Source organism: Allobosea sp. CRIB-10 (assembly GCF_900112185.1).
Classification (GTDB): domain Bacteria; phylum Pseudomonadota; class Alphaproteobacteria; order Rhizobiales; family Beijerinckiaceae; genus Allobosea.
The window spans coordinates 54513-112183 of record NZ_FOKP01000005.1; the positions used below are offsets into that span (position 1 = coordinate 54513).

A 57671-nucleotide genomic window follows, 5' to 3' on the forward strand; every position below is an offset into this window, starting at 1 on the left:
CCCGGTCGACCTATTTCAAGTGGAAGAAGGACGGCGGGTCGCTCCCGCACGATACCGAGGAACGCGTCTCGCACCTGCTCGCCATCTACAAGGCGCTGCAAATCCTCGTTCCAGACGCCCCTCAATCCGACGCCTGGATCAAGAAGCCGAACGCATATTTTAGGGGTCTCAGCGCACTTGACGTGATGCTTAATGGCCAGGTGGTCGACATCCTGACGGTGAGGCAATACCTTGATGTCCAGCGCGGCGGATGAACTAAAGATAGTCGAGGTGGATGCCGGGTTTCATCGCCTGATCCCGTCTCGGTTCCCTACCATCGAGTTGTTTGAGCGCATCGCGGATGGGAACGACGAGGCCTTCAAGGACCTCGAATCGCGAACGAATCCACGGCTGAAGGAAAAGACGAGGCTGCTGAACGGCGTCGATGCTGTCGACGGAAATTCTCCGCAGATCCAGAACTGGAATCACGCCCCGTTCGCGTATCCTAACCCGGACGGGACGACCTTCTTCGGCCCGGAGCTCGGCGTGCTCGAGCTCGCGGTTGACATGCCCACCGCGCTCGTCATCTCGGTGCGTAAGCGCGAGTGCTTCCTTTCAGCCACGGGCGAGCCGGCGACCGGGCTCGACATGCGACAGCTATCGAACCGCGTGACCGGGCGCTTCGCCGATTTCCGTCACATCGACGTGAGTGTCGAGACCGAGCACCGCTGGAGGCTCGGCCGAACTGTCTTCGAGGCGGGGCTGCATGGAGTGGTGTTCAGGCCCGCCGAACGCACCGGCGGCGAGTGCGTCGCAATTCTACATGTCGAGGCCTTGGGCGCGGCAGTCCAGGGCGATCACTTCCGTTACGTCTGGGATGGCGAGCGCATCACGAAGGTCTACGACTTCCGAACTGCGACGCCGATATACCCCGATGACCTTCGTACAAAAACGTCGCTGGCCGCATAAACTCAGAGAGGATCGTGGCATGCCTCGACCCTCGATGGCCGGCGACGACCGCTGCCAGTCCGAGCCGTAAGGACAGCGGCTATCCGCGCGCCTAAACAGAGACTTCAATTCGTTCGGTTTGACCGCTGGTAGGGAAGACGATCAGCCCAACAGGAACGCCCGTCGCTTTCAGGTAATCGCTGACCTGGCCGCGGTAGGCGAGGATCGTCGCGGCGTCGGGGTTTACATCGCTCTTCCAGTCGATGATCAGCGTCGGGCTTGCGCCATCGAAGGCGATTGCATCGGCAATCCCGTATGTGACGGTGTCGGCGTTGCCATCGTTCGCGAAGGCATAGACATGGCATTCGGGAACAAGGCGATCCCTGATAGCCAGTACCTCGGGCAGCTGGAAGGCTCGCAGGACTGCTCCAGCCATCTCCGAGGCGACGAACCCGTCGGACGCGGTTTCGGCCTCGCTTGTTCCGAGCTCGGCCAGCAATTCGCGGGCTCGGGCTTCCAGCGCCGCGGCCTCTTCGGCGACCTCGCCGGTCAGGATCTCCTCGGCCAGCTTGTGCATTACCAGACCGCGAATACGGCCACCCTGAATCGCCGGCGGGGGAGCCTCGGTCTCCTCGGTTGCGGTGACGACGATAGAGGCTTCCTCGACCGCCTCCGGCTTGTCAGCATCCTCGTGTCGGGAAGGCGACTTCCAATGCAGGCTGCGGGTGGCCTCGACGATCCGGGACGCTTCCGTTGCGAAGAGCTCGCGGGTCTGTTGGTTCGCGCGTGGCGCGGCCGAAGCCGGCAGCACGGGCTCGTTGGCCGACAGATCGAGCGCCGGCAAATCGCTCAGCGCGAGGTCCACGACGCCGAGCCAGCTTCCGCCTGCGACGCCCGACGACGGGCGCGGCACGATCAGGAGCTCCCGGGCCCGGGTAGCGGCGACGTACCAGAGACGGACGCGCTCACGGGAGATCTCGGCCTTTTCGTCATCAGCGGCCTCGGCGAAGCCATCGGGCGCGATCCCAAAGACCTTCGTGTAGAGCTGCCCTGTCTCGCGACTGATGATGGTCGCGACGCCTTCCTTGAGACCGGTCGAGGTGTTCACGGGAATGACGACGGGCCACTCAAGGCCTTTTGATGAGTGCATTGTGATCAGCGAGACTGATTGTTCCTGCGCATCTGGCCGACCCTCGCCAGCGCGCTCCTCATCCTCCCAGGCAGCCGTCATCGCCTCTGCGAATGCCCTGAGGCCGCGAGCAACGTAGCTGCGGGACATTCCGAGATAGAGATCGACATTGGCGAGCGCGCGCTCGGCCTGGCCCTGGTGGCGGGTTAGCAGCGTCGGTCGGATACGGAGCTCCGCCACGGCCTGCGAGAGCAAATCGTAGGGCGTGGTAGCGTTACTCCGGCGCCAGAGGCCCTGCAGGCGCTCCAGCACGTCCCTGGCGACCACGTGGGTGACGAGCTGGGGCTCGGTGCGCAGCGAGAAGCGCTCCTTCCCATGCCCACTCTCGTGGTCCGGCAAGGCGAAGCCGATGTCGAGCAATTCCTCTTCGGTCAGCCCCACCGCCGGACCACGCATAAGCGCGCCGAAGGCAAGCGTGTCGCGGCTATCTGCCAGCACGCGAGTGATCGCGATCAGGTCCTGGATCTCCTGGCGCCAGAAGAAGCCCTTGCCGGCCTGGGTGGCGACGGGAATGCCGTAGCGCTCCAGCGCCTCCTCATAGCGCCAGAGATCGGTCCCCGTCGGCGCGAGCAGCGCGATATCGCCGGCACGACAGAGGCGGCGTTCTCCGGTCCGATGATCGGCAACCTCCGCGCTCCCGATCATGCGCGCGCAGGTCTCGGCGACAGCCTCGGCTTCCGCGTTTCGGATGGCGTCCGAGTTTGCGTCTTCGTCGACCCAGACATCGAGCGCCGTCACGCAAGGGTGGCTGCCGACATCATCGTGGAAATGATCGAGCGCGGTGAAGCCCGGTTGATCGTTCTCGACCGACAGCGGCATCTCGAAGCGGCCGTTCACGAACTCCAGGATCGACCTGCAGGACCGGAAGTTCGTCGCGATCGAGAGAACGTCGTCGACGGACTGTGCGGCGATCGCCTCGCGAGCCTCGACATAGGCGCGCACATCGGCCCCGCGGAAGCGATAGATTGCCTGCTTGGGATCCCCGACGAGGAAAAGAGCGCCCGGCCGCAGCACACGCTGCTGCCACGGCGTCTCCGGTGTCGGAGCCTCGCCGCAAAGGCGCCAGAAGATCTCGGCCTGCAGCGGATCGGTGTCCTGAAACTCGTCGACCAGGATCCGCCGATAGCGATGCGATAACGCAACCCGGACCGGTTCATGATCGCGCAGGAGATCGCGGGCCGCATAGATCAGGTCGTCGAAATCGAGCAGCGCAGCCTCGCGCTTGTAATCCCGGAAACGCTGCAGCAGCGGGCGCACCTCCTGCACCAAGGCTGAGAGAAGGTGGGCTCCGACACCGACGACAAGCGCACCCCAGGCGTCCTTGCAGGCTGCGTAGTGGGTTGCTGCTTCCATCGAAAGCCGATCGCTCTCGGAAACGGACAGACCCCCTGCCTTGGCCGCGTTCTTCCAGCCCGTCTTCCGCTGATAGGCCCTCAGCGAACCTGACTTGGTCGCAATCCGATCCGAAGGCTCGATGCAGATCAGGAGAGCGAACGCCCTGGCGCCGGCGGCGCGATTTGCTTCATTCGCCTGGACGGCCATGGCCTCCAAATCCGTGACCCAGAGCGGGGTATCCTCATCCCAGACGGAGAGCCCGGCGAGGAAGCTGCGAAATCCCGCGACCGCAGAGGCAAAGCCTTCGACCAGGTCGGGCAGCGGCCGGGCAGGCGGCGGCAGCACGTCGCGGCGTTGACGCATCGCATCCGAGACACGGTTGATCGAAGCGACAGTCTCGCCCGGGTCGATCCCCACCAGCTCGATCAGCAGATCGCTTCCGCCTTCGCCCAGCCGCTCGCGGATCCAGGCGTCGCGCAGGTCCACGAACGCGAGCTCGGCGTCGTTCCTGTCCGCGACACCTGCGCCCGGATCGATGTTCGCCTCGGCGGGGTATGGGCTGATCAGCCTTTGCGCGAAGCCGTGGATCGTCGAGCAGACCAGCTCATCGATCGCGTCGAGAGCATTCCGCAGGTGACCGAGCTGTGCCTCTGACGGCCCATGCGGGAGGGCGAGCCTCAACTCCACCGGCACGTCTCCCGCGACGAGCCTTTCGACGAACAACCGCACGCGCGCCAACAGCTCACTCGCTGCGAGCTCGGTGAAGGTGACCGCTGCGATGCGTTTGGGCTGCTCGCCCTCGGCCAGCAGCATGGTCACACGACCTGCCATGACGGCAGTCTTTCCGGAGCCGGCGCCGGCCTCGATCAGAAGCGAGCGATCATGCTCCGTCATCGCGGCCAGACGCTGCGGCTGATCCGACAGGATGCGAACAGGGGGGTTCATCACTTGACCTCCCAGATGGCGGCCGCGTCATCGAGCGCCAGCGTGGCCGGAGCCCGCTTTCGGTTGAACCAGGACTTCGCGGCATTCGCCGGCAGGGCGAAGCGAAGGTCGTTGTAGGCGATCGCGGTGTCCGGACCGGGCAGGGCGCGTCCACCCTGCAGGTTCGAGCGCGCCGCGGCGAGGAAGATGGAGAGCTGCTCCAGAACCTCGTCGGCGTTCGCCAGCGGCAGACTTCGGCCGTGACGCGGGAAGTTCAGCGCTGCCTCAACCTCGATATCCGATCCGAGCAGCTGCTTCACCGCGAAGGCATAGAGCGCGCGCTGGATCTCCTTGCCACCGTCGAGGACGTATTCGTCCGCCGATCTCGGTGGCCGGCCGGTCTTGTAATCGTTGACCCGCACCTTCGTGCCGTCGCCGGAGATGTTGAGCCTGTCGATGGCGCCGGTGATCCGGAACCCCGCGAGCGGGATGGTGACGGCCTCAGCGGGATCCCATGGGAGCTCGATCGAGGCATCGACGTCCTCGCGCGAGAACGGCACTTCCGCGAAGCTGCGCTGCTCGGGAAGCGGAACCTCATCCTCCGGCCGGACGATCGCAACCGCCAGCCCACGCACCTCGGCGAGGGTGCGGGACCAAATTGCCGCCGGCGGGACGGCGCGCTCGGCCTCAAAGCTGTCCCTGGTGTTCTCCAGAGCGCGATCGATTGCGGCCCGGACGGAAGCGGCATCGGCTGTGATCAAGCCGCCCTCCGCCTCGAGGTCGACGACAGTCTTTTCGAGGACACCGTGCAGGATCTCGCCGAACTCGCGATTGTCGAGGGTGAGCGGATCGATCCCGACGCGCGGGGTCTTCCATCCGAAGCCATAGCGCCAGACGAAGCCGAGCGGATCGCGCAGCAGTCGCTTGAGGCTCGTCGCCGATTGCATCCTGTCGAGCAGCCCGTCGATCATCGGATGGTGCGCACGAATCAGGCCGTCATGGGCGGTGACCTCCTCCCGGAACCAGTCGACCCAGCAACCTTCCGCCGAGCGAGCCAGAGGAGTCAGGCGGAACTCCGCAGAGCGCGCAGTGATACGGTCGACCTCGCTCATGGCATGGGCCGGCACGTCGTTGCGCTGCAGATAGGTCTCGTCCGCCGTGCGGCCGTGCAGGAGAGGGCTCTTGCCGAGCAGGCGTCCTTCGCCGTCTCGACGCGGCCTGGAGAGCACCAGCTCCTTCTCCGTGGTCGCGGCAATCGTCTCGAAGTCGCGGCGATCGGCGACGCCGATGGAAAGCGGCGAGAGCTCGCTTGTCGGAACGACGTGATCGGGCAGAAGCCGATCATCGCTTCCCATCCGCGGCCACCCGCGCGACGTCAGCCCGAGCAACCGGACGAACGGGCGAGGGGCCGCAGCGAGCGCCGACGCTGGCATCCAGGCGACAGACGATGGCGCATCCTTGCTGTCTTCGAGACTCCGAAGGCCCTCAAGGTTGAGCGGCAAGGCCACGACGGGTCCGGCCTCGACACCGCGACGCCAGATCGTGAGCGCGGTGGGCGGCAACACCGCGCGCCCGATCTCCTCGGCGTCATCGAGAGAGCTGGTGATCGTGTCCACCAGGCGACGCAGCTCGCCGGTATGGTCGACCTCGTCCGGCCAGCTTGCGGCCGTCAGGTTGGCGAACAGCCGCTGCCATGAGGCCGGCGTTGCCATCGGCGCATCCTCGGGGATAACACGCAGCCAGCCTTCCGGGAGCGGCTCGAACAGGCCGCATCCGCGACAGAGCGAGGCCAGCCGGCGCATCCGCGAGTGAGTGATGCCGCGAACGAGGATCTCGGCGAGCGCCGCGGCTGCCTGGCCGTCACGGCTCGCAAGCGCGCTGGTCCCGTGGACGAATTTCAGGTCGAGATTGGTGTCGGCGCGCAGCGTGAGAAAGTGGTCGTCATAGTCGCCGGGGCTCGCCGCCGCGATCGCGATTTCGGAAGGCTTCGCACGCCCCGAAGCGATGAGTTCGCGCGCCCAGCGAAGTGCTTCGATCGCTTCGTGCAATGCGGTTGAAGCGCTTGTCGCCTGCAATGTCGGGCTGGAGCTCGGCGAGTGCTCGATGATCACCCGGCTGCCAGCCAACCATTCCGGCACATGCCGAGGCCCGGCAACCCAGCGAACCTCAACGTGCTCGGCGAGTTCCAGAAAGAGGGGGCGCCAGCAAGGCGACATGTCGGTAAGACCGCGCACCTGGACGGGCCCGAGGATCTTCATCGCTTGGGGCAGCCGCTTCCTCGCGCGCTCAACGATTTCGCCTGGTGGGAGCATGCCCTCGGGCAATTCCGCGAAGACAGCTTCCTGAAGGGCGGCGATCGCATCAATGCGTGGCTGCCCCGCGCGAGCGCCAAGGTCGATCCCGGCCCTCCATACCTTGTGAAGCGTGGTGGCGCCTGCGCCGACCATGCCAGGGAGGTCCTTAATCGCGTCGAGCTCGCCGAGATCGGTGGCCGGCAGAGCCTTCTGAAGCGCCTTCCTGAGCGTGTCTTGATCGATCGGGCGCGTGAAGCCGCCAGCCAGCCGAGCCGCTACGGGCTCGAATGTCGTCACCAGCACTCCGACTTGGCCTTGCCTCGCCAATTCCACACGCAGAGCCCTGCTCGCGAGCTGTCCGTGCGTGATGATCGTCCTTCTCATGTTTGAAAAGCCCCCGCCTTTTGCCACCTGACGCATCAGTCTTCTAGCGGTTGCATGTCAGCAGATGTCAGGATCGCCAATTAAAGAACTGTCGATTTCTCCGGCAGCTTGGAACGTGCACACGGACGATGTGGAGTTGTCGGCTGCGTGCTAGGCTAATGCATCGATCAACCGTCCCTTATGACGTTTCCTGTAGTCGTACGCGCGCGACGCCTATAGCCGCAAAGAAGCGAACTCGCGTCGCTTCTCGCAGTCGAGCCAAGCCGAAACGGTCGCGCATTTGCTCCAGAATGTCTTCATCGGACAATCCGCCCGCCCTCAAATGTGGAAGTGCCAAGCTTGCCAGCTCGATCAATGGAATGTCGCCGTGATCGCGCTCGTCGGCGGACGATCTTCGGAAAGCCTGGATCGATGTTGGCACAGTGCCGGCAGGCCAGATCAGCTCGCGCTCATCGTCCTTCGTGCGCGGGAAGCGATTATCAATGGCGCGTGTCACCCTTTCAACGATCGCTGCGCCATTGCGCTGGTAACCATGAGCGCGCGCGATCCGCGTCACCAGCTGGTCGAGATAGAGCGGGCCTTCGATCGCCACGACGTGGGCAATCATCCTGCTCAGCTCGGGCAGGTAGCCGTTATCATAAAACCGGATGGCGACGGGTTTAACGCCGCTTTCTGAAACATCGGCGATCCGGTAGACGGCTGGCCCCGCGGGTGGCTTCGGCGTAGATCGATTTTCCTGCAGCACGACGATCGGCTGCCCGGGACCAAACAGCATTCCCTGTTTCGCAGCGCTGAGCGCGGGGGGCGCTGTCAGAGAAAACTCGGGCTTCGGTTGTGGTTTGGGCGGACGCGCCTCTGTATCGAGGCGCGAGACGATCTCGCAGATGGCATCGAGATAATGCTTCCGCTCCGCGGGATTGGTCGATTGCCTCTGGAAAGGTGGGATCTTCCGGTACCAATCATCCGGATCGTCGAGCCTGGTCGAAACGATCGCTTCAATCATTCCTTCACGAAGAATGGACCGCTGCGGCTCCCAATCCTGCGTGTGGACTGCGATAACTGTCTCGCGGAACTCACGCAGGGCGGCGTGGAGTTCGACCGCGTTCAGCTTTCCGCTTCCAGTAAGAGCAGTCGGTTTCTCGACCGGCGGTTCGGTTGGGTCTTCGTCGGCCACGACAGGCTCGGGCTCGAATGCAGCCGCTTCCGTGCCGCTATCGGTGGCATCCTCTTCCAAGGCGATTGGCTGCGGTGATGCGGGAAGATCCTGCAGCGCCGAGAAGCGGTAGCCATCTTCGTATACCACTGGTGCCCGGCGCAGCTCCTCGAGGCGGTCGACGAGGCGCTGCGTCTGAAGGTCTGCATTGTCGAACCAATCGGTCGACCAAACCCGAAGCAGGCGCCATCCGAGACCGGAGAGAACCTCTTCGCGCAGGCGGTCGCGATCGCGGGCGCTCTTGCTGGAATGATAGGCGGCACCGTCGCACTCGATGCCGGCGAGATAGCGCTCGCGATGATCCGGATGGCGGATGCCGAGATCGATTTTGAACCCGGATACGCCGATCTGGTAATCGACTTCGTAGCCCTTCGCCCGCAGGCGATCGGCGACCTCCACCTCGAAATCAGAGTCGGGATTGGGACCGAGGCTGCTGCCTGCCATCTGCCCGCGCGTCTCAGCGTATTCGAGGTAGCGCTTTAAAACGTGTACGCCCTCCGAACTCGTCTCCCGCGGTTTGATGTCGACGGAGCCGAACGAGGTGAAAAGCCCGATGCGGATCCGTGCCCGGCTGAAGAGCACATTCAAGCGGCGGTGGCCCTGCTTGCCGTTGATGGGGCCGAAGCGCTGGGCCACGACCGCGGCGCCCGGCTTGGGGCCGTATGTCATCGAGATCAGGATGAAATCGCGCTCATCGCCTTGGACGTTCTCCAGGTTCTTCACGAAGAGCTGTTCGCCGCGCTCGGCGACCTTCTCGCGATAGAGCTCCACGAATGGGTCGTCGGCACCGAGTCTTCGGATCTCTTCGAAGATCAGGTCGCGCTGGTCGCTGTTGACCGCAACGATCCCCAGCGTTGGGATCGTCTCGACAGGATCCTCTGCATGATGTCGCATGAATAGGATGGCCTCCTCGGACACGGCCAGCGCCTCGGCTTGGTTGCGGCGCGCTTGGTTGTGCCCGTTCACGCGGATGAGGTCGACCGAGAAGGATCCCGGCTTCGCCATAGGGAAAGAGATCAGCTCGCTCTTGTAGAACTCGCGGTTGGAGAAGCTGATCAGGCTTTCGCAACGGCTGCGATAGTGCCAGCGCAGTAGGCGGGTCTCCCGAAACGTTTTCTGGCAGGCTTCCAAAATCGACTCGTCGTCGAGGTCCTCGAAGTCCCCCTCATCGTCCGCAACGGGGACGGGCTCGCCGGACCTGGAGAAAAAGTCGGTAGGCGGCAGCTGCTTCTGATCGCCGACCACGATGAGCTGCTTGGCTCGAAGAAGACCGCCGAGGGCGTCCTCCGGGCGCATCTGGGACGCCTCGTCGATGACGAGGACGTCGAAACTCAGTCCACGAGCCGGCAGAAATTTCGCCAGCGAGAGCGGCGACATCATGAAGCACGGGGCCAGTGCCTGAACGGCCCGTCCCGCACGCTGCATGACGTCGCGGACGGGCACGAACCTCTTCTCCTTACCGAACTCGTTGCTCAGCAATTCCATCTCGGTCCAGGTCTTCCGGCTTCCATAGCGGTTACCGGCCGGCGGCATGCGGACGAGGAGGTTTTCTTTGACGCGCCGTCTGTCGGCGTCGAGTTTGCGTCGATCCCGCTCTGCAAAGTTCTCGCGACGCGCTTCGATCCGATAGCCCGCTGCCCGGTTGAGGGCCGCACTGGCCTGTTTGGCGGTGTCAGCACGTTTCTGGGCGACTAGCCCCGAGTACAACTCGCCAAGCCGGGCTGGCGGCACACCGAGCTCCTCGGCTTTGGCCAGCAGTGGATCCAGTCCACCTCGCGCGAGATCCAGGCGCTGGTCGTGCAGGGCGAGATAATCGCTCAGCTCGTCTCGGCGTGGGATCAGGTTTTGCAGCTGGTCAATGAGACCCTCAGGATTGGTCGTGACAAGTCCGGCAACACCGTGGTTCGTCGCTAGGTCGGCAGTTCGCTCCCTGAGTTTCTCCAACCCGCTGCCAAGCTGAGGGGCTGTCAATCGGAGTTCATGCCGGACCTTGGCTGCACCGATCGATGTCAGTGCTTCAAGGGCGGCGGAGGGAGGCACGTTCGATCGGACGGTTTCGATCCAGGACAAAGCCTGTTGGGACATTTCGATCGCAGCAGCGGTTGAGGCCAGCTGGTCGACCTTGTCCTTCAGAGGATGTGCGGCGAGGCGGGCCTCGACATCGCGCAGCTGAGACTGCAACTGCAGCGCAGCGGCGAGTTCCTCTAGGCTGTAGTTGAACCGTTCCAGCTCTCGGTCAGGATCTAGTCCCAGGATCGTCGTAGCCGAAATCCTGGACGTTCTGAGCGACACGATCTTGTCGGCGACGGATTGCTCATCGAGCAGGTTCTTATTGTCGCCGATTTCGGTGACCGCGGCGCGGCAGCGTTCGAACTCCTGACCCAGCGCCATCAGCCCGGCGGCATCGAGACTGCGGACACGCTCCGCGATCGCCTTGCCACCGAGTGTTTCCTCGACGCGGGCGAGGGCGGCTGTTCGGCCATCGTCGACAGCGCAGATTCGTTCGATCGGCGTTTCAAGACCATCCCACAGCGAGCCGAAAAGCTGCTGGTGAGCGCGATTATTGAGGAAAGCAGAGATGGCCTGGACATGTTGTCCAAGCCCGCTGAGGTCCTCGGGCGGTACTCGGACGCCGGGTGTAATCCCGAGCCTTTGCAGGATCGCCGCCAAGATTTTGCTCTCGCCGGTCAGCGAGCCGACCAAGCGACCAAAGGATCCCTTGGCTGCGACATCCGCAGCCGTCAGCAACTCGTCGCGCGTCGGCCATGCGCCCATGCGAGCCGGAAAGCGTCCGCGCCAGCGGGCCTCCTCGGCCATGATATCCGACCATTCGGTCTTGGCGGCGCGCAGAGCTCCGGCCGGTGTGGTCGCAAGCGAGGCGAACCAGCCCCTCGTGCCTTGATCAAGCATGCTTGCGGTCTTTGCAGCGAGCATGATCGCCAGCGGCGAACAGGACGGCGTGCTTTCTGGATCGCCGAGAATTTCGATCGCCGGAGCGAGCTTGTCGAATGCCTTGCAGACTGCGTCTGCTGCGGCCGCGTGCTCAGTTGCCCAGGCGTAGATCTCGCCAGGCTGCATTTCGTTGACTGCAGCGAGATCGGCAGCGGCCTTCACCGCCCTGATCCGCGATGCCTCAGCCGACGTGATATCGGCGGCCCACTCGCGACCTGTGAGCTGCGCTTCTAGCTTCCAACGCTCCCGCTGCACGGTGATGAGGTCGGCGACCGCTGCCGGCTGCAGATCATGGACGGCGTCGATCAAGGCGTCGTCAGGCACGTCGTGGCTTAGAAGCTCATTGAGCTCCACCAGCTGCGCGAGGTCCTCGAAGCTCGCTGGCCCCAGAGCCTTTACCTGTGCGGCCGTTGCGGCGACCTCGTCGGTCACACGCTTCAGACGTGCGAGATCCTCCACTAGGATCGCCGTATTCGGGCGGCGATCCTGATCGAAGGTCAGCCTAGACCAAGGCGATAGCTGCGGCAGAGAATAGGTTGCTGCGAAACGCGTTGCCAGATCGCCGTAGAGCGAAATCGAGCCCTGTGACGCCTCGTATGCGGGGCCGCCGGCGAGCAGAATTTCGGGGAGCGCTACCGAACGCATCTCGTGGATAGCCGGACCCACCTGACTGCGAGCGCGCAAAGACCGCCAGATCAGATCGAACGGAGTTTGGCCATCTTCTTTGGGTGCATGAAGCGCATTGACGTAGGAGGCGATTTCCTGGCGGTTTTCCCCCCAGGTAGGATCCCATGTTGTGCTGGCTGGGCCCTTGCGGCCAAGGCCGAGTGTCATGCGTTGCTTGAGGCTCTCGACAACGAGGCGAGGCGTCGCCTTTTCGGAGTGCAACTCCAGGCAGAAGTCACCGATGCCCGCCTTGACCAGGCGCCTCTTCACCACCTCCAGCGCGGCCTGCTTCTCCGCAAGGAAGAGGACTGTTTTGTCGGCCGCCAAAACGTTGGCGATGATGTTGGTGATTGTCTGCGATTTCCCCGTGCCCGGCGGGCCCTGGATGACCAGGTTCTTCGACTTCATCGCATCGACGAGGGCGCTATGCTGAGAAGCATCGGCATCGTGGATCAGGATGGGTGCCAGCTTTTCGGTTTCCGGCTCGTCAATCTGATAATCCTCGGGCGGCGTGAATAGCGAGCTCCCGGCATCGCCGGAAAGTTCTGTGCCGCTGACGATCGAGCCGACCAACGAGTCCGTCACCGGATGAGCGGCCCAATTGCCGGGCGCCAGATCTGCGTACATCGCGAAGCGGCCAAAGGCGAAGTGCCCCAGCGTCAACCAGCGCCGGACGTGCCAGCCCTTCAGGCCCTCGATCGCTTCCGAGACCTTTGCAAAATAGGCCTCGACCGAGCCGGCTTCATCCTCGCTGGTTTCGAGGTCAGGGATTTGCCGCGCGAAGTCTCTTTGCACCTTAGTTTGAAGGCTGAGGTTGGACTCGGCCGACTCCGCCATCGCGGACAGCGAGAAGATGATCTTGCCCCTGGCGCCTTTCCGTTTCTCCAGCTTGACCGGGAGCAGCATGAGGGGCGCGAAAAGCTTCTTGCTGCCCTCCTTCTCGCACCATTCCAGGAAGCCAAAAACCATGAAGAGGGTAGAGAGCCCGGTCTCTTGCTCGGCCAGACGTGCATCGTCGGCAATGCGTTCCAGAACGCTTTCGAGATTCTCAGGCCACTTGAGAGATTGGAGCTTCTTGTCGGAATGAGAGTCCTTGGCCGCTGTTGGCTGGAGTTCGATCGACGGGTCGATCCCCAATGATTTGGCGTGTTCCGAAGGATTGATCGTGCTTTTCGTGGGGCGGGGAAGAAGGCCAAGTTGCTGGCGGATCTTGTCACGCAAATCGCGCTCGGCGCGCGCCAGTTCGATCTCATCGTCCCGGCCCTGGCTTTCGAGGGCCTCGATCTTAGTAAGGTATTCGAGGTCCGAGACCTTGGCATGCTCCAGCGCTGAAGCGAAATCCTCTTCCCGCTCATCTTGCGGAATATCATCCGGTTCCGGCAGGGGCTGGACCTCGAGGCTCGTACCGCCCGTCAGCAGATCGTAGACGGCCTCCGGAACCTCGTCGACGATCTGGAGCTGCTTCTTCGACGCGGGCCGGTGCTTGTAGCTTAGCAAAGGGTTGCGGAGAGACATGTCGAGCAACCGCTCGCGCAATCCTTCGTACAGCTTCTGTAGCCGATCGTTGTTTTGGCTAGCCATCTTGAGAACGCAGGCCTGCAGCTTGTGGTTGAGACTGGGGCAGTCAAATTCGGCCCCTCTTGGCCACCATACATATCCGGTCGATCGCAGCGAGTGCGTTTGCTGCCAGGACTCTCAAAAAAAGGTGGGAAATTTACTGCAACTTTCGGATGATCTAGCGTCTCCGCCTCTGACGCTGTTCCAATGTCCAGTTGTGGCCGATTTGGACCCTGAGCGCCGTGGAAGCCGCTGCTCAGATGGGGGCGTCGTGTATGAGCGGGCATGGTAGCTGGCCTGCGGATTAGCCGCTTACAACGTTGTTTTCGTTAAGATTTATGCGCAGGCGAGGGGGCGTTGCGTGCTTCGGCACGCTGCGGAAGTTTAGTAGTGCCACACCGCTGGGATCGCTGAGCGTGAGCGTATTCTGAGCTGTTAAGAGCGCGATGTTGAAGTATGTTACGGAGACGACGAGAGTGCGTCGTGTCAATATTGGCCTATGACCGATCAGACTGTGGATGAGGGGACGGGTTGGAACCGCAACTCGGTTGGGTTTGGCTGTCGCAGAAGGAGCGGCGCACGGCGGAGCAGGCGCTCGCCGACATCGGTCCGGACGGGACGCGTGACGAGCTCGGCTTCGGCGTCGTCCATTTCGCCTACGCCGATCGCTTCTTTCCCGGTACCTCTGTCCAGCAGACCCAGCTGCGGTACGTGTGGTTCACGTGCTGGAGCTACCTGGAACTTCAGCAACGCGAAGGCGGCAAGCCGTTCCCGCGCGGCGATCTGGATCGGATTGAGGACCGGACCGGTCACCGGCTGCTTCGGCATTACGGCTCCGGGGATGGTCACGGCGTGATCGGGGGGCGTGTGCTCCGGGTAGGACGCAGCCCGGTGGTCAAGCCGAGCGCGGTCTACTGGAACGCCATGCGTAGCTGGAATTTGGTGAAGCCACTCGGGGCTGGCCGAGACGCACCCGGCCGCGCAGAGATCCATGCCCGCTGGGAGGAACTATCCGGCCGGGGCCCCCGGCCGGAGGTCGATGCAGAGCCGCCGGGGCCACTTTTCCTGGACGCGCCGCCAATGCCAGCCAAATGGCGTGCGGTCAATGAGCCGCTCGACTTCGAGCTGGACACGAAGACGGACGAGGCAGGCCGGATCCGACGCGCTTGGCGAAAGCCCCGTGACGGCCACGGCCGTCCGACCCTGCTTTCGCGCCTCGCCGAGCGTCGCGTGGCGTCGCCGGGTTCTATGTATGACCGAGGCGTCGTTTCGCTGCTCCACTCCGACGAGAAGACCAGCATGGAGCGAGCGAGGCAGGCGGGCTCGGTCGCGGCTATCGCACGCTCCGTGCACACGGCGCTCGTGCAGTCGATGAAGGACGACGACTGCAACGAGGCCCGGGACGCTCGTCGCTGGCTCGACGAGTCCATCGTCGAACATGGCGAGCAAGCGTTGAAGTTGGAAATGCCCGGGTTGGTGCAGGATGCAGCGGAGGCAAACAAGCTAGGTGATCTGATCCACGAAACTCAGGATTGGCTGCGCAAGGGTGCGGGCGACGTCGGCGCGCTAGCGAACGTTTATCGCGAACGGGAAGAGGCCCAGAAGCCCGGTCGGGCGCTGCTCGCCCGCAGTGGCGATGAACGTCGACAGGGCTGGCGGCCCCGCGCTTCGGCGCCGCTGACGTACAGGTGGGGCCATGTGTCCGCCTTCCTCGATCAGTTGGCCGGCCGGTGACCGCTTCCGGCTTCGAACAGGACGCCACATATTCCGTCTTCGAGGCGCTGAGACCGGCTGCGGACCAGACGCTCGACCGAGCAGCCTTCGCGACGTACTCCCTCGACCTAGTTGCAATGGCGGCGCTGGTCCTGTCCCTCAGCCGGGCAGGGGAGCAGGAACTCGAGGCCGGCCCGATCAGCTTGGTCGACGCCCTGGAGGCCGTCGCCCCCCGCATCGCAATCGTCTATCAGAAAGACCGCCTGAAACCGGCCGTGCGCTCCTACGGCGTGCTACACATGTTCGACCGTCGCATCCACGCGGTGCAGCCCCCCGCGGGATCGTCGTATCACCCCAAGTTCGCGCTGGCCCGCTATCTGGGCCCTCGGGCGACCGTGCGCTGGAAGCTCTGGATCGGCAGCAGGAACCTCACGGGAGGCCAGGACCGGGAGGCCGGTCTCTTGCTGGTTGGCAAGGTAGGCGGCTCGGCGGGCAAGCGCGCTGGTGACGTCGTGGAAATGGCGCGGGATCTGCTGGCGCCGGTGCCTTGGATGGCTGCGTTCGGGGCGGAGCTTGGGCGCGTACGATGGCACGCACCCGACGGGGTTGGCTTCCGCGGCTTGCAGTGGCGGCGCGCCGGCCAACAGAAGCCGTTCAAAACTTCGCTGAAAGCGGCCACCCTCGCGGTCGCGATCTCCCCGTTTGTCGATAATTCAGGCGTCGGGTCGTTCGGCTGGGCTCCAGCGGCGATCTTGCTCACCACGCTCGATGCAGCGACCGGTCTTGCCGCTCGGCCTGGTTTGGCGATTGCCACCGACCGCCCTCCGACCTTCGGCGTCGAGATGCCGGTCGAGCCTCCCGTCGCAGCCGCTGAGGTAGACGGCGTTTCGCTGCCCGAACCGGCGGGTCTGCATGCGAAGTTGCTCCTTCGCCAGAACGGCGACGTCAGCAGGCTCTGGATCGGCAGCGCCAACCTGACAGGTCGCGGCATGTTGGGACCGAACGCCGAGGTCATGGCCGAGCTCGACGTGCCGAAGGCGACGGCGAAGTCACTCATCGATTTCGCGCGGGACGGTTTGCCGTTCGACCCGGGTTCGGTCGAGGGCGACCCCGAGCTTGCGAGTCAGCGCGCGGCCGAGCGCGCGCTGGACAGCGCGATCGCCGCGGTGTTGCAGGCCGAGTTGAAGCTTTGCCGCGACATGGACGGGATCACTCTGACGAGCGCGACCTCCATCGACGCTTTTCTCCGCCAGCATTCCCTGACGGCGTGGTTGCTGACCCGACCCAACGCGACAGTTCTATGGTCCGAGGGTACGACCACCGTGAGGCTTGTTCGCGGCGCGCTGCCGCAAAAGGAAGAGACGGTGTTGGTCTGCTTCCGTGCGGAGCGCCAGCAGAAGGACTGTCCGGCCCGAACCTGGGCACAAGCCGTGCCCTTTCCCGGGCACGATGCGGATGGGCGCGACCGCGCGGCGAAGGCCTCCTATATCGGCCTGAAGGGCGCCGGTGTGTGGGTCCGTTCGCAACTGGAGAACCTGGTCGGCGCCGAGGCGACCACGTGGACGGGCGCGCGCCGTTGGGCTGGCTCGGAGTACGCCGGAGCAGGGGACGGGCTTCCGCTCGCAATGGAGGAAGTATTGGCGGCCTGGGCGAAAGATCCGGAGGAATTCGAGCGGCGCGCACGCCGGCTCGAGGATGTCCTGGCCGCCTTGGAAACCGAGCTTGCCCAGACGCCGGAGGAGGAGCGCGACGCTGCCGCGACAGCGCAGTGGACCCAGATCCGAACCTTTTGGTCGCAGATCCGCGCCGAGATCGGCGATGCGCCATGACTCTGGAACGATTCCAAGAGGCGACCGTGGAGGCCGCCGTCGAGGCGTTGACGAGGCCGGGCGGGAGCCATCGCTTCCTCATCGCGGACGAGGTGGGATTGGGCAAGACGGTGTCCGCAAGGGCGATCGCCTCGAAGCTTCAACTGCAAAAGGGCAGGGCGCTGAACGTCGTCTACATGTGCCCCAACCTGGACATCGCGTCGCAGAACCTGGGCAAGCTGATGGCACTGCAGGAGAACTGGCCCAAACCCGAGGACCGGTTGTCCCTGGTGCTCGGCAAGAGGCCGTCGCCTGGTCGAACGGATTATCGCATCTACTCCTACACGCCGGAGACGAGCCTGCCCGGATGGAAGCCCGGGCAGCGCACAGGGCGCACGGCTGAGCGCGATCTGATCGGGTCGCTCCTCCTGAAGGCGGCTCCCACCGCATGGCGCCAGATCCGAACCTTCGACCGTGCTCGCGACGGGAGCAAGCGGCGCTTGTTCGGGTCGAACCTCGGCGAGCCGCCATCGTACGTGAAGCGCCCGTTCGAGGCTGCCTTACGGGAGCTGATGGGGCTTGAGCGGAAGAAGCTCGACCTGGGTCTCCAGGAACGCCTCGCTTGTTGGAAGAACCCTCTTCCAGAGGTAATCCTACGCTGCCGCGCAGCGCTGGCGATGGCGGCCTTGCGCGACCCGCTCATCCGACCGGACCTGCTCATACTCGACGAGTTCCATCGCTATGCGGACCTGATCATGCCGGCCGGCACGGTACCGACTGATCCCCACGCGGCGGAGCTGCACCAAATTCAAAGGAAGCTTGTGGAAGCCCTTATCGGCGACGGCGTAAACGGTCCGGCGCTGTTGCTGCTCTCGGCGACGCCGTACCGACTGCACCGGCTCGACCAAGGGGCGGTCCCTGGCGATCGGTACGGCCATTTGATCGGTCTCGTGCGCTTCCTTCACGGGGCGGCGGGCTCGAGCCAGGCCGATCTGGCAGAGAGCGCCATCCGAGCCCACCATTCCGCTTTGGCGCGTCGCGACGACAAGCCATCCGCGCTGGCCGAGGTCGAAGGGGCGAAACGCGAGTTGGAGGCGGCGCTTCGGCCGGTGATCGCGCGAACCGAACGCGCCACCGCGATCGGCGGCGAGGTTTTCGACCGTCTTGTCAACGAAGCTGTCGTCGAGCCCGGGGATCTCACCACGTTTCGCCATCTCGCCCATCGTGTCGCGAAGACGAAGGGCGCGTTGCGCTCCTGGGTCCAGCCACTCTGGTCTTCGGTGCCTTATCCGGCCGAGACGCTCTTCAACTACAACATCTGCAAGGCGCTCAATACTCATCTGCCGGCGAGTACAATCGCTTCGGGCGGGGAGCGGCCGGCGCATCCGCACCTTCGTGCGCTGGTCGACAACCGCATCCCGAAGCCGTCAACCATCGACTTGGATGCGCTGACGCTGCCTTGGCTTGCTCCGACGCGGCCCTGGTGGACGCTCGGCGGGCGCTGGGGCGAGTTGGCGTCGACGGGGCGGCTCCACGGAAAGGCGCTTCTCTTCAGCCGATACAAGGGCACCCCGACGGCTGTCGCCGCGTGGCTGAGCGGCGAGGTGGACCGACGGACGGAGCATCGACGGGACAAGGCGAAAACGACGGCTTTCCTGCGTCCGTCCGCGAAGGCGCCTTGGCCGCTCGTCGCGCTATTCATGCCGTTTCCCACGTTGTCGCGCGCATTCGAGCCGGCGAGGGGCGACAGGCTCGGCCTCAACGAGGTCAGGCGCAGGGCTCGATCGGACCTGGGGCAATGGCTAAAGGGTAGGGGCATCTCGGTCGCGCCTGCCGGCGGTTCGCCTCGCAAACCGTGGCGTCTGGCGTTCGACTTGGAGCAGGCACTCGGCGAGGCCGCCCCAGTCACGGCGGCGCTACGGCAACTCGGAAAACTCGTCGAGCCGGAGTCCTGGCTTCGGAAGGCCACTTCGATGAGCGCGACGAAATCTGAGATCATAGCGCTGGCCGACTGGATGCTGGGCGCGCCAGGTATCGTCGTCGCGCGGACGCTCCGCAGGCACGAGCCCGACGTGGCGCGAGACAAGGACCACTTGAAGCGAGAATTCCGGTTCGCTTGGGGTCAGCTGCGGCCATATCTCGGTCAGCGCCAATTCGCCGGGTCGGTGGGGCACCGCAAGCGACGCAATAAAACCGGCGGTTATCCGGAATCGCTTCGGCAAGCGGTATTCGAAGGGGGCCTTGAGGCGACCCTCGATGAGCACGTCGCGGTGACCAAGCTCGTCGGCAGCGGCGGCGCGCTCGACATCCTCGAGAAATGCATTGTGGGGAGACCTGGACGGGTCCAACGGCGCACGACGCGCGGGGCGCGGTCCGCGCGCGTTCACGCTGCCGTCCCCTACCTCGGAGCCGAACGCCGTAAAGACAGGTCGGGGGCAAATCAAAAGCTTCGATCCGACATTCTGCGGGACGGCTTCAATTCGCCGTTCTGGCCGCACGTGCTGGCGACGACGTCGATCGGGCAGGAGGGCCTCGACTTCCACGTGTGGTGCGACCGCGTTGTCCATTGGGACCTGCCTCGGAACGCGGTGGATTTCGAGCAGCGTGAAGGACGCATATCGCGGTATGCGAGCCTGGCGGTGCGACGGGCGCTGGCCGAGCGGTATGGCGCAGGCGCCTCGGCGGCATGGTCCAGCCCTTTCCAGGCGATTTTCGATACCGCGCGCGTCGCGAAACGCGATGGTCTCGGCTTGGAGCGCTGGTGGTCGCCGGCCGGCCACAATCCGACCAGCATCACCTTCTCGATGCCTTTCAGCCTGGGGGGATTACGGCTAAAACGGCTGGAGGACGAACTGGTGAACTACCGGTTGGCCCTGGGGCAGCCCGAGCCTCACCTATTCGAGGCCATGATCGAACACTTCGGACTTCCGCGTGACGAAGCAAGGCGACTCGCCCTTAACCTCTCACCGGCCATGTCGATTCCACTCTAAAGCGGAGTTACCGGAAGAGTTTAACTGCGGCCAAATTCCACTGTTAGCTAGAAGCAGGTGATTACCCAGTGGAGGGGCCTGAACGGGTCGCTAAGGCCGCCTCGTGCGATGCAGAATGCTCTGCTTCCCGGCAGTGAGCCCATGTCCAGAACTGGCGCCTTTTGTCGCTATCGCGGGTGACTTTGTTTGTGGCCATGAGGTGGCTCTTGACGAAGATTTTGCCACAAGCAGACAAATGGTTAGTGCTAAATACGAAGGTACAGGGGCCAGTATCTCTGGCAGCCGCCGGCCGCGGCGGGCGCACAGGCGACGTTGCTCGGCTTCCCGGTGGTCGAGGCCGAGGACATGCCGAACATCGCGACGGATTCGGTCTCGATCGCCTTCGGCGACTTCCGCCGCGGCTATCTCGTCGTCGACCGGGCGGGCGTGCGCATCCTGCGCGATCCCTACTCCGCCAAGCCGCATGTGCTGTTCTACACGACCAAGCGGGTCGGCGGCGGCGTGCAGGACTTCGCCGCGATCAAGGGGCTGAAGTTCTCGGCCTGATCGGCGCTAGCGGCCGAACCACCAGCTGTAGCTCGCGTTCGGGCGCGCATCCTCGCGCGCCTGGCGCGGCTCGTCACCATAGGTGAGCAGGCGCTCGCTCGCCTCGGCGATCCAGGCACGATGGTCGCTGATCGGGGTGATAGCGGTGAAGCCGCCGCAGATCATCTTGACGCGCGAGCTGAGAGGCCCGCTCGACCAGGAGACGATGCCGACGAGATCGCGCGATCCCGGCGGGCCGCGCAGCACCGGCCCACCGGAATCGCCACGGCAGGCGCCGGCGCCGAGGACCTCGCCGCGATTCTCGGTGTCGACCGCGACTTTCACCGTATTGGCGGTGGTGTAGTTTCCGGCGTTGACCAGGGTCACCTCGCGCAGGGTGCGCGCGGTCCTCTTGTTGGTCTCCGAAGCGAGGCCGAAGCCAGCCATGGTCACGGTCTCGCCCTGCCAAAGCCCGCTGCCCAGTGTCAGCGGCTGGATGTCGGCCGGCAGTGGCGCCGCGAGGCGCAGCAGCGCGAGATCCGCCCCGGGCTGGGTGCGCGGCGTCGTGCCGGGCACGAAAGTCGGATGCGGCAGCACGGCCGCCACGGCGTGCGTGCGGTTGCGGAAGCGCTTGTCGAGGCTGATGACGCGGACCGAGCCGCCGGTCATCAGGCAATGCGCCGCCGTGAGCACCAGCTCGGAGGAGATCGCAGCGCCGGAGCAGAGCTCGCCCCGGCTGGTCTCGACCCGCAAGGTCGAGGCGCGAACGCCGTCGACTGCGCGCGAGGTCACACCACCGATCACGGCCTGAGCCGGCACGGTCATCTGCAGGCCGGCGCAAACAGCGATCGCGACGGTCGCGGCGCGCTTTGAAGAGGTCATGGTCGAGGCCATCGTTGCCATGGTGCCAGTCTATGGTTTGCCGCGGCGCAGTCCAGTGCTCTTCGCGCCTGCGGAGAATCAGGGGGCATCAATCCAATTGGCGCTCTCGCCCCAGCTGGACAAGGTGCGATCGATCCAGCCGCGCTGCGGCGCGACCAGTACGCCCTGGCTGAGCAGGCCACATTGCTTGCCGGAGGGGCCGGTCGACCAGCTGGAGACCGCGACGACGCCGTCCGAGCCTGCGACGATCGGCCCGCCGGAATCGCCCTGGCAGGCGCCGGCGCCCGGTCGCTTGCCGCCGGTCGCCGGATCGGACGCCCAGAGCAGGATCTTGCCGGGTCCGTACGGCTCGACGGTGGCGAGCGCGGCCGACCGGTAGGTGCCGGTCGTCTTCGCTTCACCCTCGCGCGCGACGCCGTAGCCCGAGAGCGTCACCGGCGATCCGGCGCGCGGCAGGCCGCCGTCGACGAGCGTCGCCGTCGAGAAGCGTGCCGGCAGCGGCGCAGCGAGCCTGACCAATGCGAGGTCGATCGAGCGCTGCCGGTTCGTGACGGATTTGGCGTTGAATTCGGGATGCAGGGCGATTGCCGCCGGCTCGACCAGGACCGGCTCGCCGGCTTCGCGCCAATGGACGCGCAGATCGACACGGGAATCGGCGCAATGGGCTGCCGTCAGGATGACGCGGCGTGACAGCACGATGCCGGTGCAAACGCCGCCGCGCGCATTGAGAACCATCACGGTCGCGCCGGCGATCGGGCCGCCCTCACGCCCGCCGACCACGGCCGATACGGGCCAGGGTGCCGCGAATGCCGCTGCCAGTGCCGCCAGTCCAATCGCCGTTCTGCCACGCATCGAGCCGCCTCCGCTGTCGGGCCGGGCTCGATAGCGCATTGGCGGCGCCGTTCAAACCCGAAAGAGGAGAGATCATGACGCCGCTTGCTTTGACGCCGCCGGCGATCGAGCCGGCCTCGCTGGCGGAAGCCAAGGATTTCCTGCGGATCGTCGCCGACGATGAGGACGAGCTGCTAGGGACCTTGATCACCGCGGCCAGGCTGATGATCGAGGCCGCTTCCGGCCGCCTGCTGATCGAGCAGGGCTGGCGAATCGTGCTCGACGCTTGGCCGCAGTGCAGCGAGATCCGCCTGCCGCTCTCACCGGTGCTCAGCCTCACTGCCGCGCGCGTCCATCCTGCGAGCGGGCCGGCCGAGGTCGTCGCCTCGTCCTCGCTGGCCCTGGTCGCCGGCTCCGATCCACCGCTGATCGCGATCGCCGGCCCGGTTCCGGTGCCCGGCCGTGCGCGTGCCGGGATCGAGATCGACCTCGTCGCCGGCTTCGGGGCGACGCGCGACACGGTGCCGGCGCCGTTGCGCCAGGCGGTGCTCCGGTTGGCTTGCCGCTGGTTCGAGCATCGCGGCGACGTGGTCAGCCGCGACGCCGTCCGGCTGCCGGCTGAGATCGCCGCGCTCGTCGCTCCCTTCCGCCGGGTGAGGCTGTGATGACCAGGGAGATCAGCAAAGGCCGCCCCGTCGGCGCCCTGCGTCGCCGCCTGCTGCTGGAGGCGCCCGTCGAAATGCCGGACGGCGCCGGTGGGCGGCTCACCGTCTTCGAGACGGTTGCCGCGGTCTGGGCTCAGGTCGAATGGCTGTCGGGCGATGAGCGCTGGCGCGGCGAGCGGCCCGAGCAGGCCACGACCCACCGCATCACCCTGCGCTGGCGTACCGGCGTCGATGCCGGCCAGCGCCTGCGCGACGGCGAGCAGGTCTTCGACATCCGCGCGGCCGGCGACCCCGACGGCGGCCGCCGGCGCCTCGTCTGCCTGGTCGAGGAGGTGAGCCGATGAGCGACGCCATCCTGCCGCTGCGGCGGGCCATCCACGCACATCTCTCCGGCGATGCCGGCCTGACGGCGCTGATCGGGGCTGGCCGCATCCATGACGAGCCGCCGCGCGCCGCTAGCGGGCTCTATGCCGTCCATGGCGAGGTCACGGCCGAGGATTGGTCGACCGGCAGCGACCGTGGCTGCGAGCAGAAATTCTCCCTCGTCGTCTGGGCCGGGGAGAGCGCCTCTTCGCGCAGGGCGCTCGAGGCGGCGGCGCGCATCGTCGCCAGCCTGGAGAGCGCCGCGCTCGCGCCCGACGGGCATCGGCTGGTCAATCTGACCTGGCTGTCCTCGAAGCTCGCCCGCGATCCCAAGACCCATCTGCCGACTGTGACGCTGACCTTCCGGGCCGTCACCGAGGCGCTCTGACACGAAAGGACTGCCCATGCCTGCCCAGAAAGGCAAGGACCTCTTGCTCAAGGCCGCCGATGCCGGCGGCAGCTTCGTCACTGTGGCGGGCCTGCGCGCCCGCCAGATCGCCTTCAATGCCGAGACAGTCGACGTCACCCATGCCGAGTCGGCCGGACGTTGGCGCGAACTGCTCGCCGGGGCCGGGATGCGCCGCGCCAGCATCAGCGGCGCCGGCATCTTCAAGGACGAGGCCTCGGACGCGCTGGTGCGCCAGATCTTCTTCGACGGGGCGATCCGCGACTGGCAGGTGATCGTGCCCGATTTCGGCACAATCACCGGGCCGTTCCAGCTCTCGACGCTGGAATATCGCGGAGACCATGCCGCCGAGGTCACCTTCGAATTGTCGCTGGAATCGGCCGGCCAGCTGAGCTTCACGCTCACCTAGAGGAGAAGCGTATGGTCAATCGCTACAGGGGCGAGGTCGCCCTGATGGTCGAGGGCCGGCCGCTGCCGATGCGGCTGACGCTCGGTGCGCTCGCCGAACTGGAGGACGCGTTTTCGGTCGAGAATCTGCCGGCGCTGGGTGAGCGCTTCGCTGCCGGGAGGCTCTCGGCCCGAGATATCGCGCGGATCCTGGCGGCTGGCCTGCGTGGCGCCGGGGGGACGTTGGCTGCTGACGAGGTCGCGGCGCTACCTTTCGACGGCGGTCTCAACGGCGCCATCGGGGCCGCGATCGCTTTGCTCGATGTGACGTTCGCTCCGGCGGACGAGGGGACGCCCGCCCGCCCTCCGGTGCCGCCGGTCGCATGAGCGCTCCGGCGGCCGCTGCCTTCCCATGGCGCGAGGTGATGGCTTTTGGCCTGGGACGCCTGTGCTGGGCGCCGGATGCGTTCTGGTCCGCCACTCCCCACGAAATCCTCGCAGCGATCGAGTCTCATCGAGCGCCGCCGGCCGGCGAGGCGCCGTCACGTACGACGCTGGATGTCCTGATGCGGGCTCATCCGGACCCCGCTTCCCGTAACGACGAGTGAAAAGGTCGGGCCGATGGCTGACGAAGACGATTCCGCTTTTTCTTCCTCCTTCGATGTCGGCGGCTTGCGCTCGCTGAACACGCTGACCCAGAGCCTGTCCAAATCGGCACAGGCCTTCGGCAAGTCGATTACTACGGCCTTCGCCAGCGGTATCGTCGAGGGCAAGCGCTTCGAGGACGTGCTGCGCAGCATCGGCACGTCGCTGAGCCAGAGCCTTCTAAAATCGGCGCTGAAGCCGCTGCAGAACACGATCTCGAATTGGCTCGGTTCCGGCATCAACAGCCTGGCCGGGCTCTTCACCGGCGGCATGGGCGGCGTTGGCGGCAGCTCGCCGGTCTCGTTCTTCGCCGATGGTGGTGTCGTCGCGGCGCCCTCCTATTTCGCCATGGGGCGCGGGCTCGGGCTGATGGGCGAGCGCGGGGCGGAGGCGATCATGCCGCTGTCGCGGGGCCCCGACGGCAAGCTCGGCGTGCGCGCCGCGGGCGGTGGCGATCGGCGCCCGGTCAGCGTCACCGTCCAGATCTCGACGCCCGATGCCGACAGCTTCCGCCGGTCCGAGGCGCAGGTCTCGGCCGCCATCGCGCGCGCCGTCGCGCGTGGCAACCGGGCGCTTTGATGCTCAGCAACATGGCAGGAGAGGCGGCATGAGCGGCTTCCACGAGGTGCGTTTCCCGGCGGGGATAGCGCGCGGCGCGCGCGGCGGGCCGGAACGGCTGACCCAGGTGGTCACGCTGGCCTCGGGCCGCGAGGTCCGCAATAGCCGCTGGGCGCATTCGCGGCGACGCTACGATGCCGGCTTCGGCATCCGCACGCTCGACGCGCTCGCCGAGGTCGTTGCCTTCTTCGAGGAGAGGCGTGGCAGGCTCTACGGCTTCCGCTGGCGCGACCGGCTCGACTGGAAGAGTTGTGCCCCGTCCGCGACGCCCGCAGCCAGCGACCAGCAGATCGGTGTCGGCGATGGGGCGGCGCGGGCCTTCCAGCTCTGCAAGCTCTATGGTGGCCTGCACGCACCTTATCTCCGTCGCATCGGCAAGCCCGTGCCCGGTACGGTACTGATCGCGGTCGATGGCGTGGTGCAACCACAGCCAACCGCCGTGTCCTGCGACCACGCCACCGGCCAGGTCACCTTCGCAGTAGGCCATGCTCCTCCTGCCGGCGCCCTGGTCAGCGCCGGCTTCGCCTTCGACGTGCCCGTGCGCTTCGACACCGATGTGATCGAGGTCGATCTGTCGGCTTTCGAGGCGGGCGACATCCCCAAGATCCCGATTATCGAGATCGCCGATTAGAGGCTTTGCCATGCGGACACTCTCTCCTGGGCTCGCCGCGCATGTCGCCGGCGAGGCGACCACGCTTTGCCGTTGCTGGAGTCTCACTCGTCGCGACGGTGCCGTACTCGGCTTCACCGATCATGACCGCGATCTTTCGTTCAACGACATCGTGTTCCGCGCGAATGCCGGCCTCGATGCCGCCGAAGCCAGCTCCGAGCTCGGCTTCGCAACCGGCGGCGGCGAAGTGCTCGGAGCCTTGGCGACGAGCGGATTGAGCGAGGCGGATCTGTCGCGCGGCCTGATCGACGATGCCCGCGTCTCGCTCTGGCTGGTCAACTGGGCCGACCCCGGCCAGCGCACCTTGCTCGAAACCGGCTTCGTCGGCGAAGTGAAACGCAGCGACAGCAACTTCACCGCTGAGGTGCGAGGGCTCGGCAAGGCTTTCGACGAAGAGCGCGGCCGGCTCTACACGGCGAATTGCTCCGCCGATCTGGGCGATACCCGTTGCGGCGTCACTCCGGGCTCATCGCCGGCCACTGTCGTGGCCACCGATGGACGGCTGTCGATCACGGCGCCGGCACTGTCCGATTATGGCGACGGCTACCTCAGTGGTGGCCGGCTTGTCTTCACCGCGGGCGACAACACCGGCTTCGCCACCGAGATCCGCAGCCATCGCGCGGATGGCGGAACTGTCGTGCTGCAACTCTGGCAGGCCGCGCCGCAACCGATCGCGGTCGGCGATGCCTTCACGGCCCAGGTCGGCTGCGACAAGCGTTTCGCCACCTGCAGTGCCAAATTCGGCAATGGCGTCAACTTCCGCGGCTTCCCGCATTTGCCCGGCAACGACTTCATCATCGGGGGAACCGGGAGCGGCAGCCTCGGCGCTGGGCCGTTCGATGGCGGGAGCCTCTTCCGATGACCGACGCCGATGTCCGGCGGGCTCGCATCGTCGCAGCCGCACGCTCATGGCTCGGCACGCCCTATCATCATCAGGCGTCGCTGCGCGGGGTAGGTTGCGACTGTCTCGGCCTGGTGCGTGGCATCTGGCGCGATCTCTATGGAGGCGAGCCGGAACCGACCCCGCCCTATTCCCTCGATTGGGCGCAGCAGGGTGCAGGCGAGACCTTGGCGCTCGCCGCCGAACGCCATCTGCGGCCGACAAATGCAAACGCCGCGCTGCCGGGCGATGTCCTGCTCTTCCGCTGGCGCGTGCATCTGCCTGCGGCGCATTGCGCCATCCTGACGGAGCCGGACCGCATTCTGCACGCCCATGACGGTGCTGCGGTCGGCGAGGTCGCCTTCACCGGCTGGTGGCGTCGCCATCTCAGCCATGCCTTCGCTTTTCCGGAGCTCGACGCCTGATGGCCACGCTCGTTCTGCAGGTCGCCGGCTCGGTCCTCGGCGCCGTCGTCGGTGGGCCGTTCGGGGCCATCGTCGGTCGCTCGCTCGGTGCACTCGCCGGCGCCCGGCTCGACCAGGGCCTGTTCGGCGGCGGAGGCGGCACGCGCGTCGTCGAGGGGCCGCGCCTGAAGGAGATCGACGGCATCGTCTCGACAGAGGGGGCGCCGGTCCCGCGCGTTTACGGCCGGGCCAGGCTCGGTGGCCAGCTGATCTGGGCGACGCGCTTCGACGAGGACGTGACGACCACCGTCACTCGCACCAAGGCCGGCGGCAAGGGCGGGCAGAAGGCGCAGAAGACCTACGAGACCACCTACAGCTATTATGCGAATCTTGCGGTCGCGATCTGCGAGGGGCCGATCGCGTTCGTGCGCCGCATCTGGGCCGACGGTCGCGAGATCGACTTCAATGCCGTGACCCTTCGCGTTCATCGTGGCTTCGAGGACCAGGAGCCCGATCCGCTGATCGCCGCCAAGGAAGCCGGGGCGGCGCCGGCCTATCGCGGGACGGCCTATGTCGTGTTCGAGCGCTTTCCGCTTGCGGCTTACGGCAATCGTGTGCCGCAATTCTCTTTCGAGGTGGTGCGCGCCGTCCCCGGCCTCGGCGAGATGATCCGCGCCGTGACGCTGATCCCGGGCGCGAGCGAGTTCATCTACCATCCAACCCTGGTCAACCAGGAGCCGGAAGCCGGCGTCACCATTGCCGAGAATCGGCATCAGCTCCACAGCGGCAGCGACATCGATGGCGCCATCGGTCACCTTCTGGCGCTCTGCCCGAACCTGCGCCGCATCTCGCTTGTCGTCAGCTGGTTCGGTGATGATCTGCGCGCCGGACATTGCACCATCGCGCCGCGCGTCGAGATCGCCGCGAAGAACACGCCGGGGGTGCTGTGGTCTGTCGCCGGTCTCGATCGCGCCAGCACGCGTCTCGTCAGCCAGTCTAGCGGCAGGCCGGCTTATGGGGGCACGCCATCGGACGACAGTGTGATCGCTTTGATCCGCCGTCTGCGCCACGTCTACGGGATCGAGGTGGTTCTCTATCCTTTCGTGATGATGGACGTGCCGGCCGCAAATGCATTGACGGACCCTCATACCGGCAACCCTTCCCAGCCACCCTATCCCTGGCGCGGCCGCATCACCTGCTCGCCCGCACCGGGCCGATCCGGATCGCCAGACGGCACGTCGACGGCGGCCGAGCAGATCGAGAACTTCCTCGGCGTCGCGACCGCGGCGCATTTCTCGCTCGATGGCGACAGGGTCGTCTGCGGCGTGCCTGGCGAGTGGAGCTTCCGACGTGCCGTGCTTCACGCGGCGATGCTCGCCAAGGCCGCCGGCGGCGTCGAAGGGTTCATCATCGGGTCCGAGCTGGTCGGCCTGACGCGCGTTCGTGGGGCTACGGGCTCCTATCCGATGGTCGACGGGCTGGTCGCGCTCGCGGCCGAGGTCCGCGCCATCCTGCCGGCTCCGACAAAGCTGGTCTACGCTGCCGACTGGACCGAATATGGCGCCCATGTGTGGGACGGCGGGCAGGAGGTCCGCTTTCCGCTCGATCCGCTCTGGTCGAGCCCGGATATCGACGCGATCGGAATCGACTATTATGCGCCGCTCTCCGACTGGCGGGACACGCCCGGCCATGCCGATCTCGCCATCGCGCGCAGCCCTGCCGATGTCGACTATCTGCGCGGCGGCCTGACCTCCGGCGAGGGCTACGAATGGTATTACGCCGATCTCTCCGGCCGTCAGGCCCAGGCGCGGCTGCCGATCAGCGATGGCGCTTTCGGCAAGCCCTGGGTCTTCCGGCAGAAGGATCTGCCGAACTGGTGGCTGAACCGGCATGTTGAACGGTCGGGCGGGCATGAGATCGGCACGACCGCTTGGGTGCCAGGTTCGAAGCCGATCTGGCTGACCGAGATCGGCTTGCCTGCCGTGGACAAGGGCGGCAATTCCCCGAACGTCTTTCCCGATCCGAAGTCGTTCGACGGTGGCTACCCGCATTTTTCGACGAGAGCGCGCGACGACCTCGTCCAGGCCCGAGGACTAGAAGCGATCCTGTCGGGCTTCGATCCCGTGCTCCCGGGCTTCGCGCCACAGCGCAATCCGATCTCGCCTTGGCTCGGTTTCCGCATGGTCGATCCGGCCAATATCTTCGTCTGGACTTGGGACGCCAGGCCGTTTCCGGCCTTTCCCGATCTGATCTCGGTCTGGGCGGACGGGACGAACTACCAGACCGGCCATTGGATCAATGGCCGCCTCGAAGGCGTCACCCTGGACAGGCTGGTGCGGGCGATCCTCGCGGACTATGGCCTTCCGGAAGCGCACGAGATCGCCATCGATGGTTTCGTCGACGGTTATGTCCTCGACAGGCCGATCTCGGCGCGGCAGGCGCTGGAGCCACTGTCTCAAATATTCGGCTTCGATGCCGTCATGTCTTCCGGCCGGCTCGTGTTCCGGGGGCGCGCTGCCAACGTGGCGCGCGCCCTTTCGGCCGACGATCTGGTCCTCGATCGCAACGGTCAGCCTTACGAGTTGCGCCGGGCCGAGGAAAGCGAGCTGCCCCATGAGTTGCGGTTGATCCACATCGACGGGAACGACGATTATCGGCAGGCTGCCGCCCGTTCGCGGCGCCTCGCGGGGGCAGCGCGGCGTGAGAGCGCCGTCGAGCTGCCCGTGGTCACGCGTCGGGCCGAGGGCCAACGCCTTGCCGAACAGCGGCTGCAGGAGATATGGGCAGGTCGCGAGACGCTCGAGCTGGAGCTGTCGCCGCGCTGCATCGACCTCGAAGCAGGCGATGTCGTTTCCTTGCAGGTCTCTGGCCAGGCGCGCCTGTTCCGGCTGACGCGGATCAGCGACGGCCCGACGCGGCGTGCCGATGCGCGCTCGGTCGAGCCGGCCATCTACCGCGGCGCTGCGGCAGAAGGGGCGGAGGGCGAGCGTCCTCCGAAGGCGACTCCGCGGATCGCGGGACGGCCGGACGCGTTGATCCTCGACCTTCCGATCGCACGGGAACCGCAGCCGCCGCTGCAGTCGCTTGCTGCCTTCGCCGATCCCTGGCCCGGAGGGCTTGCGATCTGGCGCGCCGCCGAGGGCGCATCGTTCGCATTGGCGGGCATCGTCGCGGCACCCTCGATCATGGGCGAAACCTTGACCACGCTCATGCCTGGGCCGCTTTGGCGGACAGATCGGCACGCTTCGGTCGATGTGCGACTGAGGGGCGGCAATCTCGCCTCGGTCGCGCCAGAGACTGCCCTCGCAGGAGCCAATGCGCTTGCCTTCATGGATCCGGCCGGAGAGGTCGAGATCGCGACGGCGGCTCGGGTCGAGCTGATCGGCGCGCAGACATTCCGGCTGTCGCAGATAGTGCGTGGGCTCGGCGGCTCGGAGGCGGCGGCGGCGCGAGTGCTGGCTCCAGGTGCGCGCGTGGTCGTGCTCGACGGCGCGGCCGTCCCGCTGTCGGCGGGGCTTGATGAGATCGGCCGCCCCCTTCGCTATCGGATCGGCCCACCGGATGCGGATGTCGCCTCCGCATCGATGCGCGAACTCTCGACAACGGTCGGGACGGCGCCACTGCGCCCCCTCGCACCCGTACGCGTCCGGGCCCGCCGCCTTCCGGCCGGCATTCTCCTGAATTGGATCCGGCGTAGCCGCATCGACGGCGATTCCTGGGACGCGGTCGAGATCCCGCTCGGCGAGGAGATCGAGCGCTACCGCGTGATACTGCGCGCCGGCGGAGTGATCATTCGAAACGTCGAGGTCGACGCTCCAGCCATGCTCTACGAGGCGGCGCAGGAGATGGCCGATTTTGGGCAGCCTCAGGGCGCGCTCGACGTCGAGCTGGCACAGCTCAGCGTCGTCGCGGGGGCCGGCCTTTCGCGGCGTGGACTTATCACGGTCCGCTAAGCTAGCCTCACGCTGATGTTCATGGCGCATTCACGCGTACCGGGATAGCCCATGGCGATGATGCTGCTCGACCCCAACGTCGCGATTTTCGCGCTCGTGACCGCCACGGCTTCGCCGGTGGAGCCGGTCGATTCGCCGCAGCCGATCTCCTGCCTGTCGGCACAGGAAACGCGCGAGGCGGTGTCGGACGGCAAGGTCATGCAGCCGGCCGCCGCGTCCAAGCATGCGCGCGAGGCGGCTCCGGGGGAGGTCTTGCGGATCAGGCTCTGCCGCCAGGGCGACGAATTCGTCTATGTCGTGACGACGATGAAGCGTGACGGCCGGGTCGCCCGGGTCACGCTCGACGGCGCCTCGGGCAAGGTGGCGGATATCCGCTAGTTCCGCTATTTCCCGTTCCTGATCCGCCAATCGGAGAAAAGCCGCCGTGCGACTGCTCGTCGTCGAGGACGACAAGGACCTCAACCGCCAGATCGTCAATGCGCTGGAGAACGCCGGCTATGCCGTCGATAAGGCGTTCGATGGCGAGGAGGGGCTCTATCTCGGTGAGACCGAGCCTTATGACGCGGTTATCCTCGATCTCGGCCTGCCCAAGGTCGACGGCGTCGCGGTGCTGCAGGGTTGGCGCCGCGCCGGCAAGACCATGCCCGTGCTGATTTTGACGGCCCGCGACCGCTGGAGCGACAAGGTCTCGGGCTTCGACGCCGGCGCCGACGACTATGTCGTGAAGCCGTTCCATATCGAGGAGTTGCTCGCACGCGTCCGCGCCTTGCTGCGCCGCGCGGCGGGACATGCGACGGCCGAGCTGATCTGCGGCCCGGTCCGGCTCGATACGCGCGCCAGCCGCGTCGTTGTCGATGGCAACCCGGTCAAGCTCACCTCGCACGAATACCGGCTGCTCGCCTATCTGATGCATCATCAGGGGCGCGTCGTCTCGCGCACCGAATTAGTCGAGCATCTCTACGACCAGGATTTCGATCGTGATTCCAACACGATCGAGGTCTTCGTCGGCCGCTTGCGCAAGAAGCTCGGCGTCGACGTCATCGAGACCGTGCGCGGTCTCGGCTATATCGCCGCCGCGAAACCCTGAGGCCGTCATGCCGGTCACGCGGCAGCGCTTCTCGCTCGGCGCCCGGCTCTTCATCTCGGCCGCGATCTGCTGTGCGCTGGTGCTGATCCTTGCCGGCTTCGGCCTCACCACCTTCTATCGGCGCGCGGCCGAGCGCGGCTTCGACGAACGCCTCAGCGTCTACATCAAGGAACTCGTCGCTGACCTCGCGGCGCCACCCGAGGCCGAGCGCCAGGCGATCGGCGACCTTGGCGAGCCGCGCTTCGACCTGCCACTGTCCGGCTGGTACTGGCAGATCATCCGGCTCGACGGCGAGCGCCCAACGGTGCGCACCTCGCGCTCCCTCGTGGGGGGGCAATTGCCCAAGCTACTCGACCAGAACCTGCAGCCGAATGCGCGCGGCCTGCGCGAGAGCTATGTCTCGGGACCGGACGAGCGGTCTCTACGCGTGCTGGAGCGTGAGATCGATGTCGGCGAAGACGGTCGCTTCACCGTCGGCGTCGCGGCGCCAGCCGACGAGATCGAGGGCGATATCCGCGATTTCCGCTTCGCCCTGACGCTGACCTTTCTCTTTCTCGGGCTCGCCCTCGTAGCCTCGACCATCGCTCAGGTCCGCTTCGGCCTGCGCCCGCTGGCTCGTTTGCGCGCTGCAGTCGGTACGGTGCGCACGGGCGAAAGCACGCGCATCGCCGGGCACTATCCCCCAGATCTTGCCCCGCTGGCGGGCGAACTCAACCAGCTCATCGACGCCAATCGCGAGATCCTGGATCGGGCGCGCACCCAGGTCGGCAATCTCGCCCACGCTCTCAAGACGCCACTCAGCGTGATGCAGAACGAGGCCGATGCGAGCCAGGGCGTCCTCTCGCAGACAGTTCGGCACCAGACGGCGATCATGCGCGATCAGGTGCAGTACTACCTTGATCGGGCGCGAGCAGCGGCCTTGTCCGGCGCGCTGGGCGGCATCTGCGAGATCGTGCCCTCGCTCGACGCGCTAATCCGCACCTTCGAGAAGATCGCACAAGGCAGGGCGATCGAGGGCAGGCACGCGGTGCCGGCCGGCGTCCGCTTTCGCGGCGAGAAGCAGGATTTCGAGGAGATGCTCGGCAACCTGCTGGACAACGCCTTCAAATGGGCGCGGACCGAGGTGCAGGTCAGCTTGGCGCCGGAAGCGCAAACACCGGAGGGACGCCTCGTCCTGCTCATCGACGATGACGGCCCGGGCCTCCCCGACGACGCCATGGCCGAGGTCCTCAAGCGCGGCCGCCGGCTCGACGAGACGACGCCGGGTTCGGGGCTCGGCCTGTCGATCGTCGTCGACCTCGCCAAGCTTTATGGTGGTGGCCTGTCGCTTGAGCGATCGCCGCTGGGCGGCCTTCGGGCACGGCTCGTCCTGCCGGCGGTCTGACGTCGCATTGCCCGCGTGACCCTTTGTCGCCATCTTCGGACATGAACCGGCACCTTCGAACGGCTATGAACGGCGGATGCTGATCTGGATCATCTTCGCGGCCATGACCGGGGCCGCGGTCATGGCGGTGCTCTGGCCGCTCGGCCGCCGGGCACCGGCGTTGTCCGTCGATACGGCCGGGGCGACCGCGCTCTATCGCGCCCAGCTCGCCGAGATCGATCGCGATCTCGGCCGCAAGCTGATCGGCCCCGCCGAGGCCGAGGCAGCCAAGGCCGAGGCTGCGCGCAGGCTGCTGCGCGAGACGGCGTCGGAAGCAGTCCCTGCCGGCGAAAGCGAGCCGGCGCTGCGCCGGCGCCGCGCTGCCTCCGCGATCGCGCTCTCCTGCGTGCCGCTGCTGGCCTTGTTGATCTACGGCGCCTATGGCTCGCCGAGCGTCCCGGATCAGCCGCTCGCGGCGCGGATGAAGGGCAATCCGGCGCAGGATTTCGAGCTGGCGCTGGCGCGGATCGAGGCTCATCTCGCCGCCAATCCGACCGATGGTAAAGGCTGGAACGTGCTCGCCCCGGTCTACCTCCGACAGGGCCGTTTCGACGATGCCGCAAAGGCCTTCGCCAATGCGGTCCGATACGACGGTGCAACGACCGAGCGGCTTGGCGGCCAGGCCGAGGCGCAGATCCTCGCAGCGTCCGGTGTCGTCACGGCCGCGGCGCGTGAAAGCCTCGCCGAGGCCCTGAAGCTCGACCCGGCCAATCCGCGCGCCCGCTTCTTCATGGCGATCGCGCAGGAGCAGGACGGGCAAGTGCCGGCCGCGATAGCGTCGCTCAAGGCCCTGCTCGCCGATGCGCCGGCTGAGGCGCCGTGGACCGCCACGGTCCGGGCGCGTCTCGAAGGGCTGGAGCGTTCCTCCCCACCGTCCGACGCGATAGCCAGCCTGCCTGAGGCTGAGCGTATGACCGCGATCCGCGGCATGGTCGACGGCCTCGCCGCGCGGCTCGCAGAGGGCGGCGGCAGCCTCGCCGACTGGTCGCGCCTGATCCGCTCGCAGGCGGTCCTGGGCGAGCGGGAGGCCGCGCAAAAATCGCTCTCCACGGCTCGCCAGCGCCTGGCCTCCGATCAGGCTGCCGCGTCCGCCCTCGAGGGCCTGCGCAGCGAACTCGGCCTGCAGGAGGCCGCACCATGACTGTCCAAGCCGGTATCCCCGCCTCGCCGCCGCGCAAGCGCCTGACCCGCAAGCAGCGCCGCCTCGTCGTCATCGCCTCGGCCGGCGTCGTCCTTGGCCTCGCTGCCGGCCTCGTCGCCTATGCGCTGCGCGATTCGATCGTCTTCTTCTACGGCCCGACCGAGATCGTCGAGAAAGGCCTCATCCCCGGCACGCGTCTGCGCCTCGGCGGCCTGGTCGAGGCGGGCTCGGTCGAGCGCGGCGCCAACCAGCGCGTCAGCTTCGCCGTCACCGACGGCAAGACCAGGACCATGGTCAGCTATACCGGCCTGCTGCCCGACCTCTTCCGCGAAGGGCAGGGCGTCGTCACCGAGGGTGTGCTCGAGGGCCCGGGGCGCTTCCGCGCCGATTCCGTCCTCGCCAAGCATGACGAGACCTATATGCCGCGCGAGGTCGCCGATGCGCTGAAGAAGCAGGGCCATTGGCAGCCCGGCGAAACCAAGCCCGGCGCGCCTGCTGCGCCGGCCACGAAATAGGGCCGCGCCTGTGTTCGTCGAGATCGGTCATTTCGCATTGGCGCTGGCGCTCGGTGTCGCGGTCGTCCAGACGATCGTGCCACTCTGGGGCGTGAGCCGGAACGATCCGGCTCTGGCCTCGGTCGGCCCGGCGGCGGCGATCGCCTGCTTCCTGCTGGTCGCGCTCTCCTTCGGCTGCCTGATGGCGTCCTATGTGGTCTCCGACTTCTCGGTCGAGAATGTCGCTGCCAATTCGCATTCGACGCAGCCGCTGATCTACAAGCTGACCTCTGTCTGGGGGAACCATGAGGGCTCGATGCTGCTCTGGGTCCTCATCCTCGTGCTGTTCGGGGCGTTGGTCGCGCTGTCGCGGCGCTCGCTGCCGACCAGGCTGCGGGCCGGCACGCTGGCCGCGCAAGGCAGCGTCAGCGTCGCTTTCCTCGCCTTCACGCTGCTGACCTCGAACCCGTTCCGCCGCCTTGTCCCGGCGCCGGGGGAGGGGCAGGACCTCAACCCGATCCTGCAGGATCTCGGTCTCGCGATCCATCCGCCGCTGCTCTATGTCGGCTATGTCGGCTTCTCGATCACCTATGCCTTCGCCGTCGCGGCGCTGATCGAAGGCAAGATCGACGCAGTCTGGGCGCGGGCTGTGCGGCCCTGGACCCTGCTGGCCTGGACCTTCCTGACGCTTGGCATCGCCATGGGCTCCTACTGGGCCTATTACGAGCTCGGCTGGGGCGGCTGGTGGTTCTGGGACCCGGTCGAGAACGCCTCGCTGATGCCCTGGCTCGCCGGTACCGCCCTGATCCATTCGACCGTGGTGATGGAGAAGCGCGACGCGCTCAAGGTCTGGACGATCCTGCTGGCGATCCTGACCTTCTCGCTCTCACTGCTCGGCACGTTCATCGTCCGCTCGGGCGTGCTGACCTCGGTGCACTCCTTCGCCAGCGACCCTCAGCGCGGCCTGTTCATCCTCGGCATCCTGATCGCCTTCATAGGCGGCTCGCTGGCGCTGTTCGCCTGGCGCGCGCCGCTCCTGAAGCAAGGCGGCCTGTTCGCGCCGGTCTCGCGGGAGAGCGCGCTCGTCGTCAACAACCTCTTCCTGGCGACGGCCTGTGCCACCGTCTTCATTGGTACGCTCTACCCGCTGGTGCTGGAGATGGTTACCGGCGACAAGATCTCGGTCGGCCCGCCCTTCTTCAACGCCACCTTCGTGCCGTTGCTGGTGCCGCTCCTGCTGCTGCTGCCGATCGGCCAGACCTTGGCATGGAAGCGCGGCGACCTGCTCGGAGCGGCCCAGCGTTGCCAGGTCGCCTTCGGGCTCGGCGTGATCACGACGCTGGCGATCTTCGCTTTCGTGCGTGGCGGCCCGGTGCTGGCGCCGCTCGGCATCGGCCTTGGCGTCTTCCTGGTCGTCGGCGCGTTCTGGGAGGTCGGCGAGCGCGTCGTCGGCCGCGCCAGCGGCGCCGCAGCCATGCTGTCGCGGGCGAAGGGCCTGCCGCGCTCGGCCTGGGGCACCGCGCTCGGACATGCCGGCGTCGGCATCAGCGTGATCGGTATCGCCGCCGTCGCCTGGGGTACCGAGTCGATCGGGATGCTCAAGGTCGGCGAGAGCCTGACCAGCGGTCGCTACACCGTGACGCTGGAAGCGGTGACGCCGCGCACCGGCCCGAATTATCGCGAGGACGCCGCCCGCTTCCGCATCGTCGCCGACGGCCGCGAGCTGCAGCCGGTCGAGGCGATGAAGCGCATCTATACGGCCCGTGCCATGCCGACGACCGAGGCCGGCATCCGCACCGTCGGGCTAGGGCAGGCCTACATCAGCCTGGGCGAGCCCGACGACAGCGGCGCGATCGCGGTCAAGCTGCACGACAAGCCGCTGATCCTGCTGATCTGGATCGGCGCGCTGGTGATGGCGGCGGGTGGCGCGCTCTCGCTGACCGACAGGCGCTACCGGCTGGCCGCCCCGCGGCGGACGTCGGCGCCGGCCGCGCTTCCGCAGGCGGCCGAGTGAGCGTGATGCGCGCCCTTCCGCTCCTTCTCGTCGCATCGCTGGCGGTCTCGGCGCCGGTCCTTGCCGTGCAGCCCAACGAGGTGTTGAAGGATCAGGCGCTGGAGCAGCGCGCCCGGCAAATCTCTTCGGGTCTGCGCTGCCTGGTCTGCCAGAACCAGTCGATCGATGATTCCGACGCACCACTCGCCAGGGATCTGCGCATCCTGGTGCGCGAACGGCTCGTCGCCGGCGACAATGACAAGGCCGTGATCGATTTCGTCGTCGCGCGCTATGGCGACTTCGTCCTGCTGCGCCCGCCGATGAACGCGCGCACGATCGCGCTCTGGGCTGCTCCCTTTCTGATCGTGCTGTTCGGTGCGGTCTTCCTCTGGCGTCGTCGCAATCGCGCTGCGGCGCCGGCCGATGCCACGCTGACGGCCGAGGAACAGCGCCGGCTCGACGACCTCCTGCGCGACGAGCGCGGCTGACGGCGCGCCAACCTTACGAAACTGTCATCGTCGGGCGAAATCCAGGTAAGGCGCCGCCCGCCATGGTCCACCTCACGAAGCAGGGAAGGCCCTGCCTCCCGCATCGAGGTGAGAACCATGACCACCCAAGAGAACAACACCCCCGAGACCACGACCCGCTCGCCGGCCACCGCCCGCTCGATCCTGAAGCGCGGCGCGATCGTCGCCGGCGCCGCGACGCTGAGCATCGGCCTGATGGCCGGCCTCGCCGACAATTTCCTGAACAGCCACGGCGCCGCCAATGCGCAGGCGGTTCAGCTCTCCGGCCTGCAGCAGACGCAGCTTCCGTCCTTCGCCGATGTCGTCGACCGGGTTAAGCCCGCCGTCGTCTCCGTCCGCGTCAAGGCCAAGGTCGTCGCCAGCGCCAATGACGAGGGCGGCCCGGCCGGCATCGAGGGCCTGCCTCCCGGCCATCCGCTCGAGCGTTTCCTTCGCCGCTTCGGCGAGGAGGGCATGGGCCCGCGCGGGCCGCAGCAGCAGCCGCGCCTCCAGCTCTCGCAGGGCTCGGGCTTCTTCATCAGCCAGGACGGCTATGTCGTCACCAACAACCACGTCGTCGCCAATGCGGCCGAGGTCCAGCTCGTCACCGACAGCGGCAAGACGCTCTCGGCCAAGGTGATCGGCACCGATCCGCGCACCGACCTCGCTTTGCTCAAGGTCAACGAGTCCGGCAACTACCCCTTCGTCCAGCTCGCCTCGGGCAAGCCCCGTATCGGCGAATGGGTGCTGGCGGTCGGCAACCCGTTCGGCCTCGGCGGCACCGTGACGGCGGGCATCGTCTCGGCGCAGGGCCGCGATATCGGCTCCGGCCCCTATGACGACTTCCTGCAGATCGACGCGGCGGTGAACCGCGGCAACTCCGGCGGTCCGACCTTCAACCAGAAGGGCGAGGTCGTCGGCGTCAACACCGCGATCTACTCGCCGTCCGGCGGCAATGTCGGTATCGCCTTCGCGATCCCGGCGGCCACCGTCCAGAGCGTCGTCGAGCAGCTCAAGGAGCACGGCTCGGTCGCGCGCGGCTTCATCGGCGTGCAGATCCAGCCGGTCACGGCCGAGGTCGCCGACGCCATCGGCCTGAAGGACGCGAAGGGCGCGCTGATCGCCGAGGCGCAGGCCAATGGTCCCGCCGCCAAGGCCGGCCTGAAGCGCGGCGACACCATCCTCGCCGTCAACGGCGAGAAGATCGCCGACGCCCGCGAGCTGTCGAAGAAGATCGCGACCTTCGCGCCGGGCACCAAGACCAGCCTGACCATCTGGCGCGACGGCAAGGAGCGAGAGGTGACCTTCGAGGTCGGCCGCCAGCCGGCGGCCTGACCCGGGTCCATCCAGGTTGGGACACGCTCTCGCGCGTAGCGTCAGTTGATCTGCGAGAGCGTGTTCCGGGCGGATGGTGTTTCCCGGCTGTCACGTCGCCCCCTGCCGGGAATGCCAGCCGTCACGGCGGCAGGTCGGATCGTCACCTCCGGCCTGCCGCTTTTCGTTTTGATGAGGTAGCGTGACGCCATGCGACTCCTGATCGTTGAAGACGACGCCGAAGCGGCGGCCTATCTGGTGAAAGCCTTTCGCGAGGCCGGCCATGTCGCCGACCACGCCCCCGATGGCCTGGAGGGCTACGCCATGGCTCAGGGAGGCGGCTACGACGTGCTCGTCGTCGACCGCATGCTGCCGCGCATGGACGGGCTCTCGGTGATCCGCTCCCTGCGCGAGCAGGGCGAGACGGTGCCGGCGCTGATCCTCTCGGCGCTCGCCCAGGTCGACGACCGGGTGAAGGGCCTGCGGGCCGGTGGCGACGACTACCTGCCCAAGCCCTATGCCTTCTCCGAGCTCCTCGCCCGCGTCGAGGTGCTCTCGCGCCGCCGCGCCGCGCCGGCCTCCGAGCCGACGACCTATCGCGTCGGCGATCTCCTGCTCGACCGCTTGGCGCACCGCGTCACCCGCGCCGGCGAGGAGATCGTGCTGCAGCCGCGCGAGTTCCGCCTGCTCGAATATCTGATGAAGCATGCCGGGCAGGTCGTGACCCGCACCATGCTGCTGGAAAACGTCTGGGACTATCACTTCGATCCGCAGACCAACGTCATCGATGTCCATGTTTCGCGTCTGCGCTCCAAGGTCGACAAGGGCTTCGAGCACCCGATGATCCACACCATCCGCGGCGCGGGATACATGGTCCGTGACACAGCTCGCTGATGGCCGGGCGGGGGAGGCAACGCAGCCCTCCGGCCGCCTGCGCTTCCTGCCGCATCTCGTCCGCACCACCGCCTTCAAGCTGACGGCGATCTATCTCGTCGTCTTCGCGATCTTCGCCATCTTCGTGCTGGGCTATGTCGCCTGGAACGCCAAGAACCTGCTCGACGACCAGATCCGCTCGACCATCGATGCCGAGATCCAGGGGCTGGCCGAGCAGCAGCGCCTCGGCGGCATCAGGCGGCTGGTCCAGGTCATCGAGCGGCGCTCGCGTGGGCCCGGCGCCTCGCTCTATCTCGTCACCACGCCGCTGGGCGAGCGCATCGCCGGCAATATCGAGGCGCTGCCGCCGGGCACGCTCGACCGCCAGGGCGAGAGCGAGATCGAATACGCTCGCTCGTCCGAAGCGCTTGACCAGACCAACCACGCCATCGTCCGCGTCTTCATGCTGCCGGCCGGCTTTCGCCTGCTGGTCGGTCGCGATGTCGAGGAGCGTGAGCGCCTGCGCGTCGTGATCAAGCGCGCGGCAGGCTGGTCGGTCCTGCTCGTCGTTGTGCTCGGCTGCTTCGCCGGCTGGTTCGTGGCCCGGCGAGTGCTGAAGCGTATCGACGGCATGAACGACACCGCCCGCTCGATCATGGCCGGCGACCTCAAGGGCCGGCTCGCCATCGCCGGCACTGGCGACGAGCTCGACCGGCTGGCCGGCAACCTCAACGCCATGCTCGACCGCATCGGCGAATTGATGAGCGGCATGCAGCAGGTCACCGACAATGTCGCCCATGACCTGAAGACGCCGCTGACCCGCCTGCGCAACCGCGCCGAGGAGGCGCTGCGGACGGCGCAGTCGCCGGAGCAATTGCGCGCGGCGCTCGATGGCGCCATCGACGAGGCCGACGGTCTGATCCGCGTCTTCAACGCGCTGCTGATGATCGCGCGGCTGGAGACCCGCCAGATCAGCGACAGCATGGCCCCGCTCGACCTCGCCGAGATCGTCGACGGCCTCTCCGAGCTCTACGAGCCGCTGGCGGAGGAGGCGGGGCTAACCCTCTCGGCCTCGGTCGAGCCTGGCCTGTCGCTCACCGGCAATCGCGAGCTGATCGGCCAGGCGCTCGCCAATCTGATCGACAATGCCCTGAAATACGGCAAGCCGGAGGGCGGTGCGCCGGCGACGGTCGTAGTGACGGCGCGGCGCGTCGGTGAAAGTATCGAGCTCGGCGTTGCCGATCACGGCGCCGGCATCCCCGAAGCCGATCGCGGCCGCGTGCTGGAACGCTTCGTCCGGCTCGACCAGAGCCGCAGCAAGCCGGGCTTCGGGCTGGGGCTCGCGCTGGCGTCGGCGGTCGCGCATCTGCATGGCGGTGCGATCCGCCTCGGTGACAATGCGCCTGGGCTCGACGTCGTGATGTCGCTGCCCGCAGCGCCTCCTGTGGACAGGCCAGCCGCAGAAGCTCCTGCGGGCTCGACATCGCGGCCGGACGGGGCAGGGTTCCAGTCGGCTTGATGAACCGCTAAGGCTCGCGCAGCCGGTCGACGCGGAGGTCACTGTGGGCGAGCCCTTATGCCAATGCCTGAAGGCGGCGCCCGTCCTGCCGGCGCGCGGCAAGGTCGAGGCGCTCTGGCGCGAAGAGCTGATCGAGCGCCTGTTCGATGCCGAGGCCGGCGAACGGCTCGTCGCGCATCTGGAAGGCCATGAGGCTTCGGCCGCACTGGTCGCGGGCATCCTGGCGCATTCGCCCTTCCTCACCCAGATCATGCGGCGCGATCCGGATAGCTTGCTCGCCTCGCTGACGATGGATCCGGGCGAGCGCCGCGATGGCCTGCTTGCCGGCATCGCCGCCTTCGCCACGCCAGAGACCGCGACCGCCGACCTGATGCGCGAATTGCGCCGCTTTCGCCAGGCGATGGCGCTGCTGCTGGCGCTCGCCGATATCGGCGGCGTCTGGCCGGTCGAGACGGTCACCGCTGCGCTCAGCGCCACCGCCGACATGGCGGTGAAGCTCGCGAGCGAGCACGCGCTGCATCTGGCCGCCAGTCTCGGCCGGATCGCGCTTTCTGACGCCGATGAACCCGGCAAAGGCTCCGGCCTCGTTGTGCTCGCGCTCGGCAAGCATGGCGCCGGCGAGCTGAACTACTCTTCCGACATCGACATCGTCGTTTTCTTCGATCCGGAGATGGCCGAGGCGGCCGGCGTCGGCGAGCCCACCAGCTTCTTCGTCAAGCTCACCCAGCAGATCGCCCGCATCATCCAGGAGCGCACGCCGGACGGTTATGTCTTCCGCGTCGATCTGCGCCTGCGCCCGGACCCGGGCTCGACCCATGTGGCAGTCGCGTTACCGACGGCCTACGCCTATTACGAGACGGTCGGCCAGAACTGGGAACGCGCCGCGATGATCAAGGCGCGCCCCGTCGCCGGCGATCTCGAACTCGGCCGCCGCTTCATCGCCGATCTCGCCCCCTTCATCTGGCGCAAGTACTTCGATTTCGCCGCCATCGCCGACATTCATGCGATGAAGCGCCAGATCCAGTCGGTGAAGGGCTTCGAGACGCTCAGCCTGCCCGGCCACAACGTCAAGCTTGGCCGCGGCGGCATCCGCGAGATCGAGTTCTTCGTCCAGACCCAGCAACTCGTCTTCGGCGGGCGGCGCCCGGCGCTGCGCGGGCCGCGCACGCTCGAGATGCTGGGCGAGCTGACGAAGGAGAACTGGATCAGCCCGCAGGCGCGCGACGAGCTGACGGAATCCTATTGCTGGCTGCGCACCATCGAGCACCGGCTGCAGATGCGCCATGACGAGCAGACGCAGACCCTGCCGACCGACGCCGCCGATCTCGACGCCTTCGCCCGCTTCTGCGGCTACCCCTCGGCCAAGGCTTTCGGTAAGGATCTGGAGGCGCATGCCAGGCGCGTTGAGGGCCACTACGCCTTGTTGTTCGAGGACGCCCCCAGCCTCGCCAGCGAGGCCGGCTCGCTGTCCTTCACCGGCACCGAGAACGATCCCGAGACGCTGGCGACGCTTGGCAAGCTCGGCTTCCGCCAGCCGGCGACCGCGGCCGAGACGGTGCGCGGCTGGCATTTCGGCCGCCGCGCCGCCGTCACCAGTGCCCGTGCCCGCGAGGTCCTGACCGAGCTGACGCCGGCGCTGCTGGTCGCGCTTGGCCGCACCACCGACCCCGACGGCGCGCTCGCCCATCTCGACAACGCCTTCGTGCGCATGCCGGCGGCCGTCGAGCTTTTGACCCTGCTGCGCTCGCATGACGCGCTGCTGCAGCTCTTCGCCGAGATACTCGGCAGCGCGCCGCGCCTCGCCAAGGTCGCGGCGCTCTATCCGCATGTGCTCGACGCGGTGATCGACCCCGCCTTCAGCGCCCCGAGGCATGATGCCGAGCGGGTAGCGCAGCGCGTGCGCGCCGTGGTCGGCACGCCGCCGCCTAGCGTCGAAGACGGGCTCGATCGCCTGCGCGACGCTGCCCGGCAGGAGAACTTCCTGGTCGGTGCCCGGCTGCTCTCCGGCGTGATCAATGCCGAGCAGGCGGCGCAAGGCTATGCCCAAGCGGCCGCTGCCAGCATCCGCGTCGCCTTCGACGATACCCGCGCCGCCTTCGCCGACGACCATGGGCTCGTGGACGGGGCGGAAGCCGTCGTGCTCGGCATGGGCCGGTTGGGCGCCGGCGAGCTCACGCCATCATCCGATCTAGACCTGATGCTGCTCTACGACCGTCCGGAGGACGCCGAGGTTAGCGACGGCAAGCGTCCGCTCGATCCGGTGACCTGGCATGTCCGCTTCACCCAGCGACTGGTCGCGGCGCTGACGGTGCCGACCCGGCGCGGCACGCTCTATCAGGTTGACCTGCGCTTGCGGCCTGCCGGCAATAAGAGCCCGGCGGCGACGCAATTCGGCGGCTTCACCGCCTATCATCAGGGCGAGGCCGAAATCTGGGAGGAGATGGCGCTGACCCGCGCCCGCGTCGTCGCCGGCGATGCAGGCTTGCGGGAGAGGGTCGAAGCCGCGATCCGCGAGATCCTGCTGCGCAAGCGCGCGCCGGCCAAGGTCGCCGCCGCCGTCGCCGAGATGCGGGCGCTGATCGCCAAGGAGAAAGGCGAGGGCAACGCCTGGGATCTGAAGCTCGCCGCCGGTGGCCTGACAGATCTCGATTTCCTGGCCCAGTTCCTGGTGCTCGCTCATGGCCACGACCACCCGCAACTCCTCGCTCGCACCACGGCCGGCGTGTTCATCGCGGCGCGCGACACGGGCGTCATCGCTGCGGGTGAGGCGGAGCGGCTGGCGGCAGCGGCGCGCTTCATCGGCGACGTCCAGCTCTGGCAGCGCTTCGCGGTGGAGGAGGACTTCGATGCCAAGGCGGTGCCGGAGCGCGTCCTGCGCCGGATCGCGACGGCGGTCGGCCTGCCGGACGCCAAGGTGTTGAAGGCCGAACTCGACGAGCGGCGGGCGATGGTGCGCGGCCTGTTCAAGCAGATTCTGGGCGCGGCGCAGAAGGTCTGAGCGCGGGGCGCTTTCCTCAGGCCGCCCGTTCCAGCTCCGTCCCGGCCGGGCTCTTCAGCGGCAGGTGGACCATCACGATCGTGCCCGAGCCCATGATCGAGCGGACCCTGAGCGAGCCGCCATGCAGCTCCGCCAGCGAGCGGGCGATGGCGAGGCCGAGGCCGGAGCCGCCATGGCTGCGGATGAGATCGCCCTCGACCTGCTCGAACGGGCGCCCGATTCGGCCGAGCTTCTCGCGCGGGATGCCGATGCCGCTGTCCTCGACATAGAGGTTGAGCGCGCCCGGCGCCGGCTTGACCCGCACCGCGATCCGGCCGCCTTCCGGGGTGAACTTGACGGCGTTGTCGACGAGGTTGCCGACGATCTGGAAGAGCGCGTGCGCATCGGCTTCCAGGCGCATGTCGCTGCCGAGCTCGCTGGTGAGGGCGAGCCGCTTGCGCTGGATTTCCTCGCGGTGGCAGCTGATCGCTTCGCCAACCACGAGGTCGAGCGCGATATCGGTCTTTTCGAGTTCGATCTTGCCGGCCTCGATCCGGGCCATGTTTAGGATGTCGCTGATCACCGCGAGCAGGTAGCCGCCGCTGGAGCGGATGTCGCGGACATATTCGACATAGCGCTCGGAGCCGAGCGGGCCGAACAGGCCGTCGTCCATGATCTCGGAGAAGCCGAGGATGGCGTTGAGCGGCGTGCGCAGCTCATGGCTCATATTGGCGAGGAATTCCGACTTGGCGCGGTTGGCGCTTTCGGCGGAGGCCTTCTGTTCGAGGTAGAGCTCGGCGAGCTCGGCGAGCTGCTGCGCCTGCGCTTCGAGCTTCTGGCGCGAGGATTTGAGGTCGGTTACGGTCTTGAGCAGCTCGTGCTCGGAGCGGGTCAGGCGCTCCTCCTGCTGCTTCAGCATGGTGATGTCGGTGCCGACCGAGACCGAGCCGCCATCCTTGGTGCGGCGGCCGTTGATCTGCAGCCAGCGTCCGTCGGAGAGCTTCGCCTCGTAGGAGTGGCTGCCCGAGGCGGCGCGCGAGGCGCGCACCGGCTCGCGGTCGATGCTCGGCTGGGCGCTGTGGCTCATGATCTGCTCGTAGGCAGTGCCGGTCTTGACCAGTTCCGGCGAGAGCTTGTGCAACTGCTGATACTTGGCGTTGCACAGCACGAGCCTCTGCTCGGCATCCCAGAGCACGAACGCTTCCGAGATCGCCTCGACTGCGTCGCGCAGGCGGGCGTCGGCGGTGGCGGTGCGAGCGGCCATGCGGCGCTGCTCGGAGATGTCGACGACGATGCCGACGAGATGCTGCGAGCCGGTGCGCCGGTCGGTGACCAGCTCGGCCCGCGCCTTGAGCCAGACCCATTCGCCGGAGGCGTTGCGGACGCGGAATTCCTGGTCGAGATGGTCAGTCTCGCCGCGGCTGACCGCATCGGCCAGGCCATAGAGGTCGGCATCCTCCGGATGGATGAAGGCATTGACCTCGCCGAAGGACATGAATTCGCCGGCGCGATCATAGCCGAGCATCGCGTACATCGAATCCGACCAGTACATCCGGCCCCTGGCGAGGTCCCAGTCCCACAGTCCGCAATGGCCGCGGCTCAGGGCGGTATCGATGCGGTCGCGGACGCAGTCGCAGTCCTCGTCGGCGGCGCGGGCGCGGCGCGATTGCAGGACGAAGGCCGCGGTGATGCCGGCGAGCACGATCGCCGCCGAGCCGAACAGGACGAGAAGCGAGCGCCGACGCTCGTCCCAGGTCGAGAGCGCGCGCTTGACCGGGTGGAGCACCGCGACCTGGCCGAGGGGAGCGGCGAGATTGCGGACAGCGGCCAGTGCCTCGATCCCACCCGGAAGGGTGATCGGCATCACGCCGGCACGGTCGGCGAAGACGGTGAGCGCCTGCCCGGGGCCGAGTACGTCGACCAGGCTGCGTTCGCCCGTGCCGATCGCCGGCTCTCCGGCGACGACCTTGCCGCCGGCGTCGCTGACATAGGCGATGCGGCCGCGGCCGGCGATGTGCTTGGTCGTCAGGGGAGCGAGCGCGCTGTCGGGACGCTTGTCGTCCTTCGAGGCTAGATCGAGCTCGCGCACGAGCAACGCTGCGAGTGCCTCCAGGTCCGTTGCTGCATCGTCGAGCGCATCGTCCCGCAGTGCCGAGGTTTGCACGTAAGCGCCGAGCGCGAGCAGCAGGACGAAGCCGACGACGAGGGCCGGAATGACTTTCCTGAACGCCGGCTCCAGCTGCTCGAAGCGCTGATAGAGCGGATGCGTAAGGGATCGTGCTACGCCTAGAACTGAATTTGCGCGCACGTGTGCGCAAGCCGCGTTTGCACGCGTCATGCCCGTCCCCCTTCGGAAGCGATGTACCGACAGTAAGATCGGGAGACGTGCCGCATCCCCGAATCACAGTCAGTTGAATCCGCGGGGGTGTCTTTGTCTAGCGGAAACTTCGTCCTGACAGCTGTTTTGCGCGCGTTGGTTGTAGCGGTGAATCGGTTGAATCCTGCGCGCGCAGGACTTCGTTAACCTTTGGCGGAGCAGCCGGTTAACGGCCGATTCTGGTGAGGGCATCCAGGCCTCGAAAGCAGGCGCAGAAGCCCTCTTGAGCCGTACGTTCAACCCAGCGATCGGGCTGCGATATCGGCGACGTCGCGCGACAGGCTGGGCGTCGCCGCGACCATGCGCAGAGCCGCCTCCGCCTTGGCCCGGCGGCCTGCCTCCAGCATGCGCCAGCTCTTGAACGAGCCGAGCAGGCGCGAGGCGACCTGCGGGTTGGTCCGGTCTAGCGCGATCACGATGTCGGCGACGAAGCCGTAGCCCTCGCCATCGGCCCGGTTGAACTGCGTCAGGTTCGCCGCGAAGCCACCGATCAGGCCGCGCACCCGGTTCGGATTGCCGAGCGAGAAGGCAGGGTGGTTCATCAAGCCCTTCACTCGCGCCAGCGTACCGTCTTCTGCGATCAGCGCCTGCGCCATCAGCCATTTGTCGAGCACCAGCGGCTCGCGGGCATAGAGCTCGCCGAAGCGCGCGATCAGGTCTTCGCGCTCGGCGCCCGGGATCAGCGTCATCGCCGCCAATGCCGCCAGCCGGTCGGTCAGGTTGTCGGCCTCGATGAATTGCGCCAGCGAAAGCCGCGCGCCTTCGGCCGGAGCCCCTAGCGCGATTAGGCCGAGGGCCTCGTTGCGCAAGGCCCGCCGCCCGGCAGGCGCTGCGGCTGGTGAGTAGGGACCGCGTTCGGTGAGGCTGTCGCGCAGGCCGGTGAGCTCTCCGCTCAGCGCCGCGCCGATCGCGGCAGAGAGCCGGCGATGGGCGCCGTGCACGGTGTCGGGGTCGACATCGCGCCCGATCTCGCGGGCGATGTCGGCCGGGGCGGGCAACCGCAGCACCTGCGCGGCGAAGGCAGGGTCGGCCAGCGCCGGGCCGGCGAGGAAGCCGGAGAATGCTTCGGTGAGCGCCCTCGTGGTCGCATCCAGCGTGGATGCGTCGCCCTTGCCGGCGCGCACGAGCGCCCGCGTCGCCACCGTTTGCAGCGCCTGCCAGCGATTGAAGGAATCGCTGTCGGCACTGAACAGCGTGAGGAGCTCGCTGTCGCCGAGGTCGAGCTCGAGCCGGACCGGCGCCGAAAAGCCGCGCAGCAGCGAGGGCGTCGGCGCCTCCGGCAGGTCGGTGAAGGTCACGGAGAGCGAGGGCTGGTCGAGCACGACGACGCCGCCTGCTTTCAGCGCCGGCGAGATGCTGGTGAGCGGCAGGTCGCCGCCCTTGCCGACGAGGCCGAGCGCGACGGGGATGACCACCGGCTTCTTCTCGGGTTGGCCCGGTGTAGCCGGGGTCGATTGCGCCAGCTGCAGCGTATAGCTCTTCGCTTGCGCATCATATTTGCCGGAGGCGACCACGGTCGGCGTGCCGGCCTGCTCGTACCATCCGGCGAAATGGGCGAGGTCCTGGCCGGAGGCCTCGACGAAGCAGTCGAGGAACTCCTCGATCGTCGCGGCCGTGCCGTCGCAGCGCTCGAAATAGAGATCCATGCCGCGCGAGAAGGCGTCCTCGCCGATCAGCACCTTGAGCATGCGGATCAGTTCCGCGCCCTTCTCGTAGACTGTCGGCGTATAGAAGTTGTTGATTTCCTTGTAGGCGCGCGGCCTGACCGGATGGGCGAGCGGGCCGGCATCCTCGGAGAACTGCGTCGAGCGCAGGGTGCGCACATCGGCGATACGCTTCACCGGGCGCGAGCGCTCGTCGGAGGAGAATTCCTGGTCGCGGAAGACCGTGAGCCCTTCCTTCAGGCAGAGCTGGAACCAGTCACGGCAGGTGATGCGGTTGCCGGTCCAGTTGTGGAAGTACTCATGCGCGATGATCGCCTCGATCGAGGCATAGTCGCCGTCGCTGGCCGTCAACGGGTCGGCCAGCACGTATTTGTCGTTGAAGATATTAAGGCCCTTGTTCTCCATCGCCCCCATGTTGAAGTCGGACACGGCGACGACGTTGAACACGTCGAGATCGTAGTTGCGGCCGAAGACGCGCTCATCCCAGCGCATGCAGCGCACGAGGCTGTCCAGCGCCCAGCCGGCGCGCCCGGCTTTGCCAGGCTCGACATAGACCGCGAGCTCGACCTTGCGCCCGTCGGCCGTGACGTAAGGCTGCCGGATATGGTCGAGCTTGCCGCCGACCAGCGCGAACAGATAGGCCGGCTTCGGGTGCGGGTCGTGCCAGACGGCGAAATGGCGTTCACCGCCGGGGAGTTCGGCAGCTGCAACAAGGTTGCCGTTGGAGAGCAGGACTGGGGCCTGCTCCTTCGCCGCTTCAAGGCGCACCGTGTAGACGCTCATCACGTCCGGACGGTCGAGGAAATAGGTGATGCGGCGGAAGCCATCGGCCTCGCATTGCGTGCAATAGACGCCGCTGGAGCGGTAGAGGCCCATCAGCTTGGTGTTGGCGCCGGGATCGAGCGTCGTCTCGATCCGGAGCGAGAAGACCCGCGCCGGCGGCGCCGGGATCGTCAGCCCCTGCGGCGAGAGGGAGTACAGGCTGGGATCGAGCGGGACCTCGTCGAGCAGGATGGCATCCGGCGTCAATTCGTCGCCGTCGAGCACCAGCGGCGCGCCGGCATGGCCGGCCGGGTTGGGCCGCAACTGCAGCTGCGAGCGCACCTTGGTCCGCGTCGGATCGAGGACGATGTCGAGATCGACGGTGTCGATCAGCCAGTCGGAGGGGCGATAATCCTCGAGGCGGATCAGCGGGGCGTCTTCGGCGCGCATGGCAGGTTCGCTTCCTTCGGTCGCTCTTATCTATGGGGCCGGAGATGACGGCGAAAGCCGTCAGGGCAGCGCATAGGGCTTGTCGGTCGTGACCGCCGGCTCGGCATGACTGACCAGGCGGCAGACATCCGGCCGGGCCTCGCGAACCTTGCGCTCGATCTTGTCGACAGCACGATGCACGGCTGCGACGTCGAGCGCGCCATCGGCGCGGCAATGGTAGTTCACCACCAGGCCGTTGCGGGTCTCGCGCACGCGGACGCTGTGGATGTCGCGGACCGGGCCGCCGGCCTCGGCCGCCTCCTGTGCGATCGCCTTGCCGATCGCCTCGACCACCTCCCAGGGGGCGTTGTGGCCGGAAGGCTGGCCGGTCTCCATCGGCTCGATATGGGTATCGACCTCGGTCTCGCCACCGAACTCGGCCCGGATCGCATTCTCCAGCCGCGTCGCGATCTCATGCGCCTCGCCGAGCGGAAGCAGCGCGTCGACCTCCATGTCGAGCGAGACGGCGAGCCGCCCGCCGATCGTGTGGACGCTGACATGGTGCACCGGCACCTTCATCTTCAAGGCGATCAGCAGCACGCGCTCCAGCGCCGTCTCGTCGTCGACCTGGACCGGGTTGGCGGTGACGGTCAGCGCGGAATCCGGCTCCACTGCGACAAGGGCCCGCAGCAGGTCGTCCTTGATCGCCGTCACACGGTCGAGCGGCAGGGTCCGCGAGACCTGGATGCCGATCTCGCCCTGCACCACGCCGCCGGCCGGCCGCAGACGCAGCCATTCGACATTGACGACGCCGGCGACGCCTTGTGCGGCTTCGCGCAGGCGCTCGGCGACACCCTTCGGCGCCGCGTCAATCAGCGTATCGACCGTGCGCCGCCCGAGCTTCACGGCGGTGGCGATCATGAAGACGGCGAGGGCGAGAGCGGTCGCGCTGTCCGCCATCGGCACACCCATCCGCGTCAGGATCAGGCCGAGCAGGACGAGAGCCGTGCCGACGAAATCGGTGGCGAAATGCAGCGCCTCGGCCGCGAGCGCCTCGCTGCGGGTCTCCTTCGCGACCATGGTCAGCGTCCGCCAGCGCGTCGCGTCGACCATCAGCGAGAACAGCAGCACGCCGATGACCAGCGGCGTCACCGCGACATGCGGTTCGCTGCCGCTCCACAGGCGGTTGGCCGCTTCCCACAGGATCGCGCCCGAGAGCCCGAAGAGGATCGCGGTCTCCAGCAGCGCCGCCAGCGCCTCGAACTTGCCGTGGCCGTAATGGTGCTCGTCATCGGCCGGCTTGTCGGCGGCGCGCACCGCGAACCAGGTGAATAGGGTCGAGCCGATGTCGATCAGCCCTTGCAGAGCGTCGGTCATCAGGGCGAGCGAGCCTGAGAGGATCGCCGCGCCGAACTTGGCCAGCGTCAGCACGACGCTGGCGATCACCGACAGCGTCGCGGCCTTCTGCTTGACCCGCGCCACCTCGGCGGGCGACACCATCCCCGTCGGGTTCGGCGTGAGACCCTGCGTTCCGCTCATGACAGCTCCGCGCGAACCCTCTTGGATTGGCGCCGGTTTGGCCCGATCCATCTGCCAGATCAACCCCGGGAGCAAAACAGTGCGCTATCTCCACACCATGGTCCGCGTCACCGACCTCGATGCCGCCCTCGATTTCTACGTGACCAAGTTCGGTCTGGTCGAAACCCGCCGGATCGAGAACGAGAAGGGCCGCTTCACCCTGGTCTTCCTCGCCGCGCCGGACGATACCGCCACCGTCAAGGAGCAGGGCAGCCGCGGCCGCCCGACGCTGGAGCTGACCTATAACTGGGACCCGGAGGTCTATACCGGCGGGCGCAATTTCGGCCATCTCGCCTATGAGGTCGACGACATCTACGCGACCTGCGACAGGCTGATGAAGGCCGGCATCACCATCAACCGGCCCCCGCGCGACGGCAACATGGCCTTCGTCCGCTCGCCCGACAACATCTCGATCGAGATTCTGCAGAAGGGCGAGCCCAAGCCGCCGGCCGAGCCTTGGGCGAGCATGCCGAACACCGGGGCGTGGTGAGGCAAATAGGTCGGCCATTTCACTGCGCGTCATTCCGGACAAGCGGCGAAGCCGCGCAGCTCCGGAATCCATCGTAGAGTATAGTGCTTGACAATGGATTCCGGCGCTCCGCTTCGCTGCGGCCGGAATGACGGCGCATGGAGCAGAGCCGATGGCGATGCGCTGCAAATTGGATGGGAGATGTCGGCGATGATTCTGGTCGATGATCCAGACGTTATCTCGGCTGTCCGGAGGCTTGCGGCCGAATTGGGCTGCTCCGAAGAGGAGGCGATCGGTCGTGCCGTGGCCGCCGAACTGCTCCAGCGTGGGGAGGCGTTGACGCGGTCTGATGCGGAGCCGCTGGAAGCAGCGAGGCCCAATCTGCCGGGGCTGGTCCGGCTATGAACAGGTCTGTCTTCGGCCATCTCGACGACGGCACGCCGATCCATGAGGCCGTGCTGCGTTCGCCTGCCGGCGCCGAGGCGCGGGTGATGGAATGGGGGGCGGTGCTGCGCGATCTCGTCGTGCCGCTGCCGAATGGAGGCCGCCAGCGGGTCGTGCTGGGCTTTGCCGATTTCGCCGATTATCCCAAACACTCCCCACATATGGGCGCGATCGCCGGCCGCTTCGCCAATCGCATCGGTGGCGGCCGCTTCGTGCTCGACGGCGTCGAATATCAGACACCGCTGAACGAGCACGGCCGCAACTCGCTGCATGGCGGCGGCCAGGGTTTTGGCAAGCGGCCCTGGACCCTGGTGCATCATGACGGGGCGAGTGCGACCTTGGCGCTGGTCTCGCCCGCCGGCGATGCCGGCTATCCCGGCGCGCTGAATGTCATCTGCCGCTACAGCGTCGTCGGCGCCGCGACCTTGCGGATCGAGCTCACAGCCACCGCCGACGCGCCGACCATCGTCAATCTGGCGCATCACTCCTATTTCCGTCTCGACGATGCCCCGGACATCCTCGACCATGAGTTCGAGGTCCGCGCCAACCTTATCACGCCGGTCGATGCCGACCTGATCCCGGACGGCTCGGTCGCCTCCGTGGCGGGCACGCCGTTCGATTTCCGCAAAGCCCGGCCGGTCCGTTTCACGAACCCGGACGGCTCGCGCTTCTGGTACGATCATAACTATCTGCTCCGGCGAGACCGCCGCGAGCCGGCGGCGGCGACTGGGCTCGAACTCGCCCATGCCGCGACCTTGCGCTCGCGCCGCTCGGGTCTCGCCATGGAGGTCTGGACGACCGAGCCGGGCTTGCAGGTTTATGACGGCTTCAAGCTGGATACGCCGGTCGCTGGCCTCGACGGCGTCCGCTATGGCGCCTGCGCAGGCATCGCGCTCGAGCCGCAGCATGTGCCGGACTCGCCCAATCTCCCGCATGTCCCCTCGACTGTGCTGCGCCCCGGCGAGGTCTATCGTCAGATCAGCGAATTCAGGTTCGGAGCGTAAGTCGTATGGCCGGTGTCTTCTGTTTGGGTATCGCGACGCTCGACTATGTCTACAGCGTCGAGCGCGTGCCCAATCCCGGCGAGAAGGACCGGGCGCGCGACCTCGTCGTCACCGGCGGCGGCTGCGCCGGCAGCGGCTCGGCCGCGATCGGCCGGCTCGGCGGCAAGGCCTGGCTGGCGACGCGGCTGGGCGACGATGCCGTCGGCGACACCATCGTCGCACAGTTGCAGCAGGACGGCGTCGACACATCGCTCTCGCCGCGCTTTCCCGGCCTGCGCTCGCCGGTCTCCTCGATCCTGATCGACGCGCAAGGCGAGCGCATGGTCGTCTCCTATACCGACCCGAAAACGCCGCTGACGACCGATTGGCTGCCTGAGGCACTGCCTGATGGTTGCGATGGCGTGCTGGTCGATACACGCTGGGGCGAGGGTTCGCTCGCGGCGCTTAAGCTCGCCCGCAAGGCCGGCGTGCCCGGCGTGATCGACGGCGACCGTCAGCCCACTCATCCTGAGATGGTCGCGACCGCCAGCCATGTCGCCTTCAGTGAGAAGGCGCTGAGCGAGATCTCAGGCGGGCAGGAGCCGCGGGCGGCGCTGGAAACGCTGGCGCGCCATGCCGAAAATTGGCTCGCGGTGACGCTCGGGCCGCGCGGCGTGCTCTTCATGGAGAAGGGCGGTATCGCCCATCTGCCGGCTTTCCCGATCGAGGCGGTCGATACGCTCGGCGCCGGCGATGTCTGGCACGGCGCCTTCGCGCTGGCGCTGGCCGAGGGGCAGGGCGAGCGTGAGGCGGTGCGTTTCGCCTCGGCCGTGGCCGCGATCAAATGCACCCGCTTCGGCGGCCGCGACGGCACACCGACACGCGACGAGGTCGAGCGCTTCCTGGCGGCGCATCCATAACGTAGCGATCTGCCGATTATTTGGGCAATGCCCATCCTGCGGCCTCTTGTCCGGCAAAGGACGGCGCGGAACACTGCGTTGATCGTTGCCGACCGACCTTACCCATGTTCGCGCCCGCGTTGCCGCAATCACCCGAACCGCTGTTGCCGGACTACGTCCGCGCCGATGGCGGCGTGCGCCTGCGCTTTGGTCAGGTCGGCGCGCGCACGATGCGGCTGGAGGTCGCCGAGAGCGGCGGCTACCGCGCCCGCTTCCCGACCGCCTATGACGAGCGTTGCGAAGCCGTGCTGATCAACACCGCTGGCGGCATGGCCGGTGGCGACCGCGCCGTCACGCGGATCGCCCTCGATCCGGGCGCGCGGGCGGTGGTCACCACGCAAGCGGCGGAGAAGATCTACCGCAGCCAGGGCAGCGAGACGCGGGTCGAGACGAAGGTCGAGGTCGCCCCCGGCGCCGAGCTCGCCTGGCTGCCGCAGGAGACGATCCTGTTCTCCGGCTCGCGCCTGTCGCGCAGCCTCGATGTCGAACTGGCCGCCGATGCCAGCTTCATCGCCGCCGAGACGCTCTATTTTGGTCGCGCCGCCATGGGCGAGAGCCTGTCGCGCGGCCATCTGCACGACCGTTGGCGTATCCGCCGCGATGGAAAGCTGATCTTCGCCGAGGATCTCAGGCTCGATGGCGCCATCGACGCGACCTTGGGTCGCAAGGCGGTCGGGCAGGGCGCACGCGCCGTCGCGACCGTCTTCGCGATCGATCCCGGCCGGCCGGAAAAGCTCACCGAAATCCGCGCCTTGCTCGCTGACGATCCGGCCTTCGCCGAGGTCGAGGCCGGTGCCGGCACGCTCGACGGCTTTCTTCTGGTCCGCCTTCTCTCCCCCGACGCGCAGGCGCTGCGTCGCGCCCTCGTCATGCTGCTCGGGCATCTGATGGGCCGTGCGCTGCCGCGCACCTGGTCAATCTGAGGAGAGCGTCATGCTGGCGATCCAGGGACTGAAATGCGTCTATGATACCGGCTCTCGCGGCTGGGCGATCGAGCTCGCGCTCAAGGGCGAGGGCGAGGAAGCCGTGCGCCGCTTCGATGTCGACGGCCCCGAGGATGCCGAGATGCTGATCGAGGCTTTCGACGAGTCGACCTCGAGCAGCTTCGACCCTGCGACCGGCGAGATCGTCTTCGCCTACGAGTACGCCACCCTCGACGACGAAGACGAGGATGAGGACGAGACCGACGACGAGGCGGACGAGGACGAGGACGCCGAAGTCGCGGAGGACGATGAAGACGAAACCGCCGAAGACGAGGATGAGAAGGTCAAGGCATGAATCTGACGCCGCGCGAGAAGGACAAGCTGATCATCGCCATGGCTGCCATGGTGGCGAGGCGAAGACTTGAGCGCGGCGTCAAGCTCAACCATCCCGAAGCCGTCGCGCTGATCACCGACTTCGTGGTCGAGGGCGCGCGCGACGGCAAATCCGTCGCCGAATTGATGGAGGCCGGCGCCCACGTCCTCGCCGCCGATCAGGTCATGGACGGCATCGCCGAGATGCTTCACGACGTCCAGGTCGAGGCGACCTTTCCTGATGGCACCAAGCTCGTCACCGTCCATGAGCCGATCCGCGGCTCCAAGGGCAGGCTGAAGCCGGGCGAGGTCACGACGCTGCCGGGCGATCTCATCCTCAACGAAGGCCGCGAGAGCCTGGCGCTCACCGTCTCCAACACCGGCGACAGGCCGATCCAGGTCGGCTCGCACTATCATTTCTTCGAGGCCAACCCGGCGCTCGCCTTCGAGCGCGAGAGGGCACGCGGCTTCCGGCTCGATATCCCCGCCGGCACTGCCGTGCGCTTCGAGCCCGGCCAGACCCGGGAGGTCAGGCTGGTCGCGCTCGCCGGCAAGCGCGAGGTCTATGGCTTCCGCCAGGAGATCATGGGCAAGCTCTGAAGCGAGCCCAGAGATCGCATTTGCGACGAGATTCCGCTTCAGCGTCGTGAGCGCAGTGTCGCCGGCTTCCGCCCGCCGTTGACAGCTGGCATGCTCGAACCATCCTCAGGCCAGGCCGCGATGCAAGACGACGCTGTTCTCCCGTCTCTCCCGACGCTCGAAACCGGCAAAGCCAAGCGCGGCGTCTGCGCCATCAGCGGCGCAGAGCTCAGCCGCAAGAGCCTGATTGCGCTGGGCACGCTGCGGCCCTCGCTCGTCGAGCACATCAGGCGCGACTTTCCCGATCTCGACGATCACAGCCTGATCAGCCTCAAGGAGCTGGCGCGCTACCGCACCCGCTATGTCGAGGAGATCCTGCGCGAGGAGCACGGCGAATACACCGATCTCGACCGCGAGGTCGCAGAAAGCATCGCCCGGCAGGAGACCATCGCCGAGAATGTCGAGGACGATTTCGAGGAACATCGCACCCTCGGCGAGCGCCTCTCCGACGGGCTCGCCAGCTTCGGCGGCTCCTGGGCCTTCCTGATCAGCTTCGGCGTGGTGCTGTTCGGCTGGATGGCGCTCAACATCGCGATGGCGGCGAGCGCCTTCGACCCCTACCCCTTCATCCTGCTCAATCTCGTCCTGTCCTGCATCGCCGCGATCCAGGCGCCGATCATCATGATGAGCCAGAAACGGCAGGAGGCGAAGGACCGGCTGCGCTCCTTCAACGACTACCAGGTCAACCTCAAGGCCGAGCTCGAGGTCCGGCACCTGCACGAGAAGATCGACCATCTGATCACCCGGCAATGGCAGCGCCTCGCCGAGATCCAGCAGGTCCAGCTCGAAATGCTGCAGGAGGCGCAGCTACCCCGTCAAAAGCTGAAGCGGCGCAAGAAGCCGGCAGCGAAGAAGAAGGCGGCGGTTGCGGCAGACACAGGGGCTGAGGGAAGCGAGCCTTCGGGAGGGCGCTCCGATGCGTGAGTATGATCGTGTCCTGCGCGACCAGGTCGCGCTGGTGACGCATGCGGCCGGCTTTGCCGCACGCGTCCACGCCGGCCAGACGCGCAAGGGCGAAAGCAGCCCTGCCTTCATCCTGCATCTCGCCGAGGTCGCCGATCTCCTCGCCAAGGCACTGGAGGAGCCCGATGCCGAGCTCGTCGCGGCCGCCTGGCTGCATGACGCCGTCGAGAAGACGAAAATCACCAGTGACGAGATCGAGAGCGTCTTCGGCCCGCGAGTTGCATCGCTCGTCGCCGAAGTCAGCGACGACAAGAGTCTGCCGGAGGCGGAGCGGCACCGCATGCAGATCGAGACAATCGGCGAGAAGAGCGAGGCGGCCCGCCTGCTGCGGCTCGCCGACAAGATCAGCGGCCTGCGCGAGCTGGCCGAGGACCCGCCGGCTGGATGGGATACGACGCGTCGTCGTGACTGGCTGCAGTACGCGACCGATGTCGCCGCCGGCTGCCGCGGCCTCAACGGCGCTCTAGACCTGCTGTTCGATCAGGCCGCTGCCGCGGCTGCCAAGAGTATTGACGAAAGTCCGGCCCCTGGAGCCGGTTGACGAGGATAGCCCATGCCCTTCGCCTTTCCGCGCAATGCCTACGCCGCGATGTTCGGCCCG

General features: G+C 67.0%; 44 protein-coding genes and 2 pseudogenes (2 of these 46 cut by a window edge). 38 read left to right on the top strand and 8 right to left on the bottom strand.

The features are described from left to right. Nucleotides 1-254: the 3' portion of an antitoxin Xre/MbcA/ParS toxin-binding domain-containing protein gene (locus tag BMZ69_RS08875; RefSeq protein ID WP_210188007.1), read on the top strand. Its footprint begins 130 nt before the window's first position; the window shows 254 of its 384 coding nt (coding positions 131-384); its start codon lies beyond the left edge, outside the window; the stop codon is at nt 252-254. Continuing rightward, a complete protein-coding gene (locus BMZ69_RS08880; RefSeq protein ID WP_092156213.1) occupies nt 235-948 on the top strand; it encodes an RES family NAD+ phosphorylase in 714 nt (237 codons plus the stop codon). The genes BMZ69_RS08875 and BMZ69_RS08880 overlap by 20 nt, the downstream gene beginning before the upstream one ends. A 91-nt stretch (nt 949-1039) precedes the next feature. Here BMZ69_RS08880 and BMZ69_RS08885 read toward each other — a convergent pair whose 3' ends face one another. The 3 genes from BMZ69_RS08885 to BMZ69_RS08895 form a co-directional block, all read right to left on the bottom strand. Beyond that, the gene (locus BMZ69_RS08885; RefSeq protein WP_092156214.1) at nt 1040-4396 is read right to left on the bottom strand and encodes a UvrD-helicase domain-containing protein; all 3357 of its coding nucleotides are present in this window, start codon (nt 4394-4396) and stop codon (nt 1040-1042) included. Next, nucleotides 4396-6966 carry a PD-(D/E)XK nuclease family protein gene (locus BMZ69_RS08890; protein ID WP_348272460.1) on the bottom strand — a complete coding sequence of 857 codons (2571 nt, stop codon included), beginning with the start codon at nt 6964-6966 and terminating at the stop codon, nt 4396-4398. The genes BMZ69_RS08885 and BMZ69_RS08890 overlap by 1 nt, the downstream gene beginning before the upstream one ends. 265 nt (nt 6967-7231) lie before the next feature. Then, nucleotides 7232-13465, bottom strand: coding sequence for a DUF3320 domain-containing protein (locus tag BMZ69_RS08895; protein WP_092156216.1), 6234 nt, complete (start codon nt 13463-13465; stop codon nt 7232-7234). A 507-nt stretch (nt 13466-13972) separates the two neighbouring features. Between BMZ69_RS08895 and BMZ69_RS08900 the strand changes: the two genes are divergently transcribed. The 4 genes and pseudogenes from BMZ69_RS08900 to BMZ69_RS08910 all read left to right on the top strand — a co-directional run. Then, nucleotides 13973-15175 (top strand): DUF6361 family protein, encoded by a 1203-nt coding sequence (locus BMZ69_RS08900; RefSeq protein WP_092156217.1) that lies wholly within the window; start codon nt 13973-13975, stop codon nt 15173-15175. Then, nucleotides 15172-16983 carry a phospholipase D-like domain-containing protein gene (locus BMZ69_RS31555; protein ID WP_175506725.1) on the top strand — a complete coding sequence of 604 codons (1812 nt, stop codon included), beginning with the start codon at nt 15172-15174 and terminating at the stop codon, nt 16981-16983. The genes BMZ69_RS08900 and BMZ69_RS31555 overlap by 4 nt, the downstream gene beginning before the upstream one ends. Beyond that, a complete protein-coding gene (locus BMZ69_RS08905) occupies nt 16980-19952 on the top strand; it encodes a DEAD/DEAH box helicase (RefSeq protein ID WP_175506726.1) in 2973 nt (990 codons plus the stop codon). The genes BMZ69_RS31555 and BMZ69_RS08905 overlap by 4 nt, the downstream gene beginning before the upstream one ends. A gap of 249 nt (nt 19953-20201) precedes the next feature. Continuing rightward, nucleotides 20202-20498, top strand: a pseudogene (locus tag BMZ69_RS08910) (phage major capsid protein); the annotation flags it as partial. Nucleotides 20499-20504: 6 nt separating this feature from the next. Here the strand turns inward: BMZ69_RS08910 and BMZ69_RS08915 are convergent. Together BMZ69_RS08915 and BMZ69_RS08920 are read right to left on the bottom strand one after the other, a co-directional pair. Then, entirely contained in the window at nt 20505-21359 is an 855-nt protein-coding gene (locus BMZ69_RS08915) for a S1 family peptidase (RefSeq protein ID WP_092156445.1), read from the bottom strand. 78 nt (nt 21360-21437) lie between these two features. Next, complete coding sequence (locus tag BMZ69_RS08920) at nt 21438-22211, bottom strand: S1 family peptidase (RefSeq protein WP_092156219.1); 774 nt, start codon at nt 22209-22211, stop codon at nt 21438-21440. Nucleotides 22212-22285: 74 nt separating this feature from the next. Between BMZ69_RS08920 and BMZ69_RS08925 the strand changes: the two genes are divergently transcribed. The 22 genes and pseudogenes from BMZ69_RS08925 (at nt 22286) to BMZ69_RS09030 (ending at nt 44529) form a co-directional block, all read left to right on the top strand. Continuing rightward, on the top strand, nt 22286-22855 hold the full coding sequence (locus BMZ69_RS08925) for a head-tail connector protein (RefSeq protein ID WP_175506727.1): 570 nt from the start codon (nt 22286-22288) through the stop codon (nt 22853-22855). After that, nucleotides 22855-23199 carry a phage head closure protein gene (locus BMZ69_RS08930; RefSeq protein ID WP_092156221.1) on the top strand — a complete coding sequence of 115 codons (345 nt, stop codon included), beginning with the start codon at nt 22855-22857 and terminating at the stop codon, nt 23197-23199. Before BMZ69_RS08925 ends, BMZ69_RS08930 begins: the two co-directional genes overlap by 1 nt. Then, the gene (locus tag BMZ69_RS08935) at nt 23196-23606 is read left to right on the top strand and encodes a DUF3168 domain-containing protein (protein WP_092156222.1); all 411 of its coding nucleotides are present in this window, start codon (nt 23196-23198) and stop codon (nt 23604-23606) included. Before BMZ69_RS08930 ends, BMZ69_RS08935 begins: the two co-directional genes overlap by 4 nt. A gap of 16 nt (nt 23607-23622) precedes the next feature. Next, the gene (locus tag BMZ69_RS08940; protein WP_092156223.1) at nt 23623-24033 is read left to right on the top strand and encodes a phage major tail protein, TP901-1 family; all 411 of its coding nucleotides are present in this window, start codon (nt 23623-23625) and stop codon (nt 24031-24033) included. 11 nt (nt 24034-24044) lie between these two features. Beyond that, a complete protein-coding gene (locus BMZ69_RS08945; RefSeq protein WP_092156224.1) occupies nt 24045-24398 on the top strand; it encodes a gene transfer agent family protein in 354 nt (117 codons plus the stop codon). After that, nucleotides 24395-24619, top strand: a complete 225-nt coding sequence (locus BMZ69_RS08950; RefSeq protein ID WP_092156225.1) for a phage tail assembly chaperone — start codon at nt 24395-24397, stop codon at nt 24617-24619. The genes BMZ69_RS08945 and BMZ69_RS08950 overlap by 4 nt, the downstream gene beginning before the upstream one ends. Nucleotides 24620-24632: 13 nt before the next feature. Further along, nucleotides 24633-25235: a phage tail tape measure protein gene (locus BMZ69_RS08955; protein WP_175506728.1), complete on the top strand. Its 603-nt coding sequence runs from the start codon at nt 24633-24635 to the stop codon at nt 25233-25235. Between the two features lie 28 nt (nt 25236-25263). Then, the gene (locus BMZ69_RS08960) at nt 25264-25905 is read left to right on the top strand and encodes a DUF2460 domain-containing protein (RefSeq protein WP_092156226.1); all 642 of its coding nucleotides are present in this window, start codon (nt 25264-25266) and stop codon (nt 25903-25905) included. A gap of 10 nt (nt 25906-25915) precedes the next feature. Continuing rightward, on the top strand, nt 25916-26806 hold the full coding sequence (locus tag BMZ69_RS08965) for a DUF2163 domain-containing protein (RefSeq protein ID WP_092156227.1): 891 nt from the start codon (nt 25916-25918) through the stop codon (nt 26804-26806). After that, a complete protein-coding gene (locus tag BMZ69_RS08970) occupies nt 26803-27249 on the top strand; it encodes an NlpC/P60 family protein (protein ID WP_092156228.1) in 447 nt (148 codons plus the stop codon). Before BMZ69_RS08965 ends, BMZ69_RS08970 begins: the two co-directional genes overlap by 4 nt. Further along, the gene (locus BMZ69_RS08975) at nt 27249-31181 is read left to right on the top strand and encodes a baseplate multidomain protein megatron (protein ID WP_092156229.1); all 3933 of its coding nucleotides are present in this window, start codon (nt 27249-27251) and stop codon (nt 31179-31181) included. Before BMZ69_RS08970 ends, BMZ69_RS08975 begins: the two co-directional genes overlap by 1 nt. Before the next feature lie 57 nt (nt 31182-31238). Next, the gene (locus BMZ69_RS08980; RefSeq protein WP_139219008.1) at nt 31239-31559 is read left to right on the top strand and encodes a PepSY domain-containing protein; all 321 of its coding nucleotides are present in this window, start codon (nt 31239-31241) and stop codon (nt 31557-31559) included. A 46-nt stretch (nt 31560-31605) separates the two neighbouring features. Continuing rightward, nucleotides 31606-32268 (top strand): response regulator transcription factor, encoded by a 663-nt coding sequence (locus BMZ69_RS08985; RefSeq protein ID WP_092156231.1) that lies wholly within the window; start codon nt 31606-31608, stop codon nt 32266-32268. Between the two features lie 7 nt (nt 32269-32275). Then, nucleotides 32276-33652 carry a sensor histidine kinase gene (locus tag BMZ69_RS08990; protein ID WP_092156232.1) on the top strand — a complete coding sequence of 459 codons (1377 nt, stop codon included), beginning with the start codon at nt 32276-32278 and terminating at the stop codon, nt 33650-33652. A 76-nt stretch (nt 33653-33728) separates the two neighbouring features. Beyond that, nucleotides 33729-34832: a c-type cytochrome biogenesis protein CcmI gene (gene ccmI, locus BMZ69_RS08995; protein WP_092156233.1), complete on the top strand. Its 1104-nt coding sequence runs from the start codon at nt 33729-33731 to the stop codon at nt 34830-34832. Between the two features lie 41 nt (nt 34833-34873). After that, entirely contained in the window at nt 34874-35347 is a 474-nt protein-coding gene (gene ccmE / locus BMZ69_RS09000; protein ID WP_092156448.1) for a cytochrome c maturation protein CcmE, read from the top strand. A gap of 10 nt (nt 35348-35357) precedes the next feature. Further along, nucleotides 35358-37340: a heme lyase CcmF/NrfE family subunit gene (locus BMZ69_RS09005; RefSeq protein WP_092156234.1), complete on the top strand. Its 1983-nt coding sequence runs from the start codon at nt 35358-35360 to the stop codon at nt 37338-37340. A 5-nt stretch (nt 37341-37345) separates the two neighbouring features. Continuing rightward, nucleotides 37346-37807: a cytochrome c-type biogenesis protein gene (locus BMZ69_RS09010; protein ID WP_092156450.1), complete on the top strand. Its 462-nt coding sequence runs from the start codon at nt 37346-37348 to the stop codon at nt 37805-37807. Nucleotides 37808-38041: 234 nt separating this feature from the next. Next, nucleotides 38042-39130: pseudogene (locus tag BMZ69_RS09015) on the top strand (trypsin-like peptidase domain-containing protein); the annotation flags it as partial. A gap of 219 nt (nt 39131-39349) precedes the next feature. Beyond that, complete coding sequence (locus tag BMZ69_RS09020; RefSeq protein ID WP_092156236.1) at nt 39350-40033, top strand: response regulator transcription factor; 684 nt, start codon at nt 39350-39352, stop codon at nt 40031-40033. A gap of 37 nt (nt 40034-40070) precedes the next feature. Then, complete coding sequence (locus BMZ69_RS09025) at nt 40071-41531, top strand: HAMP domain-containing sensor histidine kinase (protein ID WP_092156452.1); 1461 nt, start codon at nt 40071-40073, stop codon at nt 41529-41531. Nucleotides 41532-41574: 43 nt separating this feature from the next. Then, nucleotides 41575-44529: a bifunctional [glutamine synthetase] adenylyltransferase/[glutamine synthetase]-adenylyl-L-tyrosine phosphorylase gene (locus BMZ69_RS09030; protein WP_244543285.1), complete on the top strand. Its 2955-nt coding sequence runs from the start codon at nt 41575-41577 to the stop codon at nt 44527-44529. A gap of 16 nt (nt 44530-44545) precedes the next feature. On the opposite strand, the gene BMZ69_RS09035 is transcribed toward BMZ69_RS09030, so the two are convergent. The 3 genes from BMZ69_RS09035 to BMZ69_RS09045 form a co-directional block, all read right to left on the bottom strand. Then, complete coding sequence (locus BMZ69_RS09035; protein ID WP_244543286.1) at nt 44546-46816, bottom strand: PAS domain-containing sensor histidine kinase; 2271 nt, start codon at nt 46814-46816, stop codon at nt 44546-44548. A 305-nt stretch (nt 46817-47121) separates the two neighbouring features. Next, nucleotides 47122-49761, bottom strand: a complete 2640-nt coding sequence (gene pepN, locus BMZ69_RS09040) for an aminopeptidase N (protein ID WP_092156238.1) — start codon at nt 49759-49761, stop codon at nt 47122-47124. 60 nt (nt 49762-49821) lie between these two features. Beyond that, nucleotides 49822-51279 carry a cation diffusion facilitator family transporter gene (locus BMZ69_RS09045; RefSeq protein WP_244543287.1) on the bottom strand — a complete coding sequence of 486 codons (1458 nt, stop codon included), beginning with the start codon at nt 51277-51279 and terminating at the stop codon, nt 49822-49824. Between the two features lie 79 nt (nt 51280-51358). On the opposite strand from BMZ69_RS09045, the gene BMZ69_RS09050 reads away from it, so the two are divergent. The 10 genes from BMZ69_RS09050 to ureC all read left to right on the top strand — a co-directional run. Beyond that, nucleotides 51359-51808, top strand: coding sequence for a VOC family protein (locus BMZ69_RS09050; protein ID WP_092156240.1), 450 nt, complete (start codon nt 51359-51361; stop codon nt 51806-51808). Between the two features lie 189 nt (nt 51809-51997). Beyond that, nucleotides 51998-52192 (top strand): hypothetical protein, encoded by a 195-nt coding sequence (locus BMZ69_RS09055; protein ID WP_139219009.1) that lies wholly within the window; start codon nt 51998-52000, stop codon nt 52190-52192. Next, entirely contained in the window at nt 52189-53235 is a 1047-nt protein-coding gene (locus BMZ69_RS09060; RefSeq protein ID WP_092156242.1) for an aldose epimerase family protein, read from the top strand. The genes BMZ69_RS09055 and BMZ69_RS09060 overlap by 4 nt, the downstream gene beginning before the upstream one ends. A gap of 5 nt (nt 53236-53240) precedes the next feature. Continuing rightward, on the top strand, nt 53241-54134 hold the full coding sequence (locus tag BMZ69_RS09065; RefSeq protein ID WP_092156243.1) for a PfkB family carbohydrate kinase: 894 nt from the start codon (nt 53241-53243) through the stop codon (nt 54132-54134). A gap of 104 nt (nt 54135-54238) precedes the next feature. Beyond that, on the top strand, nt 54239-55096 hold the full coding sequence (locus tag BMZ69_RS09070; RefSeq protein ID WP_092156244.1) for an urease accessory protein UreD: 858 nt from the start codon (nt 54239-54241) through the stop codon (nt 55094-55096). A 10-nt stretch (nt 55097-55106) separates the two neighbouring features. Continuing rightward, a complete protein-coding gene (locus BMZ69_RS31560) occupies nt 55107-55451 on the top strand; it encodes a hypothetical protein (RefSeq protein ID WP_175506729.1) in 345 nt (114 codons plus the stop codon). After that, nucleotides 55448-56068, top strand: coding sequence for an urease subunit gamma (locus tag BMZ69_RS09075; protein WP_092156245.1), 621 nt, complete (start codon nt 55448-55450; stop codon nt 56066-56068). The genes BMZ69_RS31560 and BMZ69_RS09075 overlap by 4 nt, the downstream gene beginning before the upstream one ends. 120 nt (nt 56069-56188) lie before the next feature. Continuing rightward, nucleotides 56189-57031, top strand: a complete 843-nt coding sequence (locus BMZ69_RS09080; RefSeq protein ID WP_092156246.1) for a DUF1003 domain-containing protein — start codon at nt 56189-56191, stop codon at nt 57029-57031. Beyond that, nucleotides 57024-57611 (top strand): HD domain-containing protein, encoded by a 588-nt coding sequence (locus BMZ69_RS09085; RefSeq protein ID WP_092156247.1) that lies wholly within the window; start codon nt 57024-57026, stop codon nt 57609-57611. The genes BMZ69_RS09080 and BMZ69_RS09085 overlap by 8 nt, the downstream gene beginning before the upstream one ends. A gap of 12 nt (nt 57612-57623) precedes the next feature. Next, nucleotides 57624-57671: the 5' end (the start) of an urease subunit alpha gene (ureC, locus tag BMZ69_RS09090; protein ID WP_092156248.1), read on the top strand. 1689 nt of this gene lie beyond the right edge of the window; the window shows 48 of its 1737 coding nt (coding positions 1-48); the start codon lies at nt 57624-57626; the stop codon falls past the right edge of the window.

Bases quoted from the DNA above. Each gene is read 5' to 3' on its own strand.
- BMZ69_RS09070 (WP_092156244.1), top strand. From the start codon at position 54,239: ATGTTCGCGCCCGCGTTGCCGCAATCACCCGAACCGCTGTTGCCGGAC.
- BMZ69_RS09020 (WP_092156236.1), top strand. From the start codon at position 39,350: ATGCGACTCCTGATCGTTGAAGACGACGCCGAAGCGGCGGCCTATCTG.
- BMZ69_RS08960 (WP_092156226.1), top strand. From the start codon at position 25,264: ATGAGCGGCTTCCACGAGGTGCGTTTCCCGGCGGGGATAGCGCGCGGC.
- BMZ69_RS31560 (WP_175506729.1), top strand. From the start codon at position 55,107: ATGCTGGCGATCCAGGGACTGAAATGCGTCTATGATACCGGCTCTCGC.
- ccmI (WP_092156233.1), top strand. From the start codon at position 33,729: ATGCTGATCTGGATCATCTTCGCGGCCATGACCGGGGCCGCGGTCATG.
- BMZ69_RS08945 (WP_092156224.1), top strand. From the start codon at position 24,045: ATGGTCAATCGCTACAGGGGCGAGGTCGCCCTGATGGTCGAGGGCCGG.
- BMZ69_RS08965 (WP_092156227.1), top strand. From the start codon at position 25,916: ATGCGGACACTCTCTCCTGGGCTCGCCGCGCATGTCGCCGGCGAGGCG.
- BMZ69_RS09080 (WP_092156246.1), top strand. From the start codon at position 56,189: ATGCAAGACGACGCTGTTCTCCCGTCTCTCCCGACGCTCGAAACCGGC.
- pepN (WP_092156238.1), bottom strand. From the start codon at position 49,761: ATGCGCGCCGAAGACGCCCCGCTGATCCGCCTCGAGGATTATCGCCCC.
- BMZ69_RS08955 (WP_175506728.1), top strand. From the start codon at position 24,633: ATGGCTGACGAAGACGATTCCGCTTTTTCTTCCTCCTTCGATGTCGGC.
- BMZ69_RS08930 (WP_092156221.1), top strand. From the start codon at position 22,855: ATGACCAGGGAGATCAGCAAAGGCCGCCCCGTCGGCGCCCTGCGTCGC.
- BMZ69_RS08980 (WP_139219008.1), top strand. From the start codon at position 31,239: ATGATGCTGCTCGACCCCAACGTCGCGATTTTCGCGCTCGTGACCGCC.
- BMZ69_RS09055 (WP_139219009.1), top strand. From the start codon at position 51,998: ATGATTCTGGTCGATGATCCAGACGTTATCTCGGCTGTCCGGAGGCTT.
- BMZ69_RS08880 (WP_092156213.1), top strand. From the start codon at position 235: ATGTCCAGCGCGGCGGATGAACTAAAGATAGTCGAGGTGGATGCCGGG.
- BMZ69_RS09075 (WP_092156245.1), top strand. From the start codon at position 55,448: ATGAATCTGACGCCGCGCGAGAAGGACAAGCTGATCATCGCCATGGCT.
- BMZ69_RS08990 (WP_092156232.1), top strand. From the start codon at position 32,276: ATGCCGGTCACGCGGCAGCGCTTCTCGCTCGGCGCCCGGCTCTTCATC.
- BMZ69_RS09060 (WP_092156242.1), top strand. From the start codon at position 52,189: ATGAACAGGTCTGTCTTCGGCCATCTCGACGACGGCACGCCGATCCAT.
- BMZ69_RS08950 (WP_092156225.1), top strand. From the start codon at position 24,395: ATGAGCGCTCCGGCGGCCGCTGCCTTCCCATGGCGCGAGGTGATGGCT.
- BMZ69_RS08970 (WP_092156228.1), top strand. From the start codon at position 26,803: ATGACCGACGCCGATGTCCGGCGGGCTCGCATCGTCGCAGCCGCACGC.
- BMZ69_RS08915 (WP_092156445.1), bottom strand. From the start codon at position 21,359: ATGACCTCTTCAAAGCGCGCCGCGACCGTCGCGATCGCTGTTTGCGCC.
- BMZ69_RS08940 (WP_092156223.1), top strand. From the start codon at position 23,623: ATGCCTGCCCAGAAAGGCAAGGACCTCTTGCTCAAGGCCGCCGATGCC.
- BMZ69_RS08920 (WP_092156219.1), bottom strand. From the start codon at position 22,211: ATGCGTGGCAGAACGGCGATTGGACTGGCGGCACTGGCAGCGGCATTC.
- BMZ69_RS09085 (WP_092156247.1), top strand. From the start codon at position 57,024: ATGCGTGAGTATGATCGTGTCCTGCGCGACCAGGTCGCGCTGGTGACG.
- BMZ69_RS09010 (WP_092156450.1), top strand. From the start codon at position 37,346: ATGCGCGCCCTTCCGCTCCTTCTCGTCGCATCGCTGGCGGTCTCGGCG.
- BMZ69_RS08975 (WP_092156229.1), top strand. From the start codon at position 27,249: ATGGCCACGCTCGTTCTGCAGGTCGCCGGCTCGGTCCTCGGCGCCGTC.
- BMZ69_RS08935 (WP_092156222.1), top strand. From the start codon at position 23,196: ATGAGCGACGCCATCCTGCCGCTGCGGCGGGCCATCCACGCACATCTC.
- BMZ69_RS08885 (WP_092156214.1), bottom strand. From the start codon at position 4,396: ATGAACCCCCCTGTTCGCATCCTGTCGGATCAGCCGCAGCGTCTGGCC.
- BMZ69_RS08925 (WP_175506727.1), top strand. From the start codon at position 22,286: ATGACGCCGCTTGCTTTGACGCCGCCGGCGATCGAGCCGGCCTCGCTG.
- BMZ69_RS09045 (WP_244543287.1), bottom strand. From the start codon at position 51,279: ATGAGCGGAACGCAGGGTCTCACGCCGAACCCGACGGGGATGGTGTCG.
- BMZ69_RS09065 (WP_092156243.1), top strand. From the start codon at position 53,241: ATGGCCGGTGTCTTCTGTTTGGGTATCGCGACGCTCGACTATGTCTAC.
- BMZ69_RS08895 (WP_092156216.1), bottom strand. From the start codon at position 13,465: ATGGCTAGCCAAAACAACGATCGGCTACAGAAGCTGTACGAAGGATTG.
- BMZ69_RS08905 (WP_175506726.1), top strand. From the start codon at position 16,980: ATGACTCTGGAACGATTCCAAGAGGCGACCGTGGAGGCCGCCGTCGAG.